Below are 55,264 nucleotides of genomic sequence, written 5' to 3' on the forward strand. Positions count from 1 at the left end.
TGCAAATCAACAACTACCCTCAAGACTGGAATCAAAAATATGAAAAAGACAACTTCAATCAAATTGATCCCGTAATAGCACACTGCAATCATTCAATGATCCCCATCGTCTGGAATGAAAAGGCATTCTCAAATGCCCCACAACTATGGCAAGGGTTGAAGCAACAGGGTCTGCAACATGGCTGGTCGCAATCGTTCCACCACGAGGAAAGCGGCTTGTGCTGCATTCTCAGCCTGGCACGCAGGCATTGCCCGATCAGCCCGCTGGAGTTGTATGAGCATTTTGGCTACATCTTTTACGCCGCCAGCCACCTCAGCGAATTGTTCGCCCGGACCTTACCCAAGCAACCTGCCAAACCCCGGCAGCCAAAACTTTCGTCACGAGAACTGGAAATCATGCAATTGTCCGCCGGCGGAAAGACGGCCTATGAGATCTCCAAGATCCTCAGCCTGAGCGAACGCACCGTGAACTACCACGTGCAAAACGTGATCGAGAAGCTCAACGTCTGCAACAAGATTTCCGCCGTCATCGCGGCTGCCAGAGCCGGAATTATCTGACCGATGTCTTGGTTGACGCCTGAAAACCTGCGGGTATTTCGCTGAAAAAAAACGTACCATTTGTGGCCTTCCTGAGTGATGGCGTGATTTCCCCGCGCCGCAGTCCACTCGGTCGGTTCCGCCGCACAACACCAAGGCTGCGGGACACCCGTCGATTACCCTGAGTCCCCGTCCCATGCCTTTGCTCGATACGCCCTTTGCCCAACTCGACCTGATCCGCCAGCCCGAACAGCAGAACGAACCGCTGCAAGCTTTCGATGCCGCCGACGAATACCTGCTCAATCATCTGGCTGCGCAGCAACCGACGACCGACACGCGGGTATTGGTGCTCAACGACAGCTTCGGTGCGCTGGCCGCCAGTTTGCTGGGCAAGGTTGACGTCACCAGCAGCGGCGATTCGTTTCTGGGCTTTCAGGGGCTGGAAAAGAACCTGCTGCGCAATGGCCAGGCGTTCGACGCCATTCGCGGGATCCCGGCCAGCGAGCCGTTGCTCGGGCCGTTCGACCGCGTACTGATCCGCGTCCCGAAAACCCTCGCTTTGCTGGAAGAACAACTGATTCGGCTGCAAGGGCAGTTGGCGCCCGGCGCTGAAGTGATTGCGGCGGCGATGATCAAGCATTTACCGCGCGCCGCTGGCGATTTGCTGGAGCGCTATATCGGTCCGGTTCAGGCCTCACTGGCGGTGAAAAAAGCCCGCTTGCTGATTGCCACCCCAGAGGCGAAAGCCGCGGCGGTGTCGCCCTACCCGACCCGCTATCGCCTCGACACGCCAGCCATCGAACTGCTCAACCACGCCAATGTGTTCTGCCGCGAGGGACTGGACATCGGCACCCGCGCCTTTCTCCCGCATTTACCGAAGAATCTTGGCGGCGCACGAGTCGCCGACCTGGGCTGCGGCAATGGTGTACTGGCGATTGCCAGCGCCCTGCAAAATCCGGATGCGCAGTACACGCTGGTCGACGAATCATTCATGGCCGTGCAATCGGCTGCTGAAAACTGGCGTGCCGCGCTCGGTGATCGCGAAGTGATTGTGCGTGCCGGGGATGGTCTGGCCGGTCAGGAGCCACAATCGCTGGACGTGGTGCTGTGCAATCCGCCGTTCCATCAACAGCAAGTGGTCGGCGATTTCCTGGCCTGGCGCATGTTCCAGCAGGCGCGCGAAGCGCTGGTGGTGGGCGGTGCGTTGTATATCGTCGGCAACCGTCATCTGGGTTATCACAGCAAACTGGCTCGGCTGTTCCGAGGCGTCGAGCAAGTGGCGGCCACCCCGAAATTCGTGGTGCTCAAAGCGCGCAAGTAACCTGCGGGCAAAAAAAAACCTCCATGCGGAGGGTTTCAAATCCGTCCCCGAGGGCGCCGGGGACGGGGTGATTCAATGAGTGGTCAAGCCTGCCGCATTCATGAACATGCGCATCAGGCTGGCGGCGATAAACAGCACGCCGACACTGCCTGCCCAGATCAACGCCAACCAGCCGAGCCGCTGCCACAGCGGTTTTTTTTCGGCTTCTTCAATGTCGTGCAGGGAATGTTTGCCGGTCATTGTTTCGATCCTCATTCAGAGCGGGCGTCGCAGCCGACGCCATCGTCGGAACGCCGCCCGGAGCAAGCCCGCTGCCACAGGTTCAGTGATAACCGTCTTCATGGGTGACCTTGCCGCGGAACACGTAGTAGCTCCAGAAGGTGTAACCCAGGATGAACGGAATGATGAATAACGTGCCCACCAGCATGAAGCCCTGGCTTTGCGGCGGCGCGGCAGCGTCCCAGATCGAGATCGACGGCGGCACGATGTTCGGCCACAGACTGATGCCCAGACCGCTGTAGCCGAGGAAAATCAGCACCAGGGTCAACAGGAACGGCATGTAGTTGGCATTGCGCGCGACGGCGCGAATCAGGCCATACATCGTCACCAATACCAGAATCGGCACCGGCATGAACCAGAACAGATTCGGCATGCTGAACCAGCGTGTGGCGATTTCCGGGTGCGCCAGCGGGGTCCACAGGCTGACCACACCGATCACCGCCAGCAGCACAAAGGCCAAGGGCCGCGCCAGATTGTGCATCTGCTCTTGCAGCTTGCCTTCGGTCTTCATGATCAGCCAGGTACAGCCGAGCAAGGCATACGCCACCACTAGCGCAGCGCCGCAGAACAGGGTGAACGGAGTCAGCCAGTCCAGCGAACCACCGGCGTATTGCCGATTGACCACCGGCAAACCGTCGATGAACGCGCCGAGGGCCACGCCCTGGAAGAACGTTGCGGCCACCGAACCGCCGATAAACGCCTTGTCCCACAGGTGACGCTTGTCGTCCTTGGCCTTGAAGCGGAACTCGAATGCCACGCCACGGAAAATCAAACCGATCAGCATGAAGATCAGCGGCAGGTACAACGCCGACAGCACCACCGAATACGCCAGTGGGAACGCACCGAACAAGGCCGCGCCGCCGAGTACCAGCCAGGTTTCATTGCCGTCCCAGACCGGGGCGACGGTGTTCATCATTACGTCACGGTCAACCTTGCCCGGGATGAACGGGAAGAGAATCCCGATCCCCAGGTCGAAGCCGTCCATGACCACGTACATCATGATGCCGAAGATGATGATCACGGCCCAGATCAGCGGAAGATCAATACCCATGAGTCAAATCTCCTTGGTCAGGGTGACGTCGTCGCCGTGGTCGGCATCGGCCGAATCGTCGGCAGCGGACAACGGACGGGCCGGCGTGCGTTTTTTGCCCGGGCCACCTTCCGGCGTTTCTGCGCCTTCGCTGATCTTCGGCCCTTTGCGCACCAGACGCATCATGTAACCGAGGCCCGCACCGAACAGGGCGAAATACACCACTACAAACATGATCAGGGTGATGCTCATCTGCATGAAGCTATGGTTGGAGGAGGCATCCGCTGTACGCATCAACCCGTAGACCACCCACGGCTGACGACCGATTTCCGTGGTGAACCAGCCGGCAAGAATCGCGATCAGGCCGGACGGCCCCATCCACAGCGCCAGGTACAGGAACGGACGCGAGGTGTAGAGGGTGTCGCGTTTACGCAGCCACAAACTCCACAGACCGGTGAAGATCATCAGGAAACCGAGGCCGACCATGATCCGGAACGACCAGAACACGATGGTCGAATTCGGCCGGTCTTCTGGCGGAAACTCCTTGAGCGCCGGTACCTGCTTGTCCAGTGAGTGGGTGAGGATCAGGCTGCCGAGATACGGAATTTCCACGGCGAATTTGGTTCTTTCCTCTTTCATGTCCGGCCAGCCGAACAGGATCAGCGGCGTCGCCTCGTCGCCCTTGTTTTCCCAGTGGCCTTCGATCGCGGCGATTTTCGCCGGTTGATGCTCGAGGGTATTGAGGCCGTGGAAGTCACCGATGACCGCTTGAATCGGCGCGACAATCAACGCCATCCACATCGCCATCGACAGCATGGTGCGGATCGCCGGGTTGTCCTTGCCGCGCAGCAGGTGCCAGGCCGCTGACGAGCCGACGAAGAACGCCGTGGCGACAAACGCTGCAGTCGCCATGTGCATCAGGCGATAAGGGAACGACGGGTTGAAGATGATCGCCAGCCAGTCGGTCGGAATCACTTGGCCGTTGATGATCTCGAAGCCCTGCGGGGTTTGCATCCAGCTGTTGGAAGCGAGAATCCAGAAGGTCGAAATCAGCGTGCCGATGGCCACCATCACCGTGGAGAAAAAGTGCAGGCCGCGCCCGACCTTGTTCCAGCCAAACAGCATGACCCCAAGGAAACCGGCCTCGAGGAAGAACGCCGTGAGCACTTCATAAGTCAGCAAAGGCCCGGTGACAGAACCGGCGAAGTCCGAGAATCGGCTCCAGTTGGTGCCGAACTGATAGGCCATGACCAACCCGGACACCACGCCCATGCCGAAGTTGACGGCGAAGATCTTCGACCAGAAGTGGTAGAGGTCACGGTAGGTGTCGTTACGGGTTTTCAGCCACAGGCCTTCGAGTACCGCAAGGTAACTCGCCAGACCGATGGTGATGGCCGGGAACAGGATGTGGAACGAGATGGTGAACGCGAACTGAATTCGGGCGAGATCGAGTGCCTCTAAACCGAACATATGGCTTCCTCTGTCAGGTAATACCGGTTGCGGGCCCGGAGGCCTGCACCCACTGCCCCCACGGATATGGAGTGCGGCGAATTCTGATTCGTTCTTTTTAAACAACCATCGCAACGCAGGGAGTCTGGCCAACGGGCCACCGGATCAATTCCTTCTGGGGTCTTGATCTGGATCAAGCAACGTTCAAAGAGTAGTCCCATTTGCGACGAAGAACCGCGTGGTCGTTTGCCGCGTGACAAGTTGCCTCATTGCAGCTGCAAGGCTCTGAAATACATTTGTCAGATGAATGAAGTCCCCTGTGGCAAGGGAATTCATCCCCGATCGGCTGCGCAGCAGTCGCAAATCCGACCCCGTTATTCATCTGAAAGAGCTGAGTTGAATGCTATCGGGGATAAATCCCCTCACCACAAGGGAAATCTCACAGGCAGGAAAAATCGATGTCTGGCTAACTAAATTTTTTGTCATAGCAACTTCCTGTTACAGACTGGTGATAACCTCGCGATTCTCCCCCGAGCCAGACCTGCCTTCAGATGCCCAGCCAAGAGCCTTTGCTGTTACGTCACCATCGCCCCTTCCTTGCGTTCTGGTTCGCCCGGATCTTCACCGCCAGCGGTTTTCAGATGCTCACCGTGGCGATTGGCTGGAACCTCTACCAACTGACCGGCAACGTGCTCGACCTGGGTCTGGTCGGCTTGGTGGAATTCGCCCCGCGTGTGCTGTTCATGCTGCACACCGGGCATGTCGCCGACCGCTACGACCGACGCAAAGTCGCAGCAATCTGTCAGTCATTGCAGGCATTGATCGCCCTGGCACTGGCCATTGGCAGTGCCACCGATCACGTCACCCGGGAAATGATCTTCATCCTCGCCTTCCTGCTCGGCGCGGCGCGGTCGTTTGAAATGCCCACCACTCAAGCGCTGCTGCCAAGCATTGTGCCCACTGCGCTATTCCCGCGAGCCGTCGCGGCAGCGCAATCGGCACAACAATCGGCGACCATCGTGGCGCCAGCCCTGGGCGGGTTGCTCTACGCATTCGGCAGCGTCTGGGTCTATGGCCCGACGGTGCTTCTCTATGTGATTGCCTGCTCGCTGATGCTCAACCTGCCGGCGCGGCAGACACCTTTGAACAAAGGCAAAGCCACGCTGGATTCGCTGCTGGCCGGGATCCGCTTCATTCGCAGCCGCCCGGACATTCTCGGGGCGATTTCGCTGGACCTGTTCGCGGTGCTGCTCGGTGGCGCAACGGCGCTGCTGCCGGTATTCGCCAAAGATATTCTGCTGACGGGCCCCTGGGGCCTGGGCCTGCTGCGTTCGGCACCGGCAGTGGGGGCATTGGGAATGTCACTGTTTCTGGCGCGGTTTGCCGTGGAGCGCAACGTCGGCCGGGTGATGTTCACCGCAGTCGGCATCTTTGGCGTCGCAACGATTGCCTTCGGCCTGTCGACCTCGTTCTGGTTCTCGCTGGCGGTGCTGGTGGTGCTCGGCGCGGCGGACATGATCAGCATGGTGATCCGCGCCTCCTTCGTACAACTGGAAACCCCTGACGAAATGCGCGGCCGGGTCAGCGCGGTCAACGGCTTGTTCATCGGCGCCTCGAACCAGTTGGGCGAATTCGAATCCGGCCTCACCGCTCACTGGTTCGGCACCGTACCGGCGGTGGTCATGGGCGGCATCGGTACGCTGGTGGTGACGGGAACGTGGATCAAGTTGTTCCCGACGCTGGCCAGACGAGACCGAATGACAGAGTTGGTCGAAGAGGCGAAGGCTTAGTTTTCGTTTACCGATACAGCACACCAACACAAATTAATCGAAAAGGTGCGGTACATAGATACCGCATCGAGTGTAATGTATCGCCTTACACTCGCTGGCATGATCAAATCCTTTCAGCACAAAGGCCTTCGTGGCTTCTATGAAACAGGTTCGACTCGCGGAATTCGCGCCGATCACGCAAAACGGTTAGCGCGCATGCTGCAATTCATGGATCGCGCAGCGCTCCCCGCAGATCTTGATCTTCCAGGCTGGCGTTTGCATCCACTGAAGGGGGAGCTGTCGACATACTGGTCGCTCAGTGTTTCAGGCAACTGGCGGGTTATCTTTCGTTTTGTCGGTTCGGACATCGAACTGGTCGATTATCTGGACTACCACTGACAGGAGGCAGGCTCATGCCCATGCACAACCCGCCACACCCCGGTGAAACACTGCTGCTGGATGTCTTGCCCGAGCTTGGCATCAGCGTGACCGAACTGGCACGGCACCTCGGCTTCGCTCGCCCGCATCTTTCCCGTGTATTGCATGGGCATGCGCCGATCAGCCCGGATCTGGCCGTGCGGCTGGAGCGAGCAGGCATAGGCAAGGCACGCGTTTGGTTAGGTGTTCAAACCGACTACGATCTGTGGCAAGCGGAACATCGGGAGCAACCGGCGATTGAACCTATCGCCGCGCACGCCTGAACCCTTCAAACCAGCAACTCCCCCGCCACTTTCGCCCGCAAGGCCTTGCCGCCAAGTTGCTCCACCAGCGCCAGCGCAAACGCCAGTGCGGCGCCTGAGCCTTGGGCGGTGATGCAGTTGCCGTCGACCACCACCGGTTGATCAACAAACGTACAACCGGAGAGTTGATGGCTGGCACTCGGCAGGCAGGTCATGCGCCGCTGGCGCAATACGCCGAAGGCTTGCAGGGCGAGCGCGGGGGCTTCGGCGATGGCGGCGAACAGGCGTCCGGCGCTGGCCTGGTCCTTGAGCAGTTGTTGCAGAGGTTGATGCGCCGCCAGGTGTTGTGAACCGACAGCCCCGCCAGGCAGAACGATCAGGTCGAAGGTTTGCGCCAGCACATCGACCAGCATGCCGTCGGCGGTCAAGCGAGTACCGCGTGCGCAGGTCAGCATGCGGCGTCCTTCAATACTCGCCGCCACCACTTCGATGCCGGCGCGGCGCAACACATCGATCAGGGTCACGCTTTGCAGATCATCGATGCCCTCGGCGAGGGTAATCAGGGCTCTAAAGGTCATGGGCGATTTCCGCTGGTTGATCTTTAAAGCGTAGTCAGCTTTGCCCGCGACCGTTCGGGTGCAGCCGTTACTTGATGTAAAGCTGCGTCGACAGGGTGTTGCGCGGGGCGTTGATCGAGGTATTGCTGAAGCTGAAAGTCCCTTCCTGCTTGCCTGCCATATCGAAGGTATAGAGGGAGCCAACGGTTTTGCTGCCGGGTGTGCATTCGGTCAGGTTGCCGTTATCGAAGGCGCACACCGGGGAGCGCGTGCCATTCACTTCGAAGCCGTCCAGCGTGGCGTGCGGCTGGCTCTGGCCATAGCCGACTTCCAGCACGTAGACCCAGATGCTCGGTCCGCTGTGATTGCACTGGGTTTGCGCCTGGTTATCAGCAATGTCTTCCAGGCCACAGGCCGACGATTGCACCTTGATCACCTTCACCTCGGTCAATGGTGGCGCCGATGCCGCGAACGCAGCAGAGGCTCCCGTCATCAGCCCTGCGATCAATCCGAAAGCCGTCATCCAGCGCTTGCTCATGCGTTGCCCATCCTGAAAAAAACTGCGCGCAGTATGGCGCAGTTGGCCGCAGTGCAAAACTTCGACGACGATCGACACCAACAACCGCCATATTCCTCACGCTGCTGGTATGATGCGCGGCTTTTTCCGGCCCACCACAATTTTCCAGGCGCTTGCGACGGTCTGTGCTTTGCTGTTGAGGTCGATACATTCACGGCGCCACGCGCGCCACGGGGAGCAGACATGCTGGAAAGGCTGTTTCAACTCAAGGCACATAACACCAACGTGCGCACCGAGATTCTCGCGGGCATCACGACTTTCCTGGCCATGGCCTACATTCTGTTCGTCAACCCGAGCATTCTCGGCGAGACCGGCATGGACAAGGGCGCGGTGTTCGTCGCCACCTGTCTGGCGGCCGCCATCGGCTCGACCGTCATGGGCCTGATCGCCAACTACCCGATTGCCCTCGCACCGGGCATGGGCCTGAACGCCTTCTTCACTTACACCGTCGTCCTGCACATGGGCCACACCTGGCAAGTGGCGCTGGGCGCGGTGTTCATCTCGGCCGTATGCTTCTTCCTGCTGTCGATCTTCCGCATCCGTGAATGGATCATCAACAGCATCCCGTTGCCGCTGCGCTCGGCGATTGCCGCCGGTATCGGCCTGTTCCTGGCGCTGATCGCCCTGCACAACGCCGACATCGTGGTGAGCAACCCGGCGACCATGGTCGGCCTCGGTGACCTGAAAGCGCCGGCACCGATCCTCGCCACCCTCGGTTTCGCCCTGATCGTCGCCCTCGAAGCGCTGAAAGTGCGCGGTGCAGTGCTGATCGGCATTCTGGCGGTGACCATCACGTCCATCGCCTTCGGCTTTACGCCGTTCAATGGCGTGACCTCGATGCCACCTTCGCTGGCCCCGACATTCCTGCAACTGGACATCAAAGGCGCGCTGGACATCGGTCTGGTCAGCGTGATCTTCGCTTTCCTGTTCGTCGACCTGTTCGACAACTCCGGCACCCTGATCGGCGTTGCCAAGCGCGCCGGCCTGATGGGCAAAGATGGCCATATGCCGAAAATGGGGCGCGCCCTGATCGCCGATAGCACCGCGGCCATGGCCGGTTCGCTGCTGGGCACCTCGACCACCACCAGCTACATCGAATCCGCTGCCGGCGTGAGTGCTGGCGGCCGTACCGGGCTGACCGCTGTTGTCGTGGCGATTCTGTTCCTGCTGGCGTTGTTCTTCTCGCCACTGGCGGCCAGCGTTCCGGCTTTCGCCACCGCACCGGCGTTGCTGTTCGTCGCTGTATTGATGATGTCGGGCCTGGCAGAAATAGAATGGGACGACATCACCGTCGCCGCACCGGTCGTTGTCACCGCGCTGGCCATGCCGTTCACGTATTCGATCGCCAACGGCATCGCGTTCGGTTTCATCTCCTGGACCGTGATCAAGTTGCTGTCGGGCCGCGCCCGTGAGCTGAACCCAGCACTGGTGATCCTGTCGATTCTGTTTGTGATCAAGTTGGGTTGGTTCAACGCATGACTTTCGATTCCCAGGCCTACGCCACTCAGCTCGAAGACAAGGTCACGCGTTTGCGTGACCTGCTGGCCCCGTTCGATGCGCCAGAGCCGACCGTGTTCGACTCGCCGCTGCAGAACTTCCGCCTGCGTGCCGAATTCCGCCTGTGGCGCGAGGCCGGCGAGCGGCATTACGCGATGTTCTCGCAGGACGACAAACGCACGCCGATCCTCATCGAAGAATTCCCGATTGCCAGTCTGCGCATCAATCAACTGATGCCGCAGCTCAAGGTAGCGTGGCAGGCCAGTTCGGCGCTGAGCCACAAGCTGTTTCAGGTCGAGTTTCTGACCACGCTGGCCGGCGATGCGATGATCACCCTGTGCTATCACCGCCCGCTGGACGAGCACTGGCATGCAGCGGCGACGAAGCTTGCGGCGGATCTCGGCGTCAGCATCATCGGACGCTCGAAGGGCAAACGCGAAGTGCTCGGCCTTGATTACGTGGTCGAGAAACTCGAAGTCGGCGGTCGCACCTTCAGCTACCGCCAGCCGGAAGGCGCGTTCACCCAGCCCAACGGCACCGTGAACCAGAAGATGTTGAACTGGGCTTACGAAGCACTGGGCGATCGCCCTGACGATCTGCTGGAGCTGTACTGCGGCAACGGCAACTTCACCCTGCCGCTCGCCACCCGCGTGCGCAAAGTGCTGGCCACCGAGATCAGCAAGACCTCGGTTAATGCCGCATTGAGCAACCTCAGCGAAAACGCTGTGGATAACGTCACGCTGGTGCGTTTGTCCGCCGAAGAGCTGACCGAAGCGCTCAACGAAGTGCGTCCGTTCCGTCGCCTGCACGGCATCGACCTGAAGAGCTACGAGTTCGGCAGCGTGTTCGTCGACCCGCCACGCGCCGGCATGGACCCGGACACCTGCGAGCTGACCCGGCGTTTCGACAACATCCTGTACATCTCCTGCAACCCGGAAACCCTGGCGGCCAACATCGCCCAATTGCACGATACGCACCGCATCACCCGCTGCGCATTGTTCGATCAGTTCCCGTGGACGCATCACATGGAATCGGGTGTGTTGCTGACCCGGCGTTGAGTGCAGAGGCCAGATACGAAAAAGCCGTCGTGATTGACGGCTTTTTTGTGGGTGCTTACAACACGGGATCGGCTTTGCGTGGGCGCCCACCCTTTTTGCCATTCGCCCGTGCGGCGGCAGACTTTGCAGCACTGCTCTGACGACCATTGCGCGAAGCCACGACCGAGGCGGCCATCAACATCAATGATGGATTCGCCGAAATCATTCCGGCAATGGAAACGTCGAGATCCTTGCCTTCGTGGCATAGCGCAGTACCGGCGAAATCAACTCTCAGGTTCTCATAATCCTGTGCATCGAATCCGTCGAACTCCGCATAGCGATCCACCGGTAGCAATACGCCGCTACCGTCTTCAAAACGGATGACCAGGGACGGATTTTCAAAGGTTACAGAGACAACCTGCAAACTGTTCGCTCGTCGTGCTTCCCCGCGCTGGATGGCGGTATCGATCATTTCCTCCGTCAGCGGCAGACGTGCGGACGGCTTTGCCTTGATGATTGTCATAATTCGATTTCGACTCCCTCCAATGCGCCTATCAACGTCAGAAGGGTCTTGTCCTCTTCTGGCTCATAACGCGCTGAACCCACTCTGTACGTCGCGTCGGTGACAAGTCGCATCGTCAACACTTCGTTTGATTGGCTATCCCACAACTGATTGTCGAGACAGACTGTTTGCAATCTTGACCACCAGATCCCCCGTGCCCGTCGTAGATGAGCGGGCTGTTCAAGGGATCGACACAAGCCTTCCAGCACGGCCAACGGTGGCCGACGAGAGAGCGGAACGACATCCCAAAGCTCAATATCGTTGTGCCAGAAACTGAACTGTAACCGGGCACTCCAACTACCCGCGTTCACATGAACGTGCGGCGGGCAATGCTCATCTCGCAGCATGATGACAATCGACAATCCTTTGTAGCTGCACACCTTCATGCTAACCCATCCGTTAGGTTAATAACTTTCAGGATTTGATATTCCTTTCAAATCCGACGACTGGTGAACGAGCATAGGTTTCGCCTCACCACTTTGAGGCTAGCGTCGGAGCAGGCGAGAAGTTGTCCAATCTTCAGCAAAAAACGTAAGCAAAGCTGTCGTTACATCTTGATCAGAAAACAATCTGAAAATTGCTTGTGCGATCACCGAACAAAACACGCCGAGGTAATCTTCGTTCAATTGACCGATGTAACCATCTAGTACATTTTACCTCCACAGGCTGAAACCCTCGGCCCAAGCCAAAAACAATAAGTGGAGTTACCCCTCATGCCCCCTATCGTTCTGGTGCTCAACGGCCCGAACCTGAATTTGCTCGGCACCCGTGAACCGGCGACTTACGGTCACGAAACCCTGGCTGACATCTCGGCTTTGTGCGGCCGCGCTGCCGAAGAATTCGGTCTGGCCGTGGAGTTTCGCCAAACCAATCACGAAGGCGAGCTGCTCGACTGGATTCACGCCGCACGCGGGCGTTGTGCCGGGATCGTGATCAATCCGGCGGCGTGGACGCACACCTCGGTGGCGATCCGCGACGCGTTGGTTGCCAGTGAGTTGCCGGTGATCGAAGTGCACCTGTCCAACGTCCATGCGCGTGAGCCGTTCCGGCATCATTCGTTCGTCTCGGCCATCTCCATTGCAGTGATGTGCGGCTTCGGCAGTCATGGCTATCGCCTGGCCCTGGAACATTTCAGCCAACGGCTGAAGGGGCGCGCAGCATGAGCCGCAAACCGGTAATACTGGCCGGACTGATCGGCGCCGGCATTCAAGCCTCACGCACACCCTCGCTGCATGAACATGAGGGCGATGCGCAGGGCATGCGTTACCTGTATCGCCTGATCGACCTCGATCAACTGCGCATGGACATCACCGCCCTGCCCGACTTGCTGTTGGCGGCCGAGCGAATGAACTACACCGGCCTGAACATCACCTTCCCATGCAAACAGGCGATCATCCCGCTGCTCGACGAACTGTCGCCCGAAGCCCGTGGCATCGGTGCGGTCAATACCGTGGTGCTGAAGGATGGAAAACGTGTCGGCCACAACACCGATTGCCTGGGTTTTGCCGAGGGCTTTCGCCGTGGCTTGAATGACGCCGCCCGAGCGCGCGTGGTCCAGATGGGCGCTGGCGGTGCCGGTGCGGCTGTGGCCCACGCGCTGTTGAGCGAGGGCGTACAGCAACTGAGTATTTTCGACGTCGACACGGATCGCGCCGAAAGCCTGGCGAACAATCTCAATCAACATTTCGGTTTTGGTCGCGCAGTGGCCGGGCATGATTTGCCGAGCGCAATGAATCAGGCCGACGGCCTGGTGAACACTACGCCGATGGGCATGGCCAAACTGCCGGGCATGCCGGTGCCGGTCGAGTTGCTGCGCAAGCAATTGTGGGTGGCGGAGATCGTGTATTTCCCGTTGGAAACCGAACTGCTGCGCAATGCCCGCGCATTGGGTTGCCGCACATTGGATGGTGGCAACATGGCGGTGTTTCAGGCGGTGAAGGCGTTTGAATTGTTCAGCGGCGTGGTGCCGGATGCGCAGCGGATGCTGGCGCATTTTCAAAGCATGAAGGGTTGAACTCATTCCTCTGTGGGAGCGGGCTTGCCCGCTCCCACATAGTGTGGCGTCAGGCTTGCAAATACCGCAACACCGACTCGCAAATCATCTCGCGGTGGCGCTGCTTGATGCTGTCGTCCGGCAGATCGATCTGAAAAATCTCACTGAACGTGTGGCGGTTCGACACACGATAGAAGCAGAAGGAGCTGATCAGCAGATGCACATCCAGCGCGTCGAGCCCACTGCGGAAAACGCCCTCCTCGGCGCCCCGACGGAGGATCTCGCCGAGTGAATCGAGGATGGTGTTGTTCATCGCCTTGATCGCATCGGAACGCTTCACGAATTCGGCATTGTGGATGTTCTCGATGCAGACGATCCGCACGAAATCGACGTTGCGGTCGTGATGATCGAAGGTGAACTCCACCAGCCGCCGAATCGCCACCACCGGCGGCAGCTCAGCCAGGTGCAGACGGTTTTCCGTGGTGCGAATGTCGCCGTAAAGCTTCTCCAGCACTTCGACGTACAACTGCTCCTTGCTGCCGAAGTAGTAATAGATCATGCGCTTGGAGGTGTGGATGCGTTCGGCGATCGCGTCGACGCGGGCGCCCGACAATCCTTGCTGGACGAACTCGACGATCGCCTCCTGCAGGATGTTCTCGCGGGTCTTTTCCGGATTGTTCTTGCGACTCTTGCGCGGCTCTACGGCGGATACGACGGGGGCTGCGGGGAGTTCTGATGTCATTGTCATTGCGGGCTCACGGCCATCACTGCACAGGCTGGCGATTATGGGCCGCGCAGCACAGTGAAGGAAGCTGCGCGGCCCGTGTTTAATCCCGCGTTTACGAATTTCCTACAACTTCGCCTGGCGTACCGCGCCACTGCGAGATTTAGCCATCGCCGCCAGACGTACCGCGACGTTCGCCGCGCCGTAACCGGCATAACCGTTTTTGCGCTGGATGATCTCGAAGAAGAAGCGTCCTTCGAACGGCTCGGTGTACACATGAAACAGCTCGCCGCCCTGGGCATCACGGTCATAGAGCACGTTGTAATACGCCAGTTCGCTGAGGAATTCGTCATCGAAATCGAAGCGTGCCGCCAGGTCATCGTAGTAGTTGAGCGGGATATCCAGCAGCGGCACGCCAGCCTCTTTGGCGCGCCTGACTTCGGCGAAGATGTCTTCACAATCGAAGGCAATGTGATGCACACCGGAGCCGCGATAACTCGACAGTGCGTGAGAAATCGCGGTATTGCGGTTCTCTGAGATGTTCAGTGGCAGGCGGATCGAGCTGTCGCGGCTGCGCAAAGCTCGGCTTTTCACTAGACCGTACGGGTCGGGCAGCACCACTTCGTCGTCGGCTTCGAAATCCAGCAGGCTCTTGTAGAACAGCACCCAGCTGTCGAGGCTGTCCGCCGGCAGCGCCATGGCCATGTGGTCAATACGTTTGAGACCACCACGGGCTACCGCGCCGGAGAGCAGATTGAAATCGGTGCCGTAGACATCGGCCTCTTCATCCACCAGATAAATCAGGCTGCCATCCGGCGCACGTACGGCCGCAAGCTCCAGTTCATTGGGGCCGACCAGTCCGCGATAGGGTTGGCCTTTATAAGCCACGGCACGCGCCAGTGCGCTGGCGCTGTCCTTGACCCGCACGGCAGTCGCGCACAGCGATGGGCCATGGGCTTCAAAAAAGCTGTGTGCAAACGAATACGGCTCGGAATTGAGGATCAGGTTGATATCGCCCTGGCGCAGCAGGCTGACACTCTTGGAGCGGTGCTGCCCGGCCTTTACGAAACCGAGGCGCTCCAGCCAATTCGACAGTTTGGCGCCGAGGCTTTCATCGACGGCGAACTCGAGAAACTCGATGCCGTTGTATTCGCTGGCCTTCGGTGTTTCAAAGAGGATTTCGCGGTTGGCGACAGGCGTTGCTTCCTGCTCCAGGCGTTGCCGGGTTTTCTCCTCCAGGTACAACAGCGAGCGCAAGCCGTCGGCAGCGTTGGCCCGTGGCGGTGCGGCGCGGAAACCGTCGTTGAAGATTTCCAGCGACAGCGGCCCGGTGTAACCACTCTGGATGATCGGCGCGAGAAACCCCGGCAGATCGAATTCGCCCTGCCCCGGGAAACAGCGGAAATGCCGGCTCCACTCCAGCACGTCCATGGCCAGAATCGGCGCGTCGGCCATTTGCACAAAGAAAATCTTGTCACCGGGAATGTCGGCAATCGCACGCGGATCGCCCTTCAACGACAGGGTATGAAAGCTGTCGAGCAGCACGCCAAGGCTTGGGTGATCGGCTTGGCGCACGATGTCCCAGACCTGTTGATAAGTGTTCACGTGCCGACCCCAGGCCAGCGCTTCGTAACCAATACGCAAGCCACGGGCGCTCGCGTGTTCGGCCAGTAAACGCAGATCATCGACGAGTATTTGCTGATCGCCAACGCTGTCGGCCGACGCGTTACTGCACACCAGCACGAGGTCGGTGCCCAGTTCCTGCATCAGATCGAACTTGCGTTCGGCCCGTTCAAGGTTGCGCGCCAGACGATCACGGCGGCAGCCTTCGAAATCGCGGAATGGCTGAAACAGAGTGATGGCGATCCCGAGGTCGGCGCACATCTGTTTAATTTCACGCGGACTGCCGTCGTAGTACAGGAGGTCGTTTTCGAAAATCTCCACCCCGTCGAACCCGGCGGCGGCAATGGCTTCGAGCTTTTCCGGCAGGGTGCCGCTCAAGGAAACGGTGGCAATGGAACGCTGCATGTTTCAACTCCCGGTCTACGCCGCTGTGTGGCGGGGGATCGTTTTTGTCGTGGGGGAAATTATTGGCTGCATCCCTTCGTGCAGCAATTTAAAGTGTACTACCCGGTTAGTTTTGCGTGCGATTATCGAACACAATGGCGGTTTGGCGAATTGACGATTTTTTGTCCACTGCCCAACATCGACCGCACATTGAGTCCGGATCTGAACCACCGGTCGCAGCGTGCAAGAAAAAAGCACACCAAATAAAAAATCCAAAAACGGGTGGAACACATGATTCCTTCACAGACTTCCCGCATGGCTCCGGCCATGAGCACTGCCACGGGTGGCATCGGCGACAAGATCCGCGGCGCCATGGCGGTCGGCAAAACCCGATGGGGGATGCTGGCGCTGGTGTTTTTCGCCACCACTCTGAACTACATCGACCGCGCCGCGCTCGGCGTCATGCAGCCCATCCTCGCCAAGGAAATGAGCTGGACGGCGATGGATTACGCCAACATCAATTTCTGGTTTCAGGTCGGTTACGCCATCGGTTTCGTGCTGCAAGGGCGGTTGATCGACCGGGTCGGCGTCAAACGCGTGTTCTTCTGCGCAGTCTTGTTGTGGAGCCTGGCGACCGGCGCTCACGGTCTGGCGACCTCGGCGGTCGGCTTCATGGTCTGTCGCTTTATCCTCGGCCTGACCGAAGCCGCTAACTACCCGGCTTGCGTGAAAACCACGCGCCTGTGGTTCCCTGCTGGCGAACGTGCGGTCGCCACCGGCATCTTCAACGCCGGGACCAACGTCGGTGCGATGTTCACGCCGATGCTGTTGCCTCTGGTACTGCATGTGTGGGGCTGGCAGGCCGCGTTCCTGTGCATGTCGGCGCTGGGCGGCATCTGGCTGTTGTTCTGGGGACTGAAGTACTTCAACCCGGAAGATCATCCGAGCGTCAAACAATCGGAACTGGATTACATCCAGCAAGAGGTCGAACCGGAGCAAGCCCGCGTACCCTTCTCGAAAATCCTCCGTATGCGCGGCACCTGGGCCTTCGCCCTCGCCTACTCACTGACCGCGCCGGTGTTCTGGTTCTACCTGTACTGGCTGCCGCCGTTCCTCAATCAGCAATACAACCTGGGCATCAACGTGACCCAGATGGGCATCCCGCTGATCATCATCTACGTCACCGCCGATTTCGGCAGCGTGGGCGGCGGCATTCTGTCGTCGTTCCTGATCGGTCGCGGGATGAACTCGATCAAGGCACGCCTGCTGTCAATGTTCCTGTTTGCCTGCTGCATCATCGGCGTGGTCATGGCCGCAGGTTCCGCCAATCTGTGGGTCGCAGTGGCTGCCATCTCGCTGGCGATCGGTGCGCATCAGGCATGGACGGCGAACATCTGGAGCCTGGTGATGGACTACACGCCCAAGCACATGATGAGCACGGTGTTCGGTTTTGGCGGCATGTGCGCAGCGATCGGCGGGATGTTCATGACTCAGATCGTCGGCCATATCCTGACGGTCACCAACAACAACTACACGGTGTTGTTCACGCTGATTCCGGCGATGTACTTCCTCGCACTGACCTGGATGTACTTCATGGCGCCGCGCAAGATTCCTAACGTCACCGAGTAACCTGCCTACACCAGCCTCTCCTGTAGGAGTGAACCTGTTCGCGATGGCTTTTTATCAGTCAACATTGTCATCGACTGACCGACCGCCATCGCGAGCAGGCTCACTCCTACAGGGGGTTGCGGTGCTTCAGCGGCGGCTCTGCTGCCATGCCGCTGCCAGGCCGCTGCAACAGATCACCGCAATGCCGATCACCGTCAACAGACTCGGCGTGTGATTGAACAGCAGCCAGCCCAACAATCCCGCAAACACAATCTGGCAATAACCGAACGGCGCCAACAATGCCGGCGCAGCGTGGCGGAACGCCTGAGTCAGAAACAAATGCGCGGTCATCCCGCAAGTGCCCAGCGCCAGCATCAGCCCGGCGTGAGTCAAGGTCGGCACCTGCCAGAAGAACGGCACCAGCGCGCTCATCACCAACGTGTTGCACAACCCGGCAAAGAAGTTGCTGGTGGTCGGGCTGTCGATTGCTGCGAGCTTGCGTGTCAGCAATTGGTAGAAGCAGAAAAACAACGCCGAGCAGAACGGCAGCAACACGGCCGGCGTAAACAGTTCACCGCCGGGGTGGACAATAATCAGCACGCCGACAAAGCCGCAAATCACCGCAACCCATTGTCCACGCGTTACCCGCTCCTTGAGCAACGGTACCGACAGCGCCGTCACCAGCACCGGCGCCAGGAAGTTCACCGCCGTGGCCTCTGCCAGCGGGATGTACAACAGCGCCGTAGTGAAAAACAGGCTGGTGCCCAGCAGGCAAAGTGCGCGGAGCAACTGCCACAAAGGCTTTTTTGTACGCAGGACGCGCAGACCGGACTGCGGCAGAAAAATCCCCGCCATCAACAACGTGTGCACCACATACCGCGCCCACACCACCATCACGATCGGATAGAAGCCCGAGAGGTACTTCGACAGCGCGTCATGGCTGGAAAACAGGAAGGTTGCCACGACAATCAGCAAAATCCCCTTGAAGGGTTGATTGACTCCGGAGAGTGGGGTGCTGACGGTCATCGATTATCTCTGAAGAAAAGTGAAGCGAGGAAAGCCCTCAAGCAACAATCTAGAACCCGGTTCCAGATTCTTACAGCTCGTAATCATAAAAGCGTGCGATCAACGCACAATTTTTCTCTTTCGTAGAGCCCACGCCCACCGAATCTTCAACGAACAGGTTAGACGAACAACTCGGACGCCAGACTCGCCGCAGACAACTCCTCAGTAAACTTCAGCAGCAACGGCGCCAGTTCGTGCAGTCTCGCCCCCGGCATTCGTGCACTGGGCCCGGCAATGCTCAACACACCAATTACCCGCCCCTCGGCAGGATGACGCACAACCGCTGCAATCGCCGATGTCCCGACGGCCGAACTTTCTTCGACACAGGCATAGCCCTGTTCGCGTGCCAGCCGCAGGCGCTCGAGCAATTCGATATTGGAACGCGGCGCATTCGGCCCGAGATCGGCTGGCACTGCGGCGGCCTGACGCTCAACCAGCGACAACGCTTCGGCGTCGCTCATGCTCGCCAGCCACGCATGCCCGGACGCCGTATAGAACAGCGGCGCATCGCGCCCCATGTCCGGGTCATAGCGCAGCCCGGTGCGCGCCCCCTGGGACTTGGCAATCCAGGTCTGGCGATCACTTTCGATGACGCCCAGACGCACCAGCTCCCCGGTTTCCTGAGCCAAGCGATCAAGCACCGGTTGCACGATGTCGGCACCACTGCTCGACAGGTAACGAAAGCCCATCGCCACCAGTTTGGTCGACAGGTGATAACGCAGGGTGTCCGGGTTTTGTCGGACATAACCCAGCCGGGTCAGCTCTGCGAGCAAGCGGTGTGTTGCACTTTTCGGGATATCGATCTGCTCGGCCAGGGTTTGCAACGCTAACCCGCGCGGATCACTGGTGAGGTGTTCGAGCACGCTGAAAACCCGTTCGATTTGACTGCCGGCCATGGTGTGATCCCAGTGAAATTTCGTGGATTCTAAAATATTCGCAGAACAAATCGAAATCTGGAACCGCCTGACCCTTCACAAAAAACTTCTGTTGTATGGAATTCACCGAGCACTACAGGTTCTTACCGGTCGACCAGTCGAGTGTACGAATAGACGGACGACCGGACTGGCGCCACACTCACACACCAGCAACACTCATCACCACAACAAATAGAGGATTCCCACATGCTATGGAAAAAAGGCCGACGCAGTGACAACGTCGTCGATGCCCGTGGCGATGATAGCGGTGGCGGCGGCGGGATGCGGTTTGGCGGCGGCAAGGGACTGAGCCTTGGAGCGATCCTGTTGATCGTCGGCATCGGCTGGATCACCGGGCAGGATCCTCTGCAAATTCTCGGTCAGCTCACGGGGCAAATGTCCGAGCAACCGGCGCCTTCTTCGCAAACCCGTCAGGCCCCTCCCGCCAATGATGAGCAAGCCGAGTTTGTCCGCTCGATCCTCGGCGACACCGAGGACACCTGGGGTTCGATTTTCCAGCAGGCCGGCCGGCAATATAAGGATCCGACCCTGGTGCTGTTCAGCAACCGGGTCAATTCCGCCTGTGGTCTGGCCACCTCCGCCACCGGGCCGTTCTACTGCCCGGCGGATCAGAAGGTCTATCTGGACATGGCGTTCTTTCAGGAAATGTCGCAACGCTTCAAGGCCGCAGGCGATTTCGCTCAGGCCTACGTGATTGCTCACGAAGTCGGACACCATGTGCAGACGCTTCTCGGTGTCTCGGCGAAAATTCAGACAGCCCGCCAGCAAGGTCGGCAGATGGAAGGTGACGGTGGCTTACTGGTGCGCCAAGAACTGCAAGCCGATTGCCTGGCCGGTGTCTGGGCCTACAACGCGCAGAAGCGTCTGAACTGGCTGGAACCCGGCGATATCGAAGAAGCCTTGAACGCCGCCAACGCCATCGGTGATGATCGTTTGCAGCAACAGGGTCAGGGCCGTGTGGTACCGGACTCGTTCACCCACGGTACGTCGGCGCAAAGGGTGCGCTGGTTCAAAACCGGCTTCGCGCAGGGCCAGGTCGGCCAGTGCGATACCTTCGCGGCGAAAAACCTGTAAATGCATAAATGGCTTTTGGCTTTACTGATCATTGGCAGCACCGCACAAGCGGCCGGCGTCGACGCGATCAGTCCCGGCCGCTTGCAACTGCAGGCCGGGGAAATGGCGGTAGGCATCGGCCCGGCGCCAGAGAAAATCGAGCGTGTGCTGATCGTCATTCATGGCCGTTTGCGCAACGCCGAGACCTATCGCAAAAGCGCCGAGAGCGCCGCCGAGCTGGCTGGGCAAACCGCGCACACGCTGGTGATCGCGCCGCAGTTCCTCAATGAAAGTGATGTGGCCCTGTACTCGCTCCCCTCGACATTGTTGCGCTGGAAAGGCAACGAATGGATGGGCGGTGGTTTATCCACAGGGCCGAATCCGTTGAGTTCTTACGCGGCCCTCGACGCGATCGTCGCCCGGGTCAGTGATCGCAAACAGTTTCCGGACGTGAAGCAGATCGTGATTTTCGGCCACTCCGGCGGCGGCCAGGTGGTGCAGCGTTATGCCCTGCTCGCCAAGGACCAGCCTGCGCTGAAAGCCAACAACATTCGCCTGCGTTACATCGTGGCCAATCCTTCCTCCTACGCTTATTTCAACGAGCAGCGGCCGGTGGCGTTCGATCACGCCAAGTGCGTGGGTTTCAATCGCTGGAAGTACGGGCTGTCAGACATGCCGGTGTATGCCGGTGGGCAAACGCCGTTGCAGCTTGAAAGCAGTTACATCAAGCGCGAGGTGATTTATCTGCTTGGGCAGCAGGACATCGACCCGCAACATCCGGCGCTGGACAAAGGCTGTGAGGCCGAGGCCCAAGGCGCTTACCGCTTGATACGCGGCAAACTGTACTTCGGCTATTTGCTGCGTCGCCATCCGGAAGGGGTGAATCAGCGGTTGGTCGAGGTGCCCGGGGTTGGGCATAACGGTGATGGGATGTTGACTTCGGCGGAGGGGCAAAAGGCTCTGTTTGAACAGTAAGTCTTGTGGGGGCTGAACCGGCCTCATCGCTGGCAAGCCAGCTCCCACAGGTTCTCAGGCGAGTACAGAATTGCATCCGACGCAGATACTGTGGGAGCTGGCTTGCCAGCGATGGGGCAATCACAGGCGACACAGGTTTTCAGGCCAGAAGCATCCGCCGCAACTCGACACAATCCTGCGCATGCCAATCCGTCAGCTCCGGCCACGGATTATCCGGCAGGTTCACCAGCACCGTCCGCGCCCCCGCCGCTCGCCCGCAATCCAGGTCAAAGCGGTAATCGCCAACCATCACCATCTCACTGGCCGGCACTTTCCAGGCCTCGGCCAGTTTCAACAAGCCACCTGGATGCGGTTTCGGCGGCGCTTCATCACGCCCAAGCACATCGTCTACCGCAAAGCAGTCAGCGAGGCCGATGGCCTCAAGAGTGACGTGCGCCAACTCCCGGGCATTGCGCGTCAGAATGCCGAGACGATACCCGCGCGAGTGCAGGTCACGCACCAGTTCCACCGCACCGGCGGCCGGTTTCGATCCCAGCGCCAGATCGCGCTCATGCTCCAGCAACCAGGCATGTTTCGCTGCGGACTCATCCGCCGGTAAGGCGGCAAGATGCGTGAGGATGTCATCCTCGGGCGGGATCGCCAGCGCCACGCGGATCGCCGCAAAATCATGCACGGCGACGGTCAGCGTGCCGTCCATGTCGAACACCCAATGACGAACTTCGGCCAGGCTCATGCCCAATCCTTGCGATGCCGGATCAAACCTTCCTGAGTTACCGATGCCACCAGTTGACCGGCACGGTTGTACACGCTGCCACGGGAGAAACCGCGAGAGTTGCCGGCCCATGGACTGTCCATCGCGTAGAGCAACCAGTCATCGGCGCGCAGATCGTTGTGGAACCACAGAGCGTGGTCGAGGCTGGCGACTTGCATGTCTTTCTGCCAGACCGATTTGCCGTGGGGCAGCATCGACGTGGTCAACAGACCGAAATCCGAAGCGTAAGCCAGCAGGTATTTGTGCAGTGCCGGAATGTCGGCCAGCGCGCCGTCGGCGCGGAACCACACGTATTTCACCGGGTCCGCTGGCTGCGGGTTGTAGGGATCTTTTTCGGTGACCGGGCGTACTTCGATCGGTTTCGGACACAGCAGTTTTTCGCGCATGTGTTCGGGGATCAGGTGTGCGCGTTGCTGGGTCAGTTCCAGCTCCGACGGCAGGTTTTCCGGGCCGACCACAACCGGCATCTGGCTTTGATGCTCGAAGCCTTCTTCGTCGTATTGAAACGAAGCGCTGCAGGTGAAGATCGGATGCCCCTTCTGGATCGCCGTCACACGACGGGTGCTGAAACTGCCGCCGTCACGCACGCGGTCAACCGAATACACCACCGGCAACTTCGCGTCGCCCGGACGCAGGAAATAGCCGTGCATGGAATGCACGTGGCGGGCTTCCTCAACTGTCTGACTGGCCGCCGATAGCGACTGACCGAGCACCTGACCACCGAACAACTGACGGAACCCCAGGTCCTGGCTGCGGCCACGGAACAGGTTTTCTTCGATTGGTTCCAGGGTCAGCAAATCGACCAGATCTTCCAACACTTGGCTCATTCAGACTCTCCTCACACAAAGCAATGCCGCGCAGTCTTGGCTGCGGCGGCCGATTCTGGTTCTGGCGCGGGCCAATGATTTGGCGGCCATTGTAAACGTCCGTGTCGGCTTATCCATGCAAGGTTTGCAGCCACTGCTCCCGGGTGATGCGGTACAGCACATGTCTTCGTAACGGGTGATCGACGGCGAGTTTCGGATGATCAAAGTCATCAGCCGGCGCATGATGCATGCCGATTGCCTGCATGACTTTTTCCGATGGCAGATTGCTTTGCGCGGTGAAGGACACGATCTCCTTCAGCGCCAACCGATCAAAGCCGCAACGCAGAGCAGTCCAGGCCGCTTCACTGGCGTAACCGAGGCCCCAATGTTCCTTGGCCAGACGCCAGCCGATTTCCACCGCCGGGGTGAACGGCGCATCGAAACCGACCACGCCCAGGCCGGTGAAACCGATGAACTCGCCGCTGTCCTTGCGCTCCAGCGCCCAGAGGCCATAACCGTGCTCGGCAAAATGCCCACGCACACGGCCGATCAACGCGGCGCTTTCCAGTCGACTCAACGGGGCGGGAAAGTAGCGCATCACCTGCGGATCGGCACACATCGCCGCAAATGCCGGCAAATCTTCGTCCTGCCACTGACGCATCTGCAGGCGTGCGCTTTCAAGTTCCAGTATCGGCTCCATCGTGCCCCTCCGTTTCCATGCCGCAAGTCTACATCGCTGGTAGGATCCTTCACTCTTTCCTACGTTTCCTACATGAAATCACCATGCCACTGCCGCTGATCTACCACGAAGACTACAGCCCGGAATTCCCGGCGGATCACCGCTTTCCCATGGACAAGTTCCGCTTGCTGCGCGATCACCTGGTCGACAGCGGCCTGACAAGTGACGCCGCGTTGCTGCGCCCGGAAATCTGCCCCAACGACATCCTCGCCCTCGCCCATGACCGTCGTTATATCGAGCGCTACATGAGCGGCGAGTTGTCCCGCGAAGACCAGCGGCGCCTCGGCCTGCCGTGGAACGAAGCATTGGCCCGGCGTACCGTCCGCGCGGTTGGCGGCTCGATACTGGCGGCGGAAAAAGCCCTGGAGCACGGTTTGGCCTGTCACTTGGCGGGCGGCACGCATCACGCCCATTACGACTACCCGGCCGGGTTTTGCATCTTCAATGACCTGGCGATCATCAGCCACTATCTGCTGCAAAGCGGCCGGGTGAACCGGGTGCTGATCTTCGATTGCGATGTGCATCAGGGCGACGGCACTGCGCGGATCCTCCACGACACCCCGGAGGCGATCACCGTTTCCCTGCACTGCGAGAAGAATTTTCCTGCACGCAAAGCCGAAAGCGATTGGGATATTCCGCTCCCCAAAGGCATGGGCGACGCCGAATACTTGAACGTGGTGGACGACGCGCTCAACTATTTACTGCCGCTGTATCAACCGGATCTGGTGCTATATGACGCTGGCGTCGATGTGCACAAGGACGACGCCCTCGGTTATCTGCAACTGACCGATGAAGGCGTTGCCGCCCGCGATGAAAGCGTGATGCGCCACTGCCTGGGTCGCGATATCCCGGTGGTCGGCGTCATTGGCGGCGGTTACAGCAAGGACCGCCACGCCCTCGCCCGCCGCCACGGCATTCTTCACCACAGCGCGCAGCGGGTGTGGCAGTCACACGGCTGTCATTGAGTTGTGCTGCGTTACCCACAATCGCTGTGGAACGGCCTGTGGATAACCTGAGCGAAAGGGACTACAGGCCATGCTGGCTATGGCCTGCAGCACGCTGATCAATTTTCAACCAGTTATTGAATCGCACGAAAATTCCCCGGTGGGAGCGAGCCTGCTCGCGAAGGCGTCCGGACATTCAAGATTTAACTGACTGACCTGGCGCTTTCGCGAGCAGGCTCGCTCCCACAAGGATCTCCCATCTCTCACATTGGTTTGCGCTGTTAGAATGCGCGCCTTATCCCGCCAGACCGCAGCGCACGCCATGACCCAGACTCCCGCCGCCCTCCCCGCTCACATCGCCATTATCGGCGGTGGCCCCGCCGGCCTGATGGCCGCCGAAGTGCTGAGCCAGGTCGGAGTGCGCGTTGACCTCTACGACGGTATGCCCTCGGTGGGCCGCAAGTTCCTGCTGGCTGGCGTCGGCGGCATGAACATCACCCACTCCGAACCTTATCCGGCCTTTCTCTCACGCTACGCCGAACGCGCCCCGCACATTGCTCCGCTGCTGCGCGGCTTCGATGCCGACGCACTGTGCCGCTGGATTCACGACCTGGGCATCGAGACATTTATCGGCAGCTCCGGCCGTGTATTCCCCACCGACATGAAAGCCGCCCCGCTGCTGCGCGCCTGGCTCAAACGCCTGCGCGACAGTGGCGTGGTTATCCACACCCGCCATCGCTGGCTCGGCTGGGATGAAACCGGCGCACTGCGCATCGCCAGTCCCGACGGCGAAATATCCCTCAAACCGGACGCCACCCTGCTCGCCCTTGGCGGCGGCAGTTGGTCGCGGCTGGGTTCGGACGGCGCATGGATGCTGCCCCTGGAGCAGCGCGGCGTAGGACTGGCGCCGTTGCAGCCTAGTAATTGCGGCTTTGAAGTGCAGGCCTGGAGCGAATTGCTCGTGAGCAAATTCGCCGGCGCGCCGCTGAAAAATATCGCCATCGGTTTGAACGATGACATTCCGCGCTTGGGCGAATGCGTGATCACCGCGACCGGCATTGAAGGGAGTTTGATCTACGCGCTGTCGGCACCGATTCGCGAAGCGATCAATGTGCATGGCTCAGCCACTGTTCACATTGATCTGCTGCCGGGCCGACCTGTGGATAAATTGCAGGCTGCGTTGAGCAAACCGCGTGGCTCGCGCTCGATGGCCAAGCATCTGCACAGTCAGGTCGGGATTGACGGGGTGAAAGCCGCGCTGTTGCGTGAACTCACTGACGCTGCGACCTTTGCCGATCCAGCGTTGTTGGCTCGGGCAATCAAGGCGTTGCCGCTGACGTTGATCAAAACCCGGCCGCTGGACGAGGCGATCAGCAGCGCCGGCGGTGTCAAGTTCGAGGCGATGGATGAGCGATTGATGCTCAAGGCGTTGCCGGGGGTGTTCTGTGCGGGTGAGATGCTGGATTGGGAAGCGCCGACGGGCGGGTATCTGCTGACGGGATGTTTTGCCAGCGGGCGGGCTGCGGGTTTTGGGATGCTGGAGTGGTTGCGCAAGGACTGAAGACCGCGTTGTGCCCTTCGCGAGCAGGCTCACTCCTACAGGGGAATGCGTTCCAATGTAGGAGTGAGCCTGCTCGCGATAGCGGCCTTACAGGTGCAGCGAATATTAAGGTTTACGCTTGCGCGGCCCGGTGTTGAATACCGGCACCTTGCGCACTGGCTTGATCGAAGGCTCCGGCGCCTGCGTCTCGCCACTGTCGACCCACTTGCCGAGATTGCGCTTGCCACCACCGCCCGACGCTTTCGGCTTTTTCGGTTTCTTCGGCTTCTTGATCACCTGACCGCTGGCATCGGTGTCCGGCACGCGGTGCTCGGGCTCGAAATCCGGCTCGTTCTGGCGCTTCAAAGTCTGGCGCGTGAGCATCTCGATCGCCGACAACATATTCACTTCATCGGCACACACCAGCGAAATTGCCTCGCCGGTTGCGCCCGCACGACCGGTACGGCCGATTCGGTGAATGTAATCCTCAGCCACGATCGGCAGATCGAAGTTGACCACCAGCGGCAAATCTTCGATGTCCAGACCACGGGCCGCCACGTCGGTAGCCACCAGAATCTGCACTTCACTGAGTTTGAAACGATCCAGTGCGCGCTGACGGGTTGCCTGCGGTTTGTCGCCGTGGATGCCATCGGCGTTCACGCCCAGGCCCTGAAGTTTTTCCACCAACGCATCGACGCCGTTGCGGGTCTTGGCGAACACCAGCACCTGCTTCCACTTGTTCTTGCGCATCAGGTGCACGAACAGTTCGGCCTTGCGCTTCTTGTCCACCGTCACGATCCACTGTTTGACGGTGTTGGCGGCGACGTTGCGCGGGCTGACTTCGATGCTCAGCGGATCGTTGAGCATCTGCCCGGCCAGCAGGCGGATGTCGTCGGAGAAGGTCGCCGAGAACAGCAGGGTCTGGCGCTTCTTCGGCAGCATGCGGTAAATGTTCGCCAGTTCTTCGGAGAAACCGAGGTCGAGCATACGATCGGCTTCATCCAGCACCAGAGTTTGCAACTGATTGAGTTTCAGCGCGTTCTGGCGGAACAGGTCGATCAGGCGACCGGGCGTTGCGACCAGCACATCAACGCCACCGCGCAGTTTCATCATCTGTGGGTTGATGCTGACGCCGCCGTACACCGCATAAGTGCGCAGCGGCAGGTTTTCGGCGTACTGGCGCACAGACTCATGAACCTGCTCGGCCAGCTCGCGGGTCGGCACCAGAATCAGCGCACGCGCCGAATTCGCTGTGACTTTCGGCCCTTCCATGGTCAGCAACTGCAACAGCGGCAAAGCGAAACCGGCGGTCTTGCCAGTGCCAGTCTGGGCGGCTGCCATCAGGTCACGGCCGGCCAGAACGGCCGGAATGGCTTGCGCCTGCACCGGCGTCGGGGTCTGGTAGCCGAGCGCCTCGAGGGAGCGCAGCAAGGGTTCGATCAGGCCAAGGGAGGCGAAAGTCATGGGAGTACCGTAGGAAAAATCAGCGCGGTTGCGCAAAACAAGGATGCAATTGCGCGCAGTTTACCCTAATTCACACGCTGCTCAGTCGGAATGGCTGTCTTCGGCGGCTCCACGACGAGCGGCTGCGCCGGGCGCCGCCACTGTGGCAGACCGATCAGTACCACGGCGCTGATGATCACCAGCATCGCCAGTGCTTCTTCGATCCCGATGGTCTCGCCGACAAACACAATCCCCAGCAACACCGCCACCGCCGGGTTGACGTAGGCATAACTGGTCGCCGCCGCCGGACGCACGTGCTTGAGCAAGTACATGTAGGAATTGAAGGCGATGATCGAACCGAAAAAGATCAGGTACGCCAGCGCCAGCCAGCCTTCTACGGGCGGCACGGCTTGCAGATGTTCGCCACTCACCGCACTGCCGATCAGCAGAGCCACGCCGCCGACCAGCATTTCCACGGCACTGGCCATCGCCCCTTGCGGCAACGGCAAGTGCTTGCTCCACACCGAACCGAACGCCCAGGTCGCCGCCGCAAAAATCAGCAACGCCGCGCCCATCGGACTCGATTGCAGGTTGGAGCCCATGTTGAGCATGGCGATGCCGATGATCCCCAGCGCTACCCCGGCCCATTCAAGGCGGGTATTGCGCGCCCCCCAGAAATAGCCACAGAGCAACGTGAACAGCGGCACCGTCGCCACTGCCAATGCCGCAACGCCGGACGCCACCCCGGTGTGCTCGGCCACACTGACCGCGCCGTTACCGAAACTGAGCAGCAAAATCCCGATGATCCCCGCCGCTTTCCACTGTGCCCAAGTCGGCGCCGGTGCCCCGCGCCAGCGCAGGAAGGCATACATCAACGTCCCCGCGATCACGAAACGCACACCGCCGAGCATCAGCGGCGGCCAGTACTCAACGCCGATACGGATCACCAGATAGGTCGACCCCCAAATCACATACAACGCAAAAAACGCGGCGATCAGAGGTAAGGAAAAACGGCGCAAGGCAGGCATGGGCAGCTCGAATGTCAGAGGTAGCGGATGAATTATTCTAGAAAGGCCGGTGAGCAAAAATAAGTTACAAAACCTGTTTATCGCGCCGGTACACTTTTGAAAGCACGGAGATCGACGGGATAAACCACGATTTCGAAAGTCTGGCATTTTCAGGAGTTCAGCCTTGGACAAATACGACCGCATGCTGCTCAGCGCTCTGCTCGAAAACGGACGCGCGTCCTACGCCGACCTGGCGCGCAAAGTGAACCTCTCCGCCCCCGCCGTCGCCGAACGCGTGGCCAAGCTTGAGGCAGCCGGGGTCATCACCGGGTATGAGGCGAAAATCGACCTGTCGAAAATCGGTCTGCCGATCCAGTGCATGATCGAATTGCGTCTGCACCAGAACGGCAGCCAGAAGGTCTACGACGAACTGGTGAAAATCCCGCAACTCACCGAGTGCTTTCGAGTCACGGGCGATCCGTGCGTGATGATGAAGGGCGCGGTGGGCTCGATGCCGGAGCTGGAGGAGTTGATCAACCGGGTGGCGAAGTTCGGCTTCAGCAAGACCTCGATTGTGTTGTCGAGCGCCATCGAAAAACGCGTGCCGCTGGGGCAGATCGAAGGCAACGGCAAATCCTGAGGACGATGATGCCCCCTGTGGGAGCGGGCTTGCCCGCGATGAGGCCATCACATCCAACAATTTGGGTGGCAGACGGTAAGCCATCGCGGGCAAGCCCGCTCCCACAGGTAATTTATTTGCCTGAAAATCAGCGAAAGCGCTGCAAGTGTTCCGTGACTTTGGCGGCAGGGACTTTCTGCAATTTGCACAGCAGGTCGTGCGACAGCTCGCGCACGCCGTGCTTGCTGCGCAACTCTTCAGCCAGATGCGCCATCAGGTTGGCCGCCATCTCGGCATCGGCCATGGCCCGGTGAGCCTGGCCGGTATGCGGCAATCGCGCGAACGTGGTGAGGGTGCCGAGTTTGTGGTTTGGCGCGGCCGGCATCAAGCGGCGGGCCAGCAGCAGTGAGCAGGCGAAGTTCTGCAACCGCGTGCGCTTGATCCGCCCCAGTTCGAAATCCCAGAACTTCTGGTCGAACGAGGCGTTGTGCGCGACCAGTGGCGTGCAGCCGACGAATTCGTTGACCTCTTCCATCACCTTCTCGGCCGACGGCGCGGTGCGCAGCATGGCGTTGCTGATGCCGGTCAGTTGTTCGATGAAGGCCGGGACGCGCACGCCGGCGTTCATCAGGCTTTGGTAACGCTCGACGATGCGGCCGTTTTCCAGCATGACCACGGCGATTTCCGTGGCGCGACAGCTGCTGTTCGGCGAGAGGCCGGTGGTTTCAAAGTCGATGACTGCAATGCGTTCCAAACCGGGTTTAACTCCGTTCAATTCTTGAGTAGTCGCTTAGTTCTTCAGCAGCAGCGCGCCTTCGATCGGCACATAACGGCTGGCGGCGCGGATCAGCGAGTTGGCGGTCAGGCCCGGCACGCCATAGGCTACGGCTTGCACGCCGTGCTTGCTGATGATGCGTTCGAGCAGCATGTCGAAGTCACCGTCACCGGAGGCCAGGACGATTTCGTCGACATGGTCGGCGGCGTCCATGATGTCGAGGGTGATGCCCACGTCCCAGTCGCCCTTGGCCGAGCCGTCGCTGCGCTGGATGTACGGCTTGAGCTTCACGGTGAAACCGAGGTTGCGCAGAATCTGCTGAAACTGCTGCTGCTTGCTGTCACCACGGTCGATCGCGTAGGCGTAGGCCTCGACGATCTGCCCGTCCTTGCTGATGTCGGCCCACAGCGCGGCGTAGTTGAAATGGCAACCATAGGCCTGACGCACGGTGTAATAGAGGTTCTGTACGTCGGCGAACACTGCGATTTTTTTCACCGGAGTTCCTGTGAGCGCGCAAGCGCCCGAAGCGGGATCAGGCGCCTGGCCCGAAAAAGGCGCCCAGTATGCCAGCCATGAGGAAGTTTCAGCGAATAAACACCGGCAGGCGCCGAAGTGCTACTGACGAATGGTGAATGTGGAGAGGGGATTTATCCCCGACGAACTGCGCAGCAGTCCCATTTCTGGGGCCGCTGCGCTGCCCATCGGGGATGAATCCCCTCACCACAGGTCTGGTGTCAAAGCTGAGAAGTGTGGGGGTCAGACAAAGGAATCATCGTCATCGAAGAACGATGAGTTGTCATCGCTGTAGTCGGTATCGGTAAATCCGCCTTGGTCATTGCCAGCCATGCGCTGATCGTTGCCCCAGTCGTTGTTGCTCTGGTCAGCCACCTGCGCCGGCTCTTCCTTGATTACCTCAACAATTTCTTCCGGCTGCTGGTTGTGATGGAACAGGCTGCTGATACCTTGCGCCAGCATCACGCCGCCCGCCACACCCGCAGCGGTTTTCAATGCGCCACCGAGGAAGCTGCTGCCCGCTGCCGGGGCCGCTTGCTGCGCGTAGTTCGGTGGCGGTGCGCCGAAATTCTGTTGCGGGGCCGGATTACCAAAATTCTGCTGCGGCGCTGGTTCGCGCCAGCCGCCAGTGGACGCCGGGGCGCTCTGGGTCGGCGCCGGGCGTGGGCTGCCACCAAAGATGCTCGACAGGAAACCACCGCCGCCGCTTGGCGCCGGTGCCGCACTCTGGGCCTTGGCCGATTGCAGTTCGGCCTGCAGACGCTGGACTTGCTGGGTCAGTTGCTTGTTCTGCTCGTCGAGGCTCTTGAGCGCCGCCTCTTGCACCAGAATCGCCTGGGTCATGAAATAACCCGCCGCCGGTTGGCGTGTCAGGTGTTCCTTGATCCGCGCCTCGGCCTGGGCGTCACGCGGGGCTGCCTCCGTTTCGGCCTGTTGCAGCCGGGAAAACAGTCCATCGATCAGGGTTTGCTCTTCGCTGTTCATGGCGACCTCGTAGATTGCCGGGATAACGTTGCCCTCGCCCACTGTGGACAAGGTGCTCTCCTGTAATGGAGACAGTGACAGGATGTTTCAACGACCTTTACCGAATGTTTACGTTTGTGTCGCCCCGCGCATCATCGGTTAAAGTGAGCCACTGTTTTCGACCTGCGATACCGACTGATGAATGCCTTAGAAGTGCTGCGCGACTCTCTGTATTTTTTCAAACGCCATTTGGCCAGCATCGTGCAGTTGTGCCTGCCGCTGGTGATCGTCGAAGCATTGCTGCAACAAGTGGTCGACCGCGCCAGCGATCCGGACAGTTTCTCGGCTTACAGCATCATTGTCGGGCTGCTGGTCTATCCGTTGTACACCGCCGCGCTGATCCTGTTTCTCGACGCCCGCACCCGTGGCGAAGCCCCGCGCCCCCTCGACCTGCTGGCGATGTCTGCCCGGTTGTGGCCGCGTTTCGCCCTGCTCACGGCGCTCAACACGTTGCTGATTCTGCTGGGGCTTTCGCTTTACTTCCTGCCGGGGCTGATCCTGATGGTGATGCTGGCTTTCGGCGAATACCTGCTGGTGCTGCGTGGCCTCAATCCATTGCACGCGATGAAGGAAAGCCTGCGCCTGACCCGTGGGCATTTCTGGCGGATCCTGCTGTGCATTCTCTGTGTGATGGGACCGCTGTGGCTGCTCAAGGGCTTGACCCTGCAGGTCTATCCCGACCCGCAGAACCCGGCACTTGCCGTACTGATCGACAGTGCCCACAGTTTCCTGCAACTGTTCACCAGCGTGGTGCTGTTCCGTCTGTTCATGCTGATCAGTGAACTGCCCGACAAGCGCGACAGATCGGTCTGACGGTTTTGGCCTTGGGCGACGGCGGCGCACTCGGGTATGCTCGGGGCCACTTTCTGTAACGCTATAAGCCGAGCCATGACCCGCCTGCTGCGCTACACCCTGCTCCTTGTTGTGCTCGCCATCGCGCTGATTGGCGGGCTGATCTTTGGCCTGACCTGGCGCCCCGACGCCCGGGAAACCCTGCCGGTCAGCTGTACCGGAACGCCGCCGACGCTGGTGCCCGGGCAAGCGCTGAAAGTCATGACCTGGAACGTGCAGTACCTGGCGGGCAAGCGTTACGTGTTCTGGAACGACCAGGCCCAAGGCGACGACGAAGCACCAACGCTGGAAGACATGGCCTTCAGCCTTGATGAAGTGGCACGGGTGATCCGCGACGAACAGCCCGATGTGGTGTTGTTGCAGGAACTGGATGACGGTGCCAAGGCCAGCGACTATCAGGACCAGCTCAAATTGTTGCAGGAACGCGTGGCCGATCTGTATCCGTGCAGCGCCAGTGCGTTTGACTGGAAAGCCGATTTCGTCCCTGAACCACACATCTTCGGCAGCGTTGGCCGACAACTGGCGACGCTCAGCCGCTACCGCATCGAGCATGCCGAACGCCTGCAATTGCCAGTGGCATCAAGCAATTTCATCAGTCGCCAGTTCCAGCCGAAAGATGCGCTGCTGGCGACCAAACTGCCGCTCAGCGACGGCGGGCAACTCACCGTATTCAACACCCATCTGGAGCGCGCCAGCCAACCGGACGACACCTTGCAGGCGCAAGTGGCCGCCGTGGCCAAGGTGCTCGACAAGTATGAAAGCCAGGGCCTGCCGTGGCTGATCGGTGGCGACTTCAATCTGTTGCCGCTTGGCCAATATCGTCGCTTGCCTGCCGAACAGCGCAGGCCGTACTCCGCCGACAGCGAGCTGCACCTGCTGTGGGATAAATACCCGATGATTCCGACCAACAACGAAGCGAGCGGCATCGACCGTGCACAGTGGTTGACCCACTACCCCAACGACCCCGGTCTCAATGGCCCGGATCGTACGGTCGACTATCTGTTCTACAGCCCGAAGATCAAACGGATCCAGGCAACGGTCCGTCAGGACGATACGCTGCGTATCTCCGATCATTTGCCGGTGATTGCCCGCTTCCTGCTCCCCGTCGCGCCCTAGCAACCGGCGTGAGCAAACTGCCAGCCAGCCCCACCGAACATGGCGTCAGCCCCGAATTGAAGAAATGGAACTCGCATGAAAATCTTACTGGTGTGCAAGGACATCGGCGGTTACGCCGGCAAACTGGCCGACTACCTGAAACGTGACAACGATGTGTGCTTCATCGATACATCGTCGCTGTCCAACCGTTTTGATCGAGCCCCGAAGATCCTCCGCCGCCCTCTGAAGCGCTGGGCGCAGTTGCGCCAGTTCAAGAAGAGCCTCGGTGCATCGGCGCACTTTGACGTCGGGTTGATCATCAATCCGGCGCAAATCGAACCCAAGCAACTGACCGCTGCCCTCAATGCCAGCGAGCGCAAGATCGCTTACCTCTACGACAGTTTCAGTCGCTGGCCGATGACCCGCGAAGCGCTTGCCGGTTATGACGAGGTGTTTTCCTTCGACCCGGAGAATGCTGAAAGCTACGGCCTGAAAAAACTCTACAACTTCATCTACGACGACTACATCGCCGACGGCGAGCCCGGTGAATACTCGGCGTTTGTGGTGATGGCGGGCAAGGATCGGGTGCCGGCACTTGAAGGGCTGGCGCAGGAGTTCGATCGCCTCGGAGTCACCGATTACAAGTTTCTGGTCCAGTGCAAACCGGTCTCGGGCGCGCATCCGGGCATCACTTTTTTCGAGCAGAGAATGTCGCTGGAGTCGGTGGGTGAACTGGTCAAGCGCTCGCGGATCATTCTCGACATTGCCAAGCCCGGTCAGGCCGGGTTGAGCTTCCGTTTCTTCGAGGCCATGGCCTCACGGAAGAAAGTCATCACCACCAACAAGAGCGTGGTCGACTACGACTTTTACAACCCGACGAACATTCTGGTCATCGATGAGGCCAACCCGGTGATTCCGGAGCGGTTCATTACGGATCCGTATGTCGACGTGCCTGAACACGTCTACCAGAAATACACCCTGCAGGGATGGGTCAAAACCGTGTTTGCCGTGCCGTGAACTGACCTCGCCAACAGCCCGCACACATCCCCCTGTGGGAGCGAGCTCGCTCCCACAGAGCTGGTGTATCAGCGCATCAGTGCACTTCTTCCAGATCATCATGCAGCAGCCCGAAGATCTGCCGTTTCATGTCGATGAACGAGCGCTCCATAACCATGTCCAGTGAGCGTGGTCGCTCGATCGGTACATCGAGAATCTGTTTGATCCGCCCCGGTTTCGCGCCCATCACATAGACCCGGTCGCCAAGCAGAATCGCTTCGTCGATGTCGTGGGTGACAAACAGCACGGTTTTCTTGCTGTTGCCCCACACCCGCAGCAACAGTTGCTGCATCTGCAAACGCGTCTGGCTATCCAGCGCACCGAACGGTTCGTCCATCAGCAAAATCTGCGGATCATTGGCCAGCGCCCGGGCAATGGCGACACGCTGCATCATCCCGCCCGAGAGCTGTTTGGCGTAATTGTCGGCGAACCCGGTGAGGCCGACTTCGTTGACGTAATAATCGACAATCTCCTTGCGCCGCGCCGCCGGCAGGCCACGACGCTTGAGGCCGAACTCGACGTTCTGGCGCACCGTCAGCCACGGGAACAACGTATAGCTCTGAAAGACCATGCCGCGATCCGCGCCGGGACCTTGCACTTGCTGGCCGCCAACGTAGATCTCGCCGGAAGTCGGTTCAGCCAGGCCGGCGGTCAGGTACAACAGGCTCGACTTGCCGCAACCCGACGGCCCGACCAGCACGGCGAATTGCTGATCCGGCACCTCGAACGACACCTCTTCCAGCGCGGTAAACGTTCCGCCATCGGGCCTCTTGTAACGCAGGCTGACCTTGTCCACCTGCAAGCGTGGCGCGGCTTGCGCCGGTGCCGCGAGCGGCTCGATAAAGCGATGATTGGCAGCAGTCACTGAGCCCATGCGGCAACCCTCAAGCGGAGAAAGCGGAACAGTTGATCGGTGACCAGACCGAGCAGGCCGATGATCGCGATGGCGAGGAAAATCACGTCAACCTGAAAGCCGCGCATGGCTTTCAGGCTCAAATAACCGAGGCCGCTGGAGGCCGCGACCAGCTCGGCCACCACCAGATAGGTCCAGGCCCAGCCCATGGTCACCCGCAAGGTATCGAGCACGCCCGGCACCGACGCTGGGGCGATCACGTGCAACACCGCATCGCGGCGGTTGGAACCTAACGTATAGGAGGCGTTGATCAAATCCTTGGAAATGCCTTTCGACACATCGGCAATCATCACCAGTTGCTGGAAGAACACGCCGAAGATAATCACTGATACGCGCTGCTCCAGACCGATGCCGATCCACAGGATGAACAGCGGCACGAACGAGGTCACCGGCAGATAGCGAATGAAGTTCACCAGCGGTTCCAGAAACGCCTGGACGATGCGGAAACTGCCCATCAGCAATCCCAGCGGCACCGCCACCAGCGACGACACAATGAAACCGACCATGACCACTTCGACGCTGGCCCACACATGCGTGCCGAGGGTGCCGTCGCGGCTCAACCGCACGGCCGCTTCGACCACCGCACCCGGAGTAGGCAAGAACATGCCCGGCACGATGCCGCCATAGGACAACCCGGCCCACAGGCCGACCAACAAGATCCAGGCCAGACCGCTGGCGCTCCACACCACGGGTACCGGCAAAGCGGTTTTCGGCGTGAGGCTGCGGCTCAGCCACGAATTGCGCTTGAACATTGCAAACCTCCTAGAGCGGGCTGACGAAACGGTTGTCGACCAGATCGTCATGGCTGACGTTGTAGGGTTTGCCCTGCAACTCGCTGGCGGTTTCGTTGGCCAGTTTGATCAACGCGGCGCTGTCACCCGGCTGGCCCGGCGAGCCGAGGAGTTTTTCGCTCATGGCCTGATCGTAGAAGCGCACGCCCTGCGCCGCAGCCGCCAGCTCCTTCGGATCGGACAGATAACCGCCAACGCCTTTGGCCATGATCTTGTAAGCATCTTCCGGATGATCCTTGGTGTACTGCACGGCTTTGTACAAACCGGCGACCAGGGCCTTGACGTCTTCCGGCTGTTTTTCGATGACGCTGCAGTTGAGCGCTACCACATCGACGATCACCCCGGGCGTGGTGCTGCTGTCGATCAACACCTTGCCTTGCTGCTTGTCGCGCACCATCGACAGATGCGGTTCCCAGGTCACCGCCGCCGGCACGCGACCGGCGATGAACGCGGTGGCGGCATCGTCAGCGGTCATGTTCTGCACGGTGATGTCGCTCATTTTCATGCCGTTCTTTTTCAGCAGATACGAGAGCCAGAACTGCGAAGTCGAGCCTTCGTTCACCGCCACGGATTTGCCCTTGAGTTCCTGCAGGCTCTTCACCTCCTTGCCGACCAGCACGCCGTCGCCACCATGGCTGTCATCCAGCGCCGCGACAGCCTTGAAGCAGAACTGCGGGCGATACTTGAGCACTTCATCGATGGTCGACGCCGAGCCGGACAGTTGCCCGGAGGCCTGCGCGGCCATGTACATCGAGGCCTCTTCGACCACGGGTAATTCGACGGTCAGGCCGTTTTCCTTGAAATAGCCCAGGTCCTGAGCCAGATAAAGCGTGCCGTAGCCGACCCACGTGGTGTGGCCGATGGACAGGGTGCCGGCCTCGGCGCTGGTGGCGACTGTGGCGGCCAGAGCGGTGATTGCCAGAGGATGAGCGAGACGAATACACAAGGACTTGATCATGGAGCACTCCCGACGCTGTTGATTTAGTTTTGTCATGGGCAGTACGGCCAGCGCCAAATGCTGTGAATGCACACTGCGGTCTCTGCTGGACTCTGGCGTGAACCACTTGGGCTGGCGAGATCGATGGTGGCCCATGTGCGCGGTGAGGAAAATCAGGAAATTGTTGGCTGCGAACAATGAAAAAACTGCTTAGTGCGCACTGCTGAAGGGCAGGGTTGGCGGGGATGCGCAAGGTGGGTGCAGATCGGGGATTTTCGGTAACCGGAAGAACGCCATCGCTGGCAAGCCAGCTCCCACAGGGGATCTCGGTTGTACCCGGAATATGTGCACACCACTGAAACCTGTGGGAGCTGGCTTGCCAGCGATGGCGTCAGGTCAGTCGATATCTTTGCAGCCTGACCCACCGCTATCGCGAGCAGGCTCGCTCCTACAGGGATCTAAGGTGTGCCGGGATTTTGTGAACATAACTGAAACCTGTGGGAGCTGGCTTGCCAGCGATGGCATCAGGTCAGTCGATATCTTTGCTGCCTGACCCACCGCTATCGCGGTATCAGCGCAATTGAAACCAGGTGGTTTTCAACTGCGTGTATTTGTCGAACGAGTGCAACGACAGGTCGCGACCGAACCCGGACTGTTTGCCGCCGCCAAATGGCACCGTCACGTCCAGCGCATCCACCGTATTGACCGACACCGTACCGGCCCGCAACTGCCGCGCCACTCGGTGTGCGCGGTTGAGGTCATCTGTCCACAGCGACGCCGCCAACCCGTAGACGCTGTCATTCGCCAGACACACGGCCTCCTCTTCACTGTCGAACGGCACAACCGCCAGCACCGGGCCGAACACCTCTTCACGAAACAACGGCATATCGGCTTTCACGCCAGTGAAAATCGTCGGCTCGATGAAGTTGTCCGAGCCATTGAAACGCCGTTGCTGACCGCCACATACCAGTGTCGCGCCATGCTCTTGTGCCTGGCGAATGGCGCGCATGATGCTCGCCGTCTGCTGCTGATCGACGATGGCACCCGCGCGACTTTGCGGATCCAGCGGATCGCCCGGCAACCAACGCTCGGCCTGCGCTTGCAGACGCTCGACAAACTCATCATGAATCGAACGTTCCACCAGCAATCGCGAGTTGGCCGAGCAGACTTCGCCCTGATTGAAGAAGATCCCGAACGCAGCTTTCTCCGCCGCCAGCTCCAGATCCCGGCAATCGGCGAAGACCAGATTGGCGCTCTTGCCGCCGCACTCCAGCCACACCTGCTTGAGGTTTGATTGCGCAGCGTACTGCATGAAATATTTGCCAACCTGCGTCGAACCGGTAAACACCAGACAATCGACATCCGCGTGCAAACCCAAGGCCTTGCCGGCCTGCTCGCCAAGCCCCGGCAGCACATTCAGCACACCCGGCGGCAGGCCCGCCTCCAGCGCAAGCTCGGCCAGACGCAAGGCCGAAAACGGGGACTGCTCGGCCGGTTTGAGGATCACCGAATTGCCCGCCGCCAGCGCTGGCGCGAGTTTCCACGCGGCCATGTCCAAAGGAAAATTCCACGGCACCACAGCGGCAACCACGCCCAGTGCTTCACGGGTGATGGTCGCCAGCACGTTGGTCGCGCTCGGCGCAACCTGGTCGTAGAGTTTGTCGATGCTTTCGGCGTACCAGCGGAACACGCCAGCGGCGCCCGGCACGTCGATGTTGTAGGCGTCCATTACCGGTTTGCCCATGTTCAGCGAGTCGAGCAGCGCCAGCTCTTCGCGATGGCTCATCAGCAAATCGGCCAGACGCAACAACACTTGCTTGCGCTCGGCCGGCGAACGTCGCGACCACACGCCCGCCTCAAATACCTGTCGGGCATTGCCCACCGCTGCGTCGACATCGGCCTCGCCGCACGCGGCAACGTTGGCCAGTAACTGGCCGGTAGCCGGGTTGATCGCGTCGAAGGTCTGCCCCGATTGCGCCGCGTAATGTTTGCCGTCGATCACGGCTTGATCGGGAAACTTCAATGCAACGGCGCGGCGCTGCCACTCTGCAAGCTCGAACACGGCGGATGCTCCTAGGGCTTTATTGTGCCGTCGATGGTCGCTCAGGCCCGCACGGGCTAAAAATAGTAAAAATGTCTTCGCAGGCAATAAAAACACTGGGCAGTGACTTCCCCCAAACGCCGCACAGGTGGCTATGGTTGAGGGATAAGAACAACGTCGCGCAGCGGACGCGGCGGCGCACAAATTGCTTGGAAGTCGAGTCCGCTCGTCCTGAGGTTTGCCGTGGCCGCCTACAATTTGCGTCAGTTGAAATACTTCATCACCACCGTCGAGTGCGGCAGCGTTGCCGAGGCTTCACGCAAGCTGTACATCGCTCAACCGGCGATCTCCACGGCGATCAAGGCGCTGGAAGACAGCTTCGCCGTGCAACTGCTGATCCGCCATCACGCGCAAGGAGTTTCCCTTACACCGAGCGGCGCGCGTTTCCTGCGCAAGGCCCAGGAACTGCTGCGCATGGCCAAGGAGTTCGAGCAGAACGCCCTCGCCGATAACGATGTGGTGGCCGGGCAGATCGACATCGGCTGTTTCGAAACCGTTGCGCCGTTGTACCTGCCGCAATTGATCGCCGGGTTTTCCGCCCTGTACCCGGGCGTGAAGATCCGCATCCGCGACGGCGAACAACAGGAATTGGTACAAGGCCTGACCTCGGGCGCATTTGACCTGGTGATCCTCTATGAACACGAACTCGACGCGACGATTCAGACCGAACCGCTGATGCCGGCGCAACGACCCTATGCGCTACTGCCGGCCGATCATCGCTTTGCCGAGTACAAGCAAGTGTCGCTGCGCGATCTGTGCCTGGAACCGATGATTCTGCTGGATGTGCAACCGAGCCGGACCTACTTCGTCAGCCTGTTCGAAGAGCTGGGCCTGACGCCGCGCATCGAGTTCAGCTCACCGTCCATCGAGATGGTGCGCGGGATGGTCGGTCAGGGTTTCGGCTTTTCGATCCTGGTTACGCGACCGCATTCGGAATGCACTTACGACGGCAAGAAGGTTGTGTGCGTGGACATCGTCGAGGACGTCACCGGTTCAGGTTTGGTGGCGGCGTGGCTCAAGCGTGGGCAACTGACCAAACCGGCGCAGTTGTTTGCTGATTATTGCCGCGAACAATTGACCGCCAAGACCGCTTAGAACCCTGGCGGAATGTAACCGGGGACATACCTTACGTTGGTGCACTTGCCATGAAGGATCCGTCCATCTTCAATCAGAAACTGCGCGATCTTCTTTTGTTGGTTGATCTTCGCCTGCAACTTGCAATCGGAACTGTGCCCGACTTGTTGATAATGCTCGGTGTACACCATGCCGTTGCCGGTATGGGTCATCGAGGTCCCGGCCGCTTCGGTGGTTGACCAGCTCGACGACTTGTACCAGGTCAGCACAGCGTAGGGCTGGCCGTCCGGACCGGTTTCCTTTTTCATCGAATCGGGTTTGCCGAACAGGTCCAGCGCTTCCTGGGCATCGCGACCTTCCCAACGGTTCTGTGCGATGGTCGAACAACCATTCAAGAGCAACACCGCCAGAATTGTCGCCAGCGGTAAACGTGTTTTCGTCCACTGTTTCATCGTGAGTCCCCTGACAGATCGCTTATTTTTTCAGCTCGAGCATGGTGTCCATGTCGTCCATCATCTGGCTCTTTTCCTGAACCGGCGCGAGCTTGAAGAACATCTGCTGCAGGGTCTGGATCATCTGCATGTATTCCATCTTGCCCAGCGTGACCATCTCGTTCTTATTACGACTGCCAGGCGTACAGGCAAACTTCAACGCTTGCTGGATCCAGAATTCTTTCGGAGCCTGCCATGTATCCGAGACTTTCAAGTGGCGCATCGTATAGGCCAGACGCTCGATCGACTGGCCGTTGATAAAACGCACCTTACCGGCGGAGCACTGAGCTTCAAGGTTGTAGACATCGATCATCGGTTTTCCCGGCTCTTCGTAAACCAGAGTCACCGCGACCATCGTCGCGCCTTTGGTTTTTTGCGATGGCACCACTGACGTGGCATCGGCGACATACATGATGTTTTTATGCGCAACACCGTTGCCGTAGATGATCCACCAGTCGCCAACAGGATTGGATTGTTCGGCGCTGACCGAAGTGGAGGCGGCCAGCAGCGCAGCCGACAAGAAGGATAACTTCTTGAACTTGAAGAGTGATGACATAGGGCGATTCCGTTCCTTGGCGGCAGCTTGCAAGGCAGCAGGTCTGCTTATTGTTCAAGCCGCGACTTTAGGAGGGCAAACAAACAAGGGCAATTAGGGCGGATGTGCTAGTGGCGCACCGCCATGAGCTCTAAATCGCCAGGATCGCAAGTTGCGATCCTGCGCGCCTCAGGTGCCGCGCGGTTTGGCCCGCGCGGTCGCCTCGGCCACCAACGGATCATCCGGCCAGTAATGCTTCGGATAGCGCCCTTTCAAATCCTTCTTCACCTCGGCATAGGTGCTGCGCCAGAAGTTGGCCAGATCCTGCGTTACCTGCACCGGACGCCGCGCAGGCGACAACAGGTGCAACTTGATCACTTGCCGGCCGCCAGCGATTCGCGGGGTCTCGGCCAGGCCGAACAATTCCTGCAATCGCACCGCCAGAATCGGTGGAAACTCGCTGTAGTCCAGACGAATCGACGACCCCGACGGCACGCTCAGATGATGCGGCGCCAGCTCGTCCAGGCGTTGCGGCAGTGGCCACGGCAGCAGGTTGCGCACGATGCTCGACAGATCGAGGTTGGCAAAATGACTGAGTCGCGAGACCTTGCCCAGATACGGCATCAGCCAGTCTTCAAGGGTTTTCAGCAGCGTTGCGTCGCTGACATCCGGCCATTGACTGTCATCCTGATTCGTCAGATCGAGCTGGCGCAACAACGCCACCCGCGCCTGCCACTGACGCAGTTCCGGTGTCCATGGCAGCAGCTCCAGACCTTTGCGCCGCACCAGATTGACCAGCGCCTGACTGCGTGCGGCTTCATCGAGACCGGTCAATGGTTCGCGACTCAAGATCAGCTCACCGACCTTGCGCTGACGCTCGGCGCGCAGCACGCCTTCGCGCTCGTCCCAGTCCAGTTGATCGACGTTGCGCACCTGCTCGGCGAGCACGGAATCGAACAGCGCCGGATCGAAATCCGCCGCCAGATAAATCCGTTCCTCGCGCTGGCCTTGACGGCTGCCGAGGTCGGCAATGACGATCCATGGCTCTTTCATCAGGCTGTCGGCCTCAGCGAACAGCGCAGCACGACCGTTGGCCAATCGATATTCGGCACCACCGGCACGCCGCTGTTGCGCGACGCGATCCGGGTAAGCCAGCGCCAGCAATGCGCCGAGCCAGCGCGGATGTTCGGGATCGCTGACCGGCTCGTTCGCCTTGCCGCGCAGGTAACCGCGATATTGCCGCGCCAGTTGCCGGGCGCGCTGCACACCGCCCTGCGCGCCACGGGCAGCGCGCTCCTCGCCAGACAGCAGCACCAGGCGACTGTGCAAATCCGCCCCGGCACCGCGCAAGATATCGCGCTCGCCGAGCAATGCAGCAACGTCGCACGCCATGTTGGCCAGGCCCAACGCCTGACCGCGCAGCAACAAATGGCCGATGCGCGGGTGCGCCGGCAATTCAGCCATGGCCTGACCATGAGTTGTCAGCGCTTCGCCTTCCAGCGCGCCGAGCCGCTGCAACAAATCCTGCGCCTGTGCATAAGCCGCTGCTGGCGGCACATCCAGCCAGACCAGTTCGCCCGGCGTCACGCCCCAGCGCCCGAGTTGCAGCGCCAGGCTGGCCAGATCCGCCGAAAGAATTTCCGCGCTGCCATACGCCGCCAGTTGTTCGTGCTGATCCTGCGACCACAGGCGATAGCAAACGCCCGGTTCCAGTCGCCCTGCCCGACCGGCACGCTGGGTGGCGCTGGCCTTGGAAATCCGCTGGGTATCCAGACGCGTCATGCCGCTGCCGGGATCGAAACGCGGGACCCGCGCCAACCCGGCGTCGATGACCACGCGCACACCGTTGATGGTCAAACTGGTCTCGGCGATGTTGGTCGCCAGCACCACTTTGCGCTGACCGGCCGGTGCCGGATCGATCGCTGCGCGCTGGGCGTTGAGGTCGAGTTCACCGTGCAACGGGCAGAGCAAGACGTCTTTGCGCTCACCGATGGCGTCGGCCAGTTGTTGATGGACACGACGGATTTCCGCCTGCCCCGGCAGAAACACCAAGAGGCTGCCAGTCTCATCATGCAGCGCTTCGAGTACGGTTTGTGTCACGCGCTGATCGATGTATTCGCCGGGCTGGAACGGACGGCCCCAGCGCATCGTCACCGGATACATGCGCCCTTCGCTGCGCAGGATCGGCGCGTCATCAAGCAACCCGGCCAGGCGTTCGCCTTCAAGGGTGGCGGACATCAGCAAAATCTTCAGCGGCTGTTCAGCTCGAAACAGCTCGCGACCGTTCAGACTCAGGGCCAGTGCCAGATCGGCGTCGAGACTGCGTTCGTGAAATTCGTCGAAGATCAGCAGGCCCACGCCTTCCAGCGCCGGATCATCCTGCAAGCGTCGAGTGAGAATGCCTTCGGTGACCACTTCGATGCGGGTGTTGGGGCCGACCTTGCTGTCGAGGCGGATGCGATAACCGACGGTTTCACCGACCTTCTCGCCGAGTTCACTGGCCAGTCGTTCCGCAGCAGCACGCGCAGCGAGGCGGCGGGGTTCGAGCATCAGAATGGTTTGCCCCGCCAGCCACGCTTCATTGAGCAAAGCCAAGGGCACGCGGGTGGTTTTACCGGCGCCGGGCGGTGCTTCGAGCACGGCTTCGTGGCGTGTCGCGAGCGCTTCACGCAGGGCGGGTAAAACTTCATCGATCGGCAGCGAATTCATACTGGCTCCAAAACAGAGCCGCGAGTATAACGGCGAACTGCTTGGCGTTCGTCAGGGTCTTAACTTCACAAGACGAAGCTTCGTTATCAGATGACTCAGGAGATTTTCCATGCGCTTACCTTTTCGCCTGATCGGCGGTGTACTGGTCGCCACGCTGCTCACGCAAATCACTGCGTGCGGTTCGATTTTCTATCCGGACCGTCGTGGTCAGATCGACGGCAAGATCGACCCGGCGATTGCCGTGCTCGACGCCGTGGGCCTGCTGTTCTACATCATCCCCGGCCTGATCGCGTTTGCCGTCGACTTCGCCACGGGGGCGATCTATTTCGAACCAGGGCACACCGCGCAGATCGATCCGGCCAAGCTCAAACAAGCGATCGGCCCGGATGGTCAGGTCGATAACATGAAGTTGCAGGCTATTCTCGAATCTGAACTGGGCCGCAATCTGCCGCTGGATGATCCGCGCCTGATCCAGCACAAAGGCAGCACTCAACAACTGGCGATGTTCGGCCTGCAACCTGCCGCATAAGGAATCAAAAACTTCATGACCTCCAGCCCCGAACACGCCCGCCTGCTGCGGTTGGCGACACGCGCCTCGGTGGCGGTGGCCTGTACGCTGATCATCGCCAAAGCCATCGCCTGGTGGCTGAGCGGTTCGGTGAGCATGCTCGCCGGCCTCACCGACTCGGCGCTCGATGGCATTGCTTCGTTGCTCAATCTGCTGGCGGTGCATTACGCACTGCGCCCGGCGGATGACGATCACCGATACGGCCACGGCAAGGCGGAATCCCTGGCCGGCATGGCGCAGGCATTGTTCATCGGCGGCAGTGCGGTGCTGATTGCCTTGCAGGCCTATGAGCGGATCAAGCAACCTGAACCGCTCGGTGCGCCGTGGATCAGCATTGGTGTGATCATTTTCTCCCTGCTGCTGACAGTGGCTTTGCTGATCTTGCAGCACCGGGTAGTCAAGCAGACCGGCTCCAACGCTGTGCGTGCCGACTCGTTGCATTACCGATCAGACTTGCTGCTTAACGGCAGCATTCTGGTGGCGCTGGTGCTGGCCGGGTTCGGCTGGCAACAACTGGACGCGTGGTTCGGCCTGGGGATTGCCGCGTACATTTTGTGGAGCGCGGTCCAGATCGCCCGGGAGAGCTTTTCGGTGCTGATGGATGAAGAGCTGCCACCGGACGTCAGTCAGCACATGCTTGAACTGGCGTGCAGCGTGCCGGGGGTGCTGGGCGCGCATGACTTGCGCACGCGGATTTCCGGCAACCACTGGTTCGTGCAGTTGCATCTGGAGCTGCCGGGGGAATTGACCCTGTCAGTCGCGCACGGCATCAGCGATCAGGCGGCCGATGCCATTCACAAAGCCTACCCACGGGCCGAAGTGCTGGTGCACGCCGACCCGCAGGAAGTGGTCAAGTCAGAACGGGCGCAAACCCGGCTTCAGTAACTGACCTGATAACCGCGACTGCTCAGGCAATTGCCCTGCGCCTGACGGTACGCTTGCACCACTTCGGGCGCCGGTTGGTAAGTCGCGGTGCGCGGGTCGAAACCGCTTTGCTGCACGGCGTACTGATAGCACTGGTACCCGTCCTGCTGCACCTGCTCCGGCGACTGACCGTTGGCCGGGTAAGCCTCGACGTCATAGCCCTGTGATTGCGGCTGCGGCTGTTGCTGAACCGGCGGCTCGACCACCACGTAATCCTGAGTCGCTTCCTGGTAGGCGTAGTAGGAGCCGGCGGCAAGGAACAGCAGCGCGCCACCGACCCACACTTCACGGGCGTAATCCGGCAAGTACTGAATGCGGATACCCCGTGGCGGCTGCACGACGATGTAACGCGGGCCTTGCGGGCGGTACCAGTAACCACCGGAATAGAAGTAATCCTGGCCACGATACGGCACGCGATAGTCGCGATCCGGGAAGCGGTCGATCACATGCCCCGGCCGATATTGCGGCCCCGGGCCCCAACCGTTGCCACGCCCGTCCGGACGCCCCGGCCAGCGAGTGTCATTGGGCCGGTTGCCAGTCTGCCAATGCTGGTTGTTGTAGCCGTTCTGCGGACGCTCGTCGCGGTAGTAGCCCTGACGCGGCTCCTGGGTCTGGCGCACGGCATCGGGCCGTGGCTGGATCGGCAGGCTATTGGCCGGCAATTGCGGCGGCGGTGGCGGCTGACGTACCGGATTCGGGTTGTAGGCCGGACGGCTCTGATCGTGGTTCTGCCATTGGCCATTATTGTTGTGCTGCTGGCCGTTGTGCTCGAACTGACGACTGTTGTCGCCACGAATGATCTCGTTGTTCTGCGGACGTGGCTGATTCTGCGGCGGCGGATTATTCTGCGGGCGCGGCTGATTGTTGCCGCCATGGCCCTGATTGTTGCCCTGATGGTCCTGACCGTGGCCACCGCCCTCCGGTCCGCGACTTTGTGGATCATCGGCAAGTGCTTGCACACTGACACTCACACACAGCAAACCAACACTGGCCAGATGCCAGATGCGCGACTTCATGAAATTCCTCACTGTGGCTGGCGGCCTGTCATCAAGAGGGGCCTGTAGCTAAGACCGGGAATGTACAGGCCCGGTTCTGCAACAGGTTATCAGTCACGAAACTTATTTATTGAGGACGGCGGCGCATCGCGGCAAAAATCGCAGGCAAGAAAAAAGGGAGACCCGTCGGCCTCCCTTCTAGAGAACTTCGTCCTGGCTCGACGCTTTTGACGTCGGCTCACCTCACGCCGTCTTCTGGACAGTGTGCAGCTCGGGGGCCGGCACAACCCCGGTGGGGGTGGCGGCCGCGGCGGGCCTGATAGGCGGGCCGCAGTGGACTGTGTTACCGAGCAGTGATTCTGGTGGTAAGAATAGGCCCGCGGCCACGACAGATGATTGCGAAGATTGCTGAAATAAACACCACTTGCGCAATTTTTAACCCTGGATAGATAATCCGCCGCAATAGTTACAACCAAGGACAGATTGATGAGCAAACTCGACCGTTACGACTTGAGCATTTTGGCGGAATTGCAGCGCGATGCCCGCATCTCCAACCAGGAGCTGGCCGAGCGCATCGGTCTGTCGCCGTCGCCATGCTCGCGCCGGGTCAAGCAACTGGAGGATGACGGCTATATCTCGCGTCAGGTGGCCTTGCTCGATCGCAAGATGCTCGGCCTGAGCCTGACCGCGTATGTGCTGATCGGCATGGACCGGCACACGCCGGAGCGCTTCGAGAATTTCGAGGCGGCTATCCGTACGTTGCCGCAGGTGCTGGAGTGCAGCCTGGTGACGGGCGTGGATGCTGACTATCAGTTGAAGGTGGTGGTGCCGGACATGGATCACTATCAGAAGCTGTTGCTCGGGCATTTGACCAGGATTGAGGGCGTGACCAGTGTGCGTTCGAGTTTTGTGCTGAATCAGGTGTTGAACAGCACTGAACTGCCCTTGACCCACCTGCGTAGCTGAAATCGTCTTCGCGAGCAGGCACCTTATAACTGCGGCACACCGACGCAGGTCAATGCGGCTATGCCACCCTCGGCGTATAATCCCCGCCGCCCTTCCTGCCCCGCCTACGCCGGAGATGACCGATGGATCCAGCAGTATTTGAAGAATGGATGATGACTGGCCTGGTCAGCATCCTGATCATTTTCATGGGTTTCATCGTCTGGGATCTGGCGAAGAAGTCCAAGGCCGGGCGCTTTGGCTCGTTCATTCTGTTTTTCGTGCTGGGCCTGGGCGTGGCCGCGTTCATCATTAAAAGCGTGGTGATCGGCCTGATCGAGTCCGGCGCTCTATAAGCGCGCCGGCACTTCTTTCCACTGGCCCTGATCGAGCCCTTCGATCGTCCAGTCCCCAATCCTGACCCGCACCAGTCGCAAGGTCGGCAGCCCGACCGCCGCTGTCATCCGGCGAACCTGACGGTTGCGCCCCTCGCGAATCACCAATTCCAGCCATGAGGTCGGCACGGTCATGCGAAAACGTACCGGCGGGTTGCGTGGCCACAACTCGGGTTCGTCCAATTGCCGCGCTTCAGCGGGCAAGGTCATGCCGTCATTCAGTTCGACACCGTCGCGCAGACGCTGCAACTGCTCGACCGTCGGCACGCCTTCAACCTGCACCCAATAGGTCTTAGCCAGTTTGTGTTTGGGGTCGGCAATCCGCGCCTGCAACTGCCCGTCATTGGTCAGCAGCAGCAAACCTTCGCTGTCGCGATCAAGGCGTCCGGCCGGATAGATGCCGGGCACATCAATGTAATCCTTGAGCGTCGCCCGCCCTTCACCGTCGCTGAATTGCGTCAGCACATCGAACGGTTTGTTGAACAGGATCAGCTTCGGCTCGGCCGGTGGCGCTTTGGCGACACGGCGCGGGGAAGAAGACTGAGGCTTCGCGCCAGGGCGGCGGGAAAGTGGACGCGGGGGACGGGACATGGCGAATAGAACATCTAACGATCGGGGCTGACAATGCTAGTGCCCCGACCGCCAAATGACCACGACTAACCGTTAACGGAACGGCGGCTCGTCGAAGCTGCGCAGTTTGCGCGAGTGCAGCGAGTTGAGTTCGGTACGCAGCAGGTCTACCGCTTCGATGCCGATCTTCAAGTGCTGGCTGACCGCGCGCTCGTAGAACGCGTTGGCCGAACCCGGCAGCTTGATTTCACTGTGCAGCGGTTTGTCCGACACACACAGCAACGTGCCGTACGGCACCCGCAGGCGATAACCCTGAGCGGCAATGGTGCCGCTTTCCATGTCCACCGCGACAGCGCGCGACAGGTTGATCAGCGGACGTTCCTGCGCCCAGCGCAGTTCCCAGTTACGGTCGTCGTAAGTCAGCACGGTGCCGGTGCGCAGGCGTTTTTTCAGGTCATCGCCCTTCTCGCCGGTGATATTGGCTGCGGCTTGTTGCAGCGCCATCTGCACCTCTGCCAGCGCCGGGATCGGAATGTTCGGCGGCACCACCCGGTCGAGAATCCCGTCGCGACGCATGTAGGCGTGCGCCAGCACGTAGTCGCCGATGGTTTGCGACTGACGCAGGCCGCCGCAGTGACCGATCATCAGCCAGCAATGCGGACGCAGTACCGCCAAATGGTCGGTGATGTTCTTGGCGTTGGACGGGCCGACACCGATGTTCACCAGGGTCACGCCGTGGCCATCGCTGGCGATCAGGTGATAGGCCGGCATCTGATAACGGTGCCAGACCACACCGGCGGCAATCGCCGAGGCCTCGCCGTGATCCATGCCCTTCTCGATGATCACGTTGCCCGGCAACACCATGCGCACGAAACGCGGGTCGTTGCGCAGTTGTTCCAGGCCATGGACGATGAACTGGTCGACGTAGCGGTGATAGTTGGTCAGCAGAATCCACGGCTGCACATGACGCCAGTCGCTGCCGGTGTAGTGCACCAGTCGGCGCAACGAGAAATCGACGCGCGCCGCATCGAACAGCGCCAGCGGCAGCGGATCGGTGTTTTCCCAGTCGTAGAGGCCGTCGGCGATGCCATCGGTGGCGGCGGACAGGTCGGTACTCGGGAACACCCGCGCCAGCACCGCAGCGGTAACGCCGGAGCCGGCCAGCTCATCGCCCTGCTCGACTACGTACGGATACGGAATGTTCTGCTGACTGACGCCGACTTCCACGGTCACGGTGAAGTCGTGCATCAACGGCACCAGCTGTTCCAGCAGGTATTTGCGGAACGCTTTCGGGTGGGTGACGGTGACGCTGTAAGTGCCCGGCAATTGCACTTTGGCGTAGGCGCGAGTGGTCTGCGGGACTTCGCCCTGGCAATGGTAGGTCAGACGCAATTCGGGATAACGGAACAGAGCACGCTGCTCGGCGTCGGGCTCGACGCGATCCTTGAGGTAACGCTTGAGTGCGGAATTCAGTGCGGTGGTGGCCTGCTCATGCAGCTCGGCCAGACGATCCACGGCTTGTTCGGCGGTTTGAACGACAATAAACGCTTCGGTCACGATCAGCTTCCTGTGTTCTGACTTGCAGAGCTTCATCTTGCCTGCATCGTGGCGTCACGGGAACAGTGGCGTAATGGGTGTACCCAAATCTTTCAGGCAACTCGAATACCTGTGGGAGCTGGCTTGCCAGCGATGAGGCCGTCTCATTCAACATCAATGTTGACTGACAGGCCGCCATCGCTGGCAAGCCAGCTCCCACAGGGTTTTGTGGTGTTGGGGGGATTGAGGTCAGAAGCCTTGCGGGGTCGAGCGGGCGACGATGGCTTCGACGTCAAGGCCGCGCGGCAACGTGCCATAGACCCGACCGCTGCCGCTCAGGCGACTGGCAATAAAGGCATCACTTACCACCGAATTCCCCGCCTCCAGCAACAATTTGGCTTGAAGGCCCAGCGCAATGTCCTCGGTCAACTGCCGCGCCCGATACTGAATGTCGCTGGTGTCCTTGAAGGCCGCCTGCAACTGCTGGATATGCGCGGCAAGCCGTTTATCGCCATGCCCGTCACCAAGTTCGCTGAACAGTACATCCAGCACACCCGGTTCTTTCGACAACGCTCTCAGCACGTCCAGACACTGCACGTTGCCCGAACCTTCCCACGTCGAATTCACCGGCGCCTCGCGGTACAGGCGCGGCAGGATGCTCTCTTCAACATACCCCGCGCCGCCCATGCATTCGGCCGCTTCGTTGATCATTCCCGGCGCACGTTTGCAGATCCAGTATTTGCCCACCGCCGTTACCAGCCGGGCGAATTGTGCTTCGTGGCGATCATCCAGATGATCCAGCGCCTTGCCCATGCGCAGGCTCAGCGCCAGCGCCGCTTCACTTTCCAGCGCCAGATCGGCCAGCACGTTTTGCATCAGCGGCTGCTCGCTGAGCAGTTTGCCGCCAACCTTGCGGTGTGCGCAGTGATGGCTGGCCTGGGTCAGCGCCTGGCGCATCAACGAACTGGAGCCGACCATGCAATCGAAACGGGTCATCGCGACCATTTCGATAATCGTCGGTACGCCGCGCCCTTCTTCGCCGACCATCCACGCCAGCGCGCCACGGAATTCCACTTCGCTGGACGCGTTGGACTGGTTGCCGAGTTTGTTTTTCAGGCGCTGGATGTAGAACTGATTGCGCGTGTCATCGGGGCGATGGCGTGGCAGCAGGAAACAGGTCAGGCCCTTGTCGGTCTGCGCCAGCGTCAGGAACGCATCGCACATCGGTGCCGAGCAGAACCACTTGTGCCCGACCAGTTCATAGGCCTGACCCGGACCGCTGGCGCCCACCGGATAAGCCTTGGTGGTATTGGCGCGCACGTCGGTGCCGCCCTGTTTCTCGGTCATCGCCATGCCGATAGTGACGCCAGCCTTGTGCGCCATGCCGACATTGCGCGGGTCGTATTCGCTGGCGAGGACTTTCGGCAGCCACTGCTCGGCCAGATCCGCCTGCAAACGCAGGGCCGGGACACTGGCGAAGGTCATGGTCAACGGGCAACCGCTGCCAGCCTCGGCCTGACTGTGCAGATAGCTCATGGCGGCGCGGGCGACATGCGCGCCGTCCTGCGGATGGGTCCAGGGCAATGAGGTCAGGCCATGCTCGATCGCGGTGCGCATCAACTCGTGGTAGGCAGGATGAAACTCCACCAGATCGATGCGATGGCCAAAACGATCATGGCTGGCGAACACCGGTTTGTTCTGATTGGCGAGGAACCCGGCCTCCATCAGCGGCCCGCCGGCCAGCGCGCCGTAAGCATCTATCCGCGACTCGGCCCAACCGGCGCCAAACCTGCGCGACCACTCCTGCAAGGGCAGGTCGATGCGATAGAGGTTGGTGCCGTCCAGCGACGGCGGCTGGTTGGTGACTTCGTGCGTTTCGGCGAACTGATGCAGGTTCATGACGGGTTCCTTCTTCAGCGAGAAGGCCAGTTAAGCACCGCCCTCACACTGAACAAAGTGTCATATCCGCCGAATTTGCGGCGCTTTTACCCTATCAACCGCACAAAACCCGCCGCTCCAGCGCGGACTGCAAATCCTCGAATTTCACCGGTTTGTTCAGGTAATCGATCACCGTACCTGTGGCGCAGACTTCGCGATCCGCGCCCAGTGCAAGCATGAACACCGGGAGGTGAGCGCAGCCCGGCAAAGCGTGAATCTGGCAGCACAAGGACGCGCCGTCGGGGGCCGGCAACTGACAATCGATCAGTACCGCATCGACGATTTCGCGTTGCAGGCAATCGAGCGCCGCCGCGCCGTTGTCAGCGGTGCGCACGCGGAAACCGAGCTTGAGCAACATGCCGCGCATCACCAGTTGGTTGACGCTGTTGTCATCCACCAGCAGCACCGTGCAGTCCTGCGGGGCGCGCAGGCAATCACGCGAAGGCGCGGGTATTGGTGCGGGTTCGACCACCGGCAGGTCGAACTCGACGTCCAGCTGGAAGCGACTGCCACGCCCCGGCTCGGAGCGGTGAGTCAGTTTGCCGCCAAGCAGTTCGACCAATTGTCGGCAGATCGCCAGACCGACACCCAGGCCGCCGTACTCGCGGGTCATCGAACCGTCGAGCTGGAAGAAACGCTGGTACATGGTCGCCTCGCCGAGATCGGTAAAACCGATGCCGGTGTCGATCACCGCAAACGACAGCGCCAGACGATTATCCGTCGACGGTTTGCCAGTAACCCGCAGTGCCAGACCACCGACGCGGGTGAATTTGATCGCGTTGTCGAGCAGGCACTCCAGGCATTGCGCGAGTTTCGCGCTGTCGCCGTGCAAACGATCAGGGAGGGCCGGCAATACGTCGACCTTGAAGTCCAGCGACTTGCTGCTGGCGTTGCCATCGAACTGCACGCGCAAGGCTTCGACCACACCGCGCAAACTGAAACTGCCCGGCGATGCCTTGAGCTTGCCAGCCTGCAATTCGGTGAGGGTGAGGATGCCGTTGACCATGCGCATCATGTCGCGAGCGGAACCTGCGGCGGTCTGTTGGTATTGCTCAAGCTCGGGATCCAGTTCGACGGTCTGCATCAGTTCCAGCGAACCGATCACGCCGTTCATCGGCGTACGCAGTTCGTGGGTCAGGGTCGCGAGGAATTCGTCCTTGAGCTTGTTGCTGTGGGCCAGTTGCTGGTTGAGCACTTCGAGTTTCTGCCCGGCGTCGAACAGTGTCTGCGCCTGCTGTTCGCGCATGGCGTTGATGCGGTCGGCCAGTGCCAGCGACAGCAGCGCCACTTCGATGGCCGAACCGATCTGGCTGGCGTACATGGTCAGGAACACGTTCGGCAGCAACCCGAGCACCATCAGCGTATTGATCACACCACCGAGCAGAAACGCCGACCAGGCGATGATGAAATAGCGCGCCACGCGCAGGCCCCGCCACCAGGCGAGAATCCCGGCGGCGAAGATCACCACGGTGAAGGTCAACGCCAATGTCGTCGCCAGGCGCAGGGCCAGGGCGTAACTGGTCATCAGCGACAGGCCAATGACCAGAGCGCCAAATGCAATCAGGCCGATCAGTAACCGGTCGAGCCAGGGGCTGTGGGTCTTGGTCTGCAAAAAGCTGCGGGCGAACTGGCTGCCGAAAAGGCCGGCGCAACCGATGAAGAATGGCGTTGCGGCGTTGGCCCACCAGGGGTTGTTCGGCCAGAAATACTCGACCGCCGCGCCGTTTACCGACAATTGATAGAGGCCGAACGAGGCGATATAGAAGATGTAATAGAGGTAACTGGTGTCGCGCACACTCAGATAGATGAAGAGGTTGTAGACCAGCATCCCCAGCAGCACACCATAAATGATGCCCAGCACGTACAGGCGCACTGGTTGGTCTTCGAGATAGGCGGTGCTGGACCACAACGTTACCGGCGCCTGGATCGAGCCTTCACTGGCCAGTCGCAGGTAGACGGTCTGTTTTTGATCGGGTTCGAAGGCCAGGTCGAACAGGTAATTGTTCTGGCTGATCTCGCGACTGGCGAACGGCAAGGCGTCACCGGTTTGCCGAATCAGACGATAGTCGCCATTGGCATCGGGCAGATACAGATCGAGGTGATCGAGCGGTGGATAAGCCAGTTCCAGCAGCCAGCTGCGCTGGGCGGCCGGGTTGCTCGGGCGGTAATGCAGGTCGATTTTCAGCCAGAACGCCGAACGCGAATACCCGGCATTGAGCGTGGCTTTATCGTGGGCTTTGAAATTGCCGGCAGCAGCCTGCGCACGGACATCGGCAATGCTCGCCTGACCGCTCGGGTCTTCGAACACTTGCAGCGACCGGCCCAGAGGGAGGCTCTGGGTGAATTCGTCGAATTCGACGGCGCTCGCCATGAGGGGCAAGCAGAACAACAACATCAGCAAATAGCGCATTGAAGCCCCAGCGTGGCTCGTCCGGTTGTGTCAGGAAGCCCCCCATTCCCTTTGAGTAGACGTAAAACCGGTATTACCTGTTATTGGTTTGGATCCAGACTAGCATAGCCGTTGATGGCCATTGAGCACCATCGAAATTTTTCCTACAAAGGCTCTAGAACGGGCGTTTCAGAGCAAAGCAGCGGGCTAGAGCTGTTGAGTTGGTCAACTCACTACAACGGCGGATGTTGTGAATACCTTTGTGGTGAGGGGATTTATCCCCGATGGGTCGCAAAGCGGCCCCAAACCATGCAACCAGATTCTTTCAGACACGCGTCCTGGAATGGATTTGCGACTGCTTCGCAGCGCATCGGGGATAAATCCCCTCGCCACAATTGCTACCCGACTAATGGCCGCAATGTGTCAGACAATCTCTAGCCAAACGCTTTCAGGACTGAACCCGAAAATCAGCTTTGGTGGTAAGCTCGCGCACCATGAATATCTACAGCTCCCGCCCCGTTGTCCTCTGTCTCTCCGGCCACGACCCCAGTGGTGGCGCCGGCTTGCAGGCAGATATCGAAGCCCTGCTCGCGCAGGGTTGTCATGCGGCTCCGGCCG

The 55,264-nt window shown here is 60.1% G+C and carries 55 protein-coding genes (2 of these 55 cut by a window edge); 24 read left to right on the top strand and 31 right to left on the bottom strand.

Going from position 1 to position 55,264, the window contains the following annotated elements:
* Together ACVVH8_RS25765 and ACVVH8_RS25770 are read left to right on the top strand one after the other, a co-directional pair.
* A protein-coding gene (locus tag ACVVH8_RS25765) for an autoinducer binding domain-containing protein (protein ID WP_213026639.1) crosses the window boundary here: on the top strand, positions 1-557 show its 3' portion. Its footprint begins 157 nt before the window's first position; the window shows 557 of its 714 coding nt (coding positions 158-714); the start codon falls outside the window, past its left edge; its stop codon occupies positions 555-557.
* Positions 558-732: 175 nt separating this feature from the next.
* Positions 733-1,857: a methyltransferase gene (locus ACVVH8_RS25770; RefSeq protein WP_103303627.1), complete on the top strand. Its 1,125-nt coding sequence runs from the start codon at positions 733-735 to the stop codon at positions 1,855-1,857.
* 72 nt (positions 1,858-1,929) lie between these two features.
* Here the strand turns inward: ACVVH8_RS25770 and ACVVH8_RS25775 are convergent, their stop codons facing one another.
* The 3 genes from ACVVH8_RS25775 to ACVVH8_RS25785 form a co-directional block, all read right to left on the bottom strand.
* A complete protein-coding gene (locus tag ACVVH8_RS25775; protein ID WP_103303628.1) occupies positions 1,930-2,097 on the bottom strand; it encodes a DUF2474 domain-containing protein in 168 nt (55 codons plus the stop codon).
* 82 nt (positions 2,098-2,179) lie between these two features.
* Positions 2,180-3,187, bottom strand: coding sequence for a cytochrome d ubiquinol oxidase subunit II (gene cydB, locus ACVVH8_RS25780; protein ID WP_103303629.1), 1,008 nt, complete (start codon positions 3,185-3,187; stop codon positions 2,180-2,182).
* 3 nt (positions 3,188-3,190) lie between these two features.
* Complete coding sequence (locus tag ACVVH8_RS25785) at positions 3,191-4,636, bottom strand: cytochrome ubiquinol oxidase subunit I (protein WP_103303630.1); 1,446 nt, start codon at positions 4,634-4,636, stop codon at positions 3,191-3,193.
* A 530-nt stretch (positions 4,637-5,166) separates the two neighbouring features.
* Here ACVVH8_RS25785 and ACVVH8_RS25790 point away from each other — a divergent pair.
* From ACVVH8_RS25790 to ACVVH8_RS25800, 3 genes are all read left to right on the top strand, one after another.
* Positions 5,167-6,405: an MFS transporter gene (locus tag ACVVH8_RS25790; protein ID WP_103303631.1), complete on the top strand. Its 1,239-nt coding sequence runs from the start codon at positions 5,167-5,169 to the stop codon at positions 6,403-6,405.
* A gap of 99 nt (positions 6,406-6,504) precedes the next feature.
* The gene (locus tag ACVVH8_RS25795; RefSeq protein WP_103303632.1) at positions 6,505-6,783 is read left to right on the top strand and encodes a type II toxin-antitoxin system RelE/ParE family toxin; all 279 of its coding nucleotides are present in this window, start codon (positions 6,505-6,507) and stop codon (positions 6,781-6,783) included.
* Positions 6,784-6,797: 14 nt separating this feature from the next.
* Positions 6,798-7,085, top strand: coding sequence for a HigA family addiction module antitoxin (locus ACVVH8_RS25800; RefSeq protein ID WP_103303633.1), 288 nt, complete (start codon positions 6,798-6,800; stop codon positions 7,083-7,085).
* Between the two features lie 5 nt (positions 7,086-7,090).
* Here ACVVH8_RS25800 and ACVVH8_RS25805 read toward each other — a convergent pair whose 3' ends face one another.
* Complete coding sequence (locus tag ACVVH8_RS25805) at positions 7,091-7,642, bottom strand: DJ-1 family glyoxalase III (protein WP_103303634.1); 552 nt, start codon at positions 7,640-7,642, stop codon at positions 7,091-7,093.
* 67 nt (positions 7,643-7,709) lie between these two features.
* Positions 7,710-8,159: a DUF4879 domain-containing protein gene (locus ACVVH8_RS25810; protein ID WP_475227013.1), complete on the bottom strand. Its 450-nt coding sequence runs from the start codon at positions 8,157-8,159 to the stop codon at positions 7,710-7,712.
* A 222-nt stretch (positions 8,160-8,381) separates the two neighbouring features.
* Between ACVVH8_RS25810 and ACVVH8_RS25815 the strand changes: the two genes are divergently transcribed.
* Together ACVVH8_RS25815 and trmA are read left to right on the top strand one after the other, a co-directional pair.
* Entirely contained in the window at positions 8,382-9,677 is a 1,296-nt protein-coding gene (locus ACVVH8_RS25815) for an NCS2 family permease (protein ID WP_103303635.1), read from the top strand.
* Positions 9,674-10,753, top strand: a complete 1,080-nt coding sequence (gene trmA, locus ACVVH8_RS25820) for a tRNA (uridine(54)-C5)-methyltransferase TrmA (RefSeq protein WP_475227015.1) — start codon at positions 9,674-9,676, stop codon at positions 10,751-10,753. The genes ACVVH8_RS25815 and trmA overlap by 4 nt, the downstream gene beginning before the upstream one ends.
* A gap of 55 nt (positions 10,754-10,808) precedes the next feature.
* On the opposite strand, the gene ACVVH8_RS25825 is transcribed toward trmA, so the two are convergent.
* Complete coding sequence (locus ACVVH8_RS25825) at positions 10,809-11,255, bottom strand: DUF2442 domain-containing protein (RefSeq protein ID WP_213026643.1); 447 nt, start codon at positions 11,253-11,255, stop codon at positions 10,809-10,811.
* Entirely contained in the window at positions 11,252-11,680 is a 429-nt protein-coding gene (locus ACVVH8_RS25830) for a DUF4160 domain-containing protein (RefSeq protein WP_475227018.1), read from the bottom strand. The genes ACVVH8_RS25825 and ACVVH8_RS25830 overlap by 4 nt, the downstream gene beginning before the upstream one ends.
* Positions 11,681-12,007: 327 nt before the next feature.
* Here ACVVH8_RS25830 and aroQ point away from each other — a divergent pair, with 327 nt between their 5' ends.
* Both aroQ and ACVVH8_RS25840 read left to right on the top strand, forming a co-directional pair.
* Positions 12,008-12,457, top strand: coding sequence for a type II 3-dehydroquinate dehydratase (aroQ, locus tag ACVVH8_RS25835; RefSeq protein WP_475227021.1), 450 nt, complete (start codon positions 12,008-12,010; stop codon positions 12,455-12,457).
* Complete coding sequence (locus ACVVH8_RS25840) at positions 12,454-13,308, top strand: shikimate dehydrogenase (protein ID WP_475227024.1); 855 nt, start codon at positions 12,454-12,456, stop codon at positions 13,306-13,308. Before aroQ ends, ACVVH8_RS25840 begins: the two co-directional genes overlap by 4 nt.
* A gap of 49 nt (positions 13,309-13,357) precedes the next feature.
* Here ACVVH8_RS25840 and ACVVH8_RS25845 read toward each other — a convergent pair whose 3' ends face one another.
* Together ACVVH8_RS25845 and quiC are read right to left on the bottom strand one after the other, a co-directional pair.
* Positions 13,358-14,035 (bottom strand): TetR/AcrR family transcriptional regulator, encoded by a 678-nt coding sequence (locus ACVVH8_RS25845; protein WP_475227026.1) that lies wholly within the window; start codon positions 14,033-14,035, stop codon positions 13,358-13,360.
* A 102-nt stretch (positions 14,036-14,137) separates the two neighbouring features.
* Positions 14,138-16,039, bottom strand: coding sequence for a 3-dehydroshikimate dehydratase QuiC (gene quiC, locus ACVVH8_RS25850; protein WP_475227030.1), 1,902 nt, complete (start codon positions 16,037-16,039; stop codon positions 14,138-14,140).
* A 270-nt stretch (positions 16,040-16,309) separates the two neighbouring features.
* Between quiC and ACVVH8_RS25855 the strand changes: the two genes are divergently transcribed.
* A complete protein-coding gene (locus ACVVH8_RS25855; RefSeq protein ID WP_103303641.1) occupies positions 16,310-17,647 on the top strand; it encodes an MFS transporter in 1,338 nt (445 codons plus the stop codon).
* Between the two features lie 126 nt (positions 17,648-17,773).
* Here ACVVH8_RS25855 and ACVVH8_RS25860 read toward each other — a convergent pair whose 3' ends face one another.
* Both ACVVH8_RS25860 and ACVVH8_RS25865 read right to left on the bottom strand, forming a co-directional pair.
* Entirely contained in the window at positions 17,774-18,652 is an 879-nt protein-coding gene (locus ACVVH8_RS25860) for a DMT family transporter (protein WP_103303642.1), read from the bottom strand.
* Between the two features lie 158 nt (positions 18,653-18,810).
* Positions 18,811-19,587, bottom strand: coding sequence for an IclR family transcriptional regulator (locus ACVVH8_RS25865; protein WP_213026649.1), 777 nt, complete (start codon positions 19,585-19,587; stop codon positions 18,811-18,813).
* 225 nt (positions 19,588-19,812) lie between these two features.
* On the opposite strand from ACVVH8_RS25865, the gene ypfJ reads away from it, so the two are divergent.
* Together ypfJ and ACVVH8_RS25875 are read left to right on the top strand one after the other, a co-directional pair.
* Entirely contained in the window at positions 19,813-20,700 is an 888-nt protein-coding gene (gene ypfJ / locus ACVVH8_RS25870; RefSeq protein WP_213026650.1) for a KPN_02809 family neutral zinc metallopeptidase, read from the top strand.
* Entirely contained in the window at positions 20,701-21,654 is a 954-nt protein-coding gene (locus ACVVH8_RS25875; protein WP_475227032.1) for an alpha/beta fold hydrolase, read from the top strand.
* Between the two features lie 139 nt (positions 21,655-21,793).
* Here the strand turns inward: ACVVH8_RS25875 and ACVVH8_RS25880 are convergent, their stop codons facing one another.
* The 3 genes from ACVVH8_RS25880 to ACVVH8_RS25890 form a co-directional block, all read right to left on the bottom strand.
* On the bottom strand, positions 21,794-22,387 hold the full coding sequence (locus tag ACVVH8_RS25880) for an HAD family hydrolase (protein WP_103303646.1): 594 nt from the start codon (positions 22,385-22,387) through the stop codon (positions 21,794-21,796).
* Complete coding sequence (tesB, locus tag ACVVH8_RS25885) at positions 22,384-23,253, bottom strand: acyl-CoA thioesterase II (RefSeq protein WP_064589320.1); 870 nt, start codon at positions 23,251-23,253, stop codon at positions 22,384-22,386. The genes ACVVH8_RS25880 and tesB overlap by 4 nt, the downstream gene beginning before the upstream one ends.
* 109 nt (positions 23,254-23,362) lie before the next feature.
* The gene (locus ACVVH8_RS25890) at positions 23,363-23,932 is read right to left on the bottom strand and encodes a GNAT family N-acetyltransferase (protein ID WP_475227034.1); all 570 of its coding nucleotides are present in this window, start codon (positions 23,930-23,932) and stop codon (positions 23,363-23,365) included.
* 83 nt (positions 23,933-24,015) lie between these two features.
* On the opposite strand from ACVVH8_RS25890, the gene ACVVH8_RS25895 reads away from it, so the two are divergent.
* On the top strand, positions 24,016-24,936 hold the full coding sequence (locus ACVVH8_RS25895) for a histone deacetylase family protein (protein WP_475227037.1): 921 nt from the start codon (positions 24,016-24,018) through the stop codon (positions 24,934-24,936).
* A gap of 301 nt (positions 24,937-25,237) precedes the next feature.
* Complete coding sequence (locus ACVVH8_RS25900; RefSeq protein ID WP_213026654.1) at positions 25,238-26,476, top strand: TIGR03862 family flavoprotein; 1,239 nt, start codon at positions 25,238-25,240, stop codon at positions 26,474-26,476.
* Between the two features lie 105 nt (positions 26,477-26,581).
* On the opposite strand, the gene ACVVH8_RS25905 is transcribed toward ACVVH8_RS25900, so the two are convergent.
* Entirely contained in the window at positions 26,582-27,919 is a 1,338-nt protein-coding gene (locus tag ACVVH8_RS25905; RefSeq protein ID WP_475227039.1) for a DEAD/DEAH box helicase, read from the bottom strand.
* 65 nt (positions 27,920-27,984) lie between these two features.
* On the bottom strand, positions 27,985-28,926 hold the full coding sequence (gene yedA / locus ACVVH8_RS25910) for a drug/metabolite exporter YedA (RefSeq protein WP_103303650.1): 942 nt from the start codon (positions 28,924-28,926) through the stop codon (positions 27,985-27,987).
* 163 nt (positions 28,927-29,089) lie between these two features.
* Between yedA and ACVVH8_RS25915 the strand changes: the two genes are divergently transcribed.
* On the top strand, positions 29,090-29,545 hold the full coding sequence (locus ACVVH8_RS25915) for an Lrp/AsnC family transcriptional regulator (RefSeq protein ID WP_103303651.1): 456 nt from the start codon (positions 29,090-29,092) through the stop codon (positions 29,543-29,545).
* Positions 29,546-29,672: 127 nt separating this feature from the next.
* Here ACVVH8_RS25915 and ACVVH8_RS25920 read toward each other — a convergent pair whose 3' ends face one another.
* The 3 genes from ACVVH8_RS25920 to ACVVH8_RS25930 all read right to left on the bottom strand — a co-directional run bounded on the left by ACVVH8_RS25920 (position 29,673) and on the right by ACVVH8_RS25930 (position 31,796).
* Positions 29,673-30,278, bottom strand: a complete 606-nt coding sequence (locus ACVVH8_RS25920) for a 3'-5' exonuclease (protein WP_213026655.1) — start codon at positions 30,276-30,278, stop codon at positions 29,673-29,675.
* A gap of 36 nt (positions 30,279-30,314) precedes the next feature.
* The gene (locus ACVVH8_RS25925) at positions 30,315-30,794 is read right to left on the bottom strand and encodes a LabA-like NYN domain-containing protein (RefSeq protein ID WP_007949802.1); all 480 of its coding nucleotides are present in this window, start codon (positions 30,792-30,794) and stop codon (positions 30,315-30,317) included.
* 261 nt (positions 30,795-31,055) lie between these two features.
* Positions 31,056-31,796 (bottom strand): DUF2076 domain-containing protein, encoded by a 741-nt coding sequence (locus tag ACVVH8_RS25930; RefSeq protein WP_103303773.1) that lies wholly within the window; start codon positions 31,794-31,796, stop codon positions 31,056-31,058.
* 177 nt (positions 31,797-31,973) lie between these two features.
* On the opposite strand from ACVVH8_RS25930, the gene ACVVH8_RS25935 reads away from it, so the two are divergent.
* From ACVVH8_RS25935 to ACVVH8_RS25945, 3 genes are all read left to right on the top strand, one after another.
* On the top strand, positions 31,974-32,648 hold the full coding sequence (locus ACVVH8_RS25935; RefSeq protein WP_475227042.1) for a YciC family protein: 675 nt from the start codon (positions 31,974-31,976) through the stop codon (positions 32,646-32,648).
* 75 nt (positions 32,649-32,723) lie between these two features.
* Positions 32,724-33,803 (top strand): endonuclease/exonuclease/phosphatase family protein, encoded by a 1,080-nt coding sequence (locus ACVVH8_RS25940; RefSeq protein ID WP_103303654.1) that lies wholly within the window; start codon positions 32,724-32,726, stop codon positions 33,801-33,803.
* Positions 33,804-33,878: 75 nt separating this feature from the next.
* The gene (locus ACVVH8_RS25945) at positions 33,879-34,799 is read left to right on the top strand and encodes a WaaS/CpsH family glycosyltransferase (RefSeq protein ID WP_475227044.1); all 921 of its coding nucleotides are present in this window, start codon (positions 33,879-33,881) and stop codon (positions 34,797-34,799) included.
* A 76-nt stretch (positions 34,800-34,875) separates the two neighbouring features.
* Here ACVVH8_RS25945 and ACVVH8_RS25950 read toward each other — a convergent pair whose 3' ends face one another.
* From ACVVH8_RS25950 to ACVVH8_RS25965, 4 genes are all read right to left on the bottom strand, one after another.
* On the bottom strand, positions 34,876-35,712 hold the full coding sequence (locus tag ACVVH8_RS25950; RefSeq protein WP_103303656.1) for an ABC transporter ATP-binding protein: 837 nt from the start codon (positions 35,710-35,712) through the stop codon (positions 34,876-34,878).
* Positions 35,700-36,503 (bottom strand): ABC transporter permease, encoded by an 804-nt coding sequence (locus ACVVH8_RS25955; RefSeq protein WP_401300213.1) that lies wholly within the window; start codon positions 36,501-36,503, stop codon positions 35,700-35,702. The genes ACVVH8_RS25950 and ACVVH8_RS25955 overlap by 13 nt, the downstream gene beginning before the upstream one ends.
* Positions 36,504-36,513: 10 nt before the next feature.
* Positions 36,514-37,500, bottom strand: a complete 987-nt coding sequence (locus ACVVH8_RS25960; RefSeq protein ID WP_103303658.1) for an ABC transporter substrate-binding protein — start codon at positions 37,498-37,500, stop codon at positions 36,514-36,516.
* Positions 37,501-38,050: 550 nt separating this feature from the next.
* Positions 38,051-39,541 carry an aldehyde dehydrogenase gene (locus tag ACVVH8_RS25965; protein ID WP_475227047.1) on the bottom strand — a complete coding sequence of 497 codons (1,491 nt, stop codon included), beginning with the start codon at positions 39,539-39,541 and terminating at the stop codon, positions 38,051-38,053.
* Between the two features lie 222 nt (positions 39,542-39,763).
* On the opposite strand from ACVVH8_RS25965, the gene ACVVH8_RS25970 reads away from it, so the two are divergent.
* A complete protein-coding gene (locus ACVVH8_RS25970; RefSeq protein WP_103303661.1) occupies positions 39,764-40,675 on the top strand; it encodes a LysR family transcriptional regulator in 912 nt (303 codons plus the stop codon).
* On the opposite strand, the gene ACVVH8_RS25975 is transcribed toward ACVVH8_RS25970, so the two are convergent.
* The 3 genes from ACVVH8_RS25975 to hrpB form a co-directional block, all read right to left on the bottom strand.
* Complete coding sequence (locus ACVVH8_RS25975; protein ID WP_213026659.1) at positions 40,672-41,106, bottom strand: hypothetical protein; 435 nt, start codon at positions 41,104-41,106, stop codon at positions 40,672-40,674. The genes ACVVH8_RS25970 and ACVVH8_RS25975 overlap by 4 nt on opposite strands.
* Positions 41,107-41,128: 22 nt before the next feature.
* Positions 41,129-41,701, bottom strand: coding sequence for a hypothetical protein (locus tag ACVVH8_RS25980; RefSeq protein WP_315445994.1), 573 nt, complete (start codon positions 41,699-41,701; stop codon positions 41,129-41,131).
* Between the two features lie 168 nt (positions 41,702-41,869).
* Positions 41,870-44,389 carry an ATP-dependent helicase HrpB gene (hrpB, locus tag ACVVH8_RS25985; protein ID WP_475227049.1) on the bottom strand — a complete coding sequence of 840 codons (2,520 nt, stop codon included), beginning with the start codon at positions 44,387-44,389 and terminating at the stop codon, positions 41,870-41,872.
* A gap of 109 nt (positions 44,390-44,498) precedes the next feature.
* Here hrpB and ACVVH8_RS25990 point away from each other — a divergent pair, with 109 nt between their 5' ends.
* Together ACVVH8_RS25990 and ACVVH8_RS25995 are read left to right on the top strand one after the other, a co-directional pair.
* A complete protein-coding gene (locus tag ACVVH8_RS25990) occupies positions 44,499-44,918 on the top strand; it encodes a polyribonucleotide nucleotidyltransferase (protein WP_475227051.1) in 420 nt (139 codons plus the stop codon).
* 15 nt (positions 44,919-44,933) lie between these two features.
* Positions 44,934-45,842, top strand: coding sequence for a cation diffusion facilitator family transporter (locus ACVVH8_RS25995; RefSeq protein WP_315445992.1), 909 nt, complete (start codon positions 44,934-44,936; stop codon positions 45,840-45,842).
* Here the strand turns inward: ACVVH8_RS25995 and ACVVH8_RS26000 are convergent.
* Complete coding sequence (locus ACVVH8_RS26000) at positions 45,836-46,897, bottom strand: DUF6515 family protein (protein WP_475227054.1); 1,062 nt, start codon at positions 46,895-46,897, stop codon at positions 45,836-45,838. The genes ACVVH8_RS25995 and ACVVH8_RS26000 overlap by 7 nt on opposite strands.
* Positions 46,898-47,362: 465 nt before the next feature.
* Here ACVVH8_RS26000 and ACVVH8_RS26005 point away from each other — a divergent pair, with 465 nt between their 5' ends.
* Both ACVVH8_RS26005 and ACVVH8_RS26010 read left to right on the top strand, forming a co-directional pair.
* Complete coding sequence (locus ACVVH8_RS26005) at positions 47,363-47,842, top strand: Lrp/AsnC family transcriptional regulator (RefSeq protein WP_007909658.1); 480 nt, start codon at positions 47,363-47,365, stop codon at positions 47,840-47,842.
* Between the two features lie 122 nt (positions 47,843-47,964).
* The gene (locus ACVVH8_RS26010) at positions 47,965-48,174 is read left to right on the top strand and encodes a DUF2788 domain-containing protein (protein ID WP_003228500.1); all 210 of its coding nucleotides are present in this window, start codon (positions 47,965-47,967) and stop codon (positions 48,172-48,174) included.
* On the opposite strand, the gene ACVVH8_RS26015 is transcribed toward ACVVH8_RS26010, so the two are convergent.
* The 4 genes from ACVVH8_RS26015 to ACVVH8_RS26030 all read right to left on the bottom strand — a co-directional run bounded on the left by ACVVH8_RS26015 (position 48,169) and on the right by ACVVH8_RS26030 (position 54,667).
* A complete protein-coding gene (locus ACVVH8_RS26015; RefSeq protein WP_103303668.1) occupies positions 48,169-48,804 on the bottom strand; it encodes a pseudouridine synthase in 636 nt (211 codons plus the stop codon). The genes ACVVH8_RS26010 and ACVVH8_RS26015 overlap by 6 nt on opposite strands.
* Before the next feature lie 72 nt (positions 48,805-48,876).
* A complete protein-coding gene (gene amn / locus ACVVH8_RS26020) occupies positions 48,877-50,376 on the bottom strand; it encodes an AMP nucleosidase (protein ID WP_177431387.1) in 1,500 nt (499 codons plus the stop codon).
* Between the two features lie 192 nt (positions 50,377-50,568).
* A complete protein-coding gene (locus tag ACVVH8_RS26025; RefSeq protein WP_475227056.1) occupies positions 50,569-52,218 on the bottom strand; it encodes an acyl-CoA dehydrogenase family protein in 1,650 nt (549 codons plus the stop codon).
* A gap of 94 nt (positions 52,219-52,312) precedes the next feature.
* Entirely contained in the window at positions 52,313-54,667 is a 2,355-nt protein-coding gene (locus ACVVH8_RS26030; RefSeq protein ID WP_475227060.1) for a 7TM diverse intracellular signaling domain-containing protein, read from the bottom strand.
* A 473-nt stretch (positions 54,668-55,140) separates the two neighbouring features.
* Here ACVVH8_RS26030 and ACVVH8_RS26035 point away from each other — a divergent pair, with 473 nt between their 5' ends.
* On the top strand, positions 55,141-55,264 hold the beginning of the coding sequence (locus tag ACVVH8_RS26035) for a hydroxymethylpyrimidine/phosphomethylpyrimidine kinase (protein WP_475227063.1). It continues 674 nt past the right edge of the window; the window shows 124 of its 798 coding nt (coding positions 1-124); its start codon is at positions 55,141-55,143; its stop codon lies off the right edge, out of view.

The sequence above is a fragment of the Pseudomonas trutticola BRTCR10 genome, from assembly GCF_056155105.1.

What these genes read in the sequence shown, in the direction of transcription:
- ACVVH8_RS25770 (WP_103303627.1), top strand. Translation starts at nt 733, where the DNA reads ATGCCTTTGCTCGATACGCCCTTTGCCCAACTCGACCTGATCCGCCAG.
- ACVVH8_RS25775 (WP_103303628.1), bottom strand. Translation starts at nt 2,097, where the DNA reads ATGACCGGCAAACATTCCCTGCACGACATTGAAGAAGCCGAAAAAAAA.
- cydB (WP_103303629.1), bottom strand. Translation starts at nt 3,187, where the DNA reads ATGGGTATTGATCTTCCGCTGATCTGGGCCGTGATCATCATCTTCGGC.
- ACVVH8_RS25785 (WP_103303630.1), bottom strand. Translation starts at nt 4,636, where the DNA reads ATGTTCGGTTTAGAGGCACTCGATCTCGCCCGAATTCAGTTCGCGTTC.
- ACVVH8_RS25790 (WP_103303631.1), top strand. Translation starts at nt 5,167, where the DNA reads ATGCCCAGCCAAGAGCCTTTGCTGTTACGTCACCATCGCCCCTTCCTT.
- ACVVH8_RS25795 (WP_103303632.1), top strand. Translation starts at nt 6,505, where the DNA reads ATGATCAAATCCTTTCAGCACAAAGGCCTTCGTGGCTTCTATGAAACA.
- ACVVH8_RS25800 (WP_103303633.1), top strand. Translation starts at nt 6,798, where the DNA reads ATGCCCATGCACAACCCGCCACACCCCGGTGAAACACTGCTGCTGGAT.
- ACVVH8_RS25805 (WP_103303634.1), bottom strand. Translation starts at nt 7,642, where the DNA reads ATGACCTTTAGAGCCCTGATTACCCTCGCCGAGGGCATCGATGATCTG.
- ACVVH8_RS25810 (WP_475227013.1), bottom strand. Translation starts at nt 8,159, where the DNA reads ATGAGCAAGCGCTGGATGACGGCTTTCGGATTGATCGCAGGGCTGATG.
- ACVVH8_RS25815 (WP_103303635.1), top strand. Translation starts at nt 8,382, where the DNA reads ATGCTGGAAAGGCTGTTTCAACTCAAGGCACATAACACCAACGTGCGC.
- trmA (WP_475227015.1), top strand. Translation starts at nt 9,674, where the DNA reads ATGACTTTCGATTCCCAGGCCTACGCCACTCAGCTCGAAGACAAGGTC.
- ACVVH8_RS25825 (WP_213026643.1), bottom strand. Translation starts at nt 11,255, where the DNA reads ATGACAATCATCAAGGCAAAGCCGTCCGCACGTCTGCCGCTGACGGAG.
- ACVVH8_RS25830 (WP_475227018.1), bottom strand. Translation starts at nt 11,680, where the DNA reads ATGAAGGTGTGCAGCTACAAAGGATTGTCGATTGTCATCATGCTGCGA.
- aroQ (WP_475227021.1), top strand. Translation starts at nt 12,008, where the DNA reads ATGCCCCCTATCGTTCTGGTGCTCAACGGCCCGAACCTGAATTTGCTC.
- ACVVH8_RS25840 (WP_475227024.1), top strand. Translation starts at nt 12,454, where the DNA reads ATGAGCCGCAAACCGGTAATACTGGCCGGACTGATCGGCGCCGGCATT.
- ACVVH8_RS25845 (WP_475227026.1), bottom strand. Translation starts at nt 14,035, where the DNA reads ATGACAATGACATCAGAACTCCCCGCAGCCCCCGTCGTATCCGCCGTA.
- quiC (WP_475227030.1), bottom strand. Translation starts at nt 16,039, where the DNA reads ATGCAGCGTTCCATTGCCACCGTTTCCTTGAGCGGCACCCTGCCGGAA.
- ACVVH8_RS25855 (WP_103303641.1), top strand. Translation starts at nt 16,310, where the DNA reads ATGATTCCTTCACAGACTTCCCGCATGGCTCCGGCCATGAGCACTGCC.
- ACVVH8_RS25860 (WP_103303642.1), bottom strand. Translation starts at nt 18,652, where the DNA reads ATGACCGTCAGCACCCCACTCTCCGGAGTCAATCAACCCTTCAAGGGG.
- ACVVH8_RS25865 (WP_213026649.1), bottom strand. Translation starts at nt 19,587, where the DNA reads ATGGCCGGCAGTCAAATCGAACGGGTTTTCAGCGTGCTCGAACACCTC.
- ypfJ (WP_213026650.1), top strand. Translation starts at nt 19,813, where the DNA reads ATGCTATGGAAAAAAGGCCGACGCAGTGACAACGTCGTCGATGCCCGT.
- ACVVH8_RS25875 (WP_475227032.1), top strand. Translation starts at nt 20,701, where the DNA reads ATGCATAAATGGCTTTTGGCTTTACTGATCATTGGCAGCACCGCACAA.
- ACVVH8_RS25880 (WP_103303646.1), bottom strand. Translation starts at nt 22,387, where the DNA reads ATGAGCCTGGCCGAAGTTCGTCATTGGGTGTTCGACATGGACGGCACG.
- tesB (WP_064589320.1), bottom strand. Translation starts at nt 23,253, where the DNA reads ATGAGCCAAGTGTTGGAAGATCTGGTCGATTTGCTGACCCTGGAACCA.
- ACVVH8_RS25890 (WP_475227034.1), bottom strand. Translation starts at nt 23,932, where the DNA reads ATGGAGCCGATACTGGAACTTGAAAGCGCACGCCTGCAGATGCGTCAG.
- ACVVH8_RS25895 (WP_475227037.1), top strand. Translation starts at nt 24,016, where the DNA reads ATGCCACTGCCGCTGATCTACCACGAAGACTACAGCCCGGAATTCCCG.
- ACVVH8_RS25900 (WP_213026654.1), top strand. Translation starts at nt 25,238, where the DNA reads ATGACCCAGACTCCCGCCGCCCTCCCCGCTCACATCGCCATTATCGGC.
- ACVVH8_RS25905 (WP_475227039.1), bottom strand. Translation starts at nt 27,919, where the DNA reads ATGACTTTCGCCTCCCTTGGCCTGATCGAACCCTTGCTGCGCTCCCTC.
- yedA (WP_103303650.1), bottom strand. Translation starts at nt 28,926, where the DNA reads ATGCCTGCCTTGCGCCGTTTTTCCTTACCTCTGATCGCCGCGTTTTTT.
- ACVVH8_RS25930 (WP_103303773.1), bottom strand. Translation starts at nt 31,796, where the DNA reads ATGAACAGCGAAGAGCAAACCCTGATCGATGGACTGTTTTCCCGGCTG.
- ACVVH8_RS25935 (WP_475227042.1), top strand. Translation starts at nt 31,974, where the DNA reads ATGAATGCCTTAGAAGTGCTGCGCGACTCTCTGTATTTTTTCAAACGC.
- ACVVH8_RS25940 (WP_103303654.1), top strand. Translation starts at nt 32,724, where the DNA reads ATGACCCGCCTGCTGCGCTACACCCTGCTCCTTGTTGTGCTCGCCATC.
- ACVVH8_RS25945 (WP_475227044.1), top strand. Translation starts at nt 33,879, where the DNA reads ATGAAAATCTTACTGGTGTGCAAGGACATCGGCGGTTACGCCGGCAAA.
- ACVVH8_RS25950 (WP_103303656.1), bottom strand. Translation starts at nt 35,712, where the DNA reads ATGGGCTCAGTGACTGCTGCCAATCATCGCTTTATCGAGCCGCTCGCG.
- ACVVH8_RS25955 (WP_401300213.1), bottom strand. Translation starts at nt 36,503, where the DNA reads ATGTTCAAGCGCAATTCGTGGCTGAGCCGCAGCCTCACGCCGAAAACC.
- ACVVH8_RS25960 (WP_103303658.1), bottom strand. Translation starts at nt 37,500, where the DNA reads ATGATCAAGTCCTTGTGTATTCGTCTCGCTCATCCTCTGGCAATCACC.
- ACVVH8_RS25975 (WP_213026659.1), bottom strand. Translation starts at nt 41,106, where the DNA reads ATGAAACAGTGGACGAAAACACGTTTACCGCTGGCGACAATTCTGGCG.
- ACVVH8_RS25980 (WP_315445994.1), bottom strand. Translation starts at nt 41,701, where the DNA reads ATGTCATCACTCTTCAAGTTCAAGAAGTTATCCTTCTTGTCGGCTGCG.
- hrpB (WP_475227049.1), bottom strand. Translation starts at nt 44,389, where the DNA reads ATGAATTCGCTGCCGATCGATGAAGTTTTACCCGCCCTGCGTGAAGCG.
- ACVVH8_RS25990 (WP_475227051.1), top strand. Translation starts at nt 44,499, where the DNA reads ATGCGCTTACCTTTTCGCCTGATCGGCGGTGTACTGGTCGCCACGCTG.
- ACVVH8_RS25995 (WP_315445992.1), top strand. Translation starts at nt 44,934, where the DNA reads ATGACCTCCAGCCCCGAACACGCCCGCCTGCTGCGGTTGGCGACACGC.
- ACVVH8_RS26000 (WP_475227054.1), bottom strand. Translation starts at nt 46,897, where the DNA reads ATGAAGTCGCGCATCTGGCATCTGGCCAGTGTTGGTTTGCTGTGTGTG.
- ACVVH8_RS26005 (WP_007909658.1), top strand. Translation starts at nt 47,363, where the DNA reads ATGAGCAAACTCGACCGTTACGACTTGAGCATTTTGGCGGAATTGCAG.
- ACVVH8_RS26010 (WP_003228500.1), top strand. Translation starts at nt 47,965, where the DNA reads ATGGATCCAGCAGTATTTGAAGAATGGATGATGACTGGCCTGGTCAGC.
- ACVVH8_RS26015 (WP_103303668.1), bottom strand. Translation starts at nt 48,804, where the DNA reads ATGTCCCGTCCCCCGCGTCCACTTTCCCGCCGCCCTGGCGCGAAGCCT.
- amn (WP_177431387.1), bottom strand. Translation starts at nt 50,376, where the DNA reads ATGAAGCTCTGCAAGTCAGAACACAGGAAGCTGATCGTGACCGAAGCG.
- ACVVH8_RS26025 (WP_475227056.1), bottom strand. Translation starts at nt 52,218, where the DNA reads ATGAACCTGCATCAGTTCGCCGAAACGCACGAAGTCACCAACCAGCCG.
- ACVVH8_RS26030 (WP_475227060.1), bottom strand. Translation starts at nt 54,667, where the DNA reads ATGCGCTATTTGCTGATGTTGTTGTTCTGCTTGCCCCTCATGGCGAGC.